Annotated in this window: 31 protein-coding genes and 1 pseudogene (1 of these 32 running past the window's edge); 18 read left to right on the top strand and 14 right to left on the bottom strand. The window is 72.4% G+C overall.

Annotated elements, in window-relative coordinates:
* Positions 1 to 637 precede the first annotated feature (637 nt).
* Both CW362_RS24690 and CW362_RS24695 read left to right on the top strand, forming a co-directional pair.
* Entirely contained in the window at positions 638 to 973 is a 336-nt protein-coding gene (locus CW362_RS24690; RefSeq protein WP_103551722.1) for a DUF5132 domain-containing protein, read from the top strand.
* Between the two features lie 232 nt (positions 974 to 1,205).
* Positions 1,206 to 3,461, top strand: coding sequence for an ABC transporter ATP-binding protein/permease (locus CW362_RS24695; protein WP_240658020.1), 2,256 nt, complete (start codon positions 1,206 to 1,208; stop codon positions 3,459 to 3,461).
* A 222-nt stretch (positions 3,462 to 3,683) separates the two neighbouring features.
* On the opposite strand, the pseudogene CW362_RS44740 reads toward CW362_RS24695, so the two are convergent.
* Positions 3,684 to 3,894: pseudogene (locus tag CW362_RS44740) on the bottom strand (acyl-CoA dehydrogenase family protein); the annotation flags it as partial.
* A gap of 582 nt (positions 3,895 to 4,476) precedes the next feature.
* Here CW362_RS44740 and CW362_RS24705 point away from each other — a divergent pair.
* The 7 genes from CW362_RS24705 to CW362_RS24735 all read left to right on the top strand — a co-directional run bounded on the left by CW362_RS24705 (position 4,477) and on the right by CW362_RS24735 (position 32,200).
* Positions 4,477 to 4,800: a DUF5132 domain-containing protein gene (locus tag CW362_RS24705; RefSeq protein ID WP_103551724.1), complete on the top strand. Its 324-nt coding sequence runs from the start codon at positions 4,477 to 4,479 to the stop codon at positions 4,798 to 4,800.
* Positions 4,801 to 5,016: 216 nt separating this feature from the next.
* Positions 5,017 to 5,508 carry a P-loop NTPase family protein gene (locus tag CW362_RS24710; protein ID WP_162684210.1) on the top strand — a complete coding sequence of 164 codons (492 nt, stop codon included), beginning with the start codon at positions 5,017 to 5,019 and terminating at the stop codon, positions 5,506 to 5,508.
* A gap of 114 nt (positions 5,509 to 5,622) precedes the next feature.
* Positions 5,623 to 29,703 carry a non-ribosomal peptide synthetase gene (locus tag CW362_RS24715; RefSeq protein ID WP_103551726.1) on the top strand — a complete coding sequence of 8,027 codons (24,081 nt, stop codon included), beginning with the start codon at positions 5,623 to 5,625 and terminating at the stop codon, positions 29,701 to 29,703.
* Between the two features lie 3 nt (positions 29,704 to 29,706).
* Positions 29,707 to 29,922, top strand: coding sequence for an MbtH family protein (locus CW362_RS24720; protein WP_103551727.1), 216 nt, complete (start codon positions 29,707 to 29,709; stop codon positions 29,920 to 29,922).
* 11 nt (positions 29,923 to 29,933) lie between these two features.
* Positions 29,934 to 31,181 carry a cytochrome P450 gene (locus tag CW362_RS24725; RefSeq protein ID WP_103551728.1) on the top strand — a complete coding sequence of 416 codons (1,248 nt, stop codon included), beginning with the start codon at positions 29,934 to 29,936 and terminating at the stop codon, positions 31,179 to 31,181.
* A gap of 30 nt (positions 31,182 to 31,211) precedes the next feature.
* Positions 31,212 to 31,955, top strand: coding sequence for an SRPBCC family protein (locus CW362_RS24730; protein WP_103551729.1), 744 nt, complete (start codon positions 31,212 to 31,214; stop codon positions 31,953 to 31,955).
* Positions 31,956 to 32,011: 56 nt separating this feature from the next.
* The gene (locus CW362_RS24735; RefSeq protein WP_103551730.1) at positions 32,012 to 32,200 is read left to right on the top strand and encodes a hypothetical protein; all 189 of its coding nucleotides are present in this window, start codon (positions 32,012 to 32,014) and stop codon (positions 32,198 to 32,200) included.
* Positions 32,201 to 32,280: 80 nt separating this feature from the next.
* Here CW362_RS24735 and CW362_RS24740 read toward each other — a convergent pair whose 3' ends face one another.
* Positions 32,281 to 33,639, bottom strand: a complete 1,359-nt coding sequence (locus tag CW362_RS24740; protein WP_103551731.1) for an NAD(P)/FAD-dependent oxidoreductase — start codon at positions 33,637 to 33,639, stop codon at positions 32,281 to 32,283.
* Positions 33,640 to 34,019: 380 nt separating this feature from the next.
* On the opposite strand from CW362_RS24740, the gene CW362_RS24745 reads away from it, so the two are divergent.
* The 6 genes from CW362_RS24745 to CW362_RS24770 all read left to right on the top strand — a co-directional run bounded on the left by CW362_RS24745 (position 34,020) and on the right by CW362_RS24770 (position 39,169).
* On the top strand, positions 34,020 to 35,762 hold the full coding sequence (locus CW362_RS24745) for a DUF885 domain-containing protein (protein WP_103551732.1): 1,743 nt from the start codon (positions 34,020 to 34,022) through the stop codon (positions 35,760 to 35,762).
* 199 nt (positions 35,763 to 35,961) lie between these two features.
* Positions 35,962 to 36,342 carry a DUF5132 domain-containing protein gene (locus CW362_RS24750; RefSeq protein WP_103551733.1) on the top strand — a complete coding sequence of 127 codons (381 nt, stop codon included), beginning with the start codon at positions 35,962 to 35,964 and terminating at the stop codon, positions 36,340 to 36,342.
* Positions 36,343 to 36,460: 118 nt separating this feature from the next.
* Positions 36,461 to 36,652: a hypothetical protein gene (locus CW362_RS24755; RefSeq protein ID WP_103551734.1), complete on the top strand. Its 192-nt coding sequence runs from the start codon at positions 36,461 to 36,463 to the stop codon at positions 36,650 to 36,652.
* A complete protein-coding gene (locus CW362_RS24760; RefSeq protein ID WP_103551735.1) occupies positions 36,649 to 37,416 on the top strand; it encodes a thioesterase II family protein in 768 nt (255 codons plus the stop codon). The genes CW362_RS24755 and CW362_RS24760 overlap by 4 nt, the downstream gene beginning before the upstream one ends.
* A gap of 148 nt (positions 37,417 to 37,564) precedes the next feature.
* Positions 37,565 to 38,707 (top strand): alpha/beta fold hydrolase, encoded by a 1,143-nt coding sequence (locus CW362_RS24765; RefSeq protein WP_162684211.1) that lies wholly within the window; start codon positions 37,565 to 37,567, stop codon positions 38,705 to 38,707.
* A gap of 105 nt (positions 38,708 to 38,812) precedes the next feature.
* On the top strand, positions 38,813 to 39,169 hold the full coding sequence (locus tag CW362_RS24770; RefSeq protein ID WP_240658021.1) for a DUF5132 domain-containing protein: 357 nt from the start codon (positions 38,813 to 38,815) through the stop codon (positions 39,167 to 39,169).
* Positions 39,170 to 39,334: 165 nt separating this feature from the next.
* Here CW362_RS24770 and CW362_RS24775 read toward each other — a convergent pair whose 3' ends face one another.
* A complete protein-coding gene (locus CW362_RS24775; protein ID WP_103551738.1) occupies positions 39,335 to 40,555 on the bottom strand; it encodes a metallophosphoesterase in 1,221 nt (406 codons plus the stop codon).
* Positions 40,556 to 40,771: 216 nt separating this feature from the next.
* Between CW362_RS24775 and CW362_RS24780 the strand changes: the two genes are divergently transcribed.
* Positions 40,772 to 41,170: a hypothetical protein gene (locus CW362_RS24780; RefSeq protein ID WP_162684212.1), complete on the top strand. Its 399-nt coding sequence runs from the start codon at positions 40,772 to 40,774 to the stop codon at positions 41,168 to 41,170.
* A gap of 162 nt (positions 41,171 to 41,332) precedes the next feature.
* Here the strand turns inward: CW362_RS24780 and CW362_RS24785 are convergent, their stop codons facing one another.
* From CW362_RS24785 to CW362_RS24795, 3 genes are read right to left on the bottom strand one after another with little or no spacing between them, the layout of a single operon-like run.
* Positions 41,333 to 42,565 carry a phosphomethylpyrimidine synthase ThiC gene (locus tag CW362_RS24785; protein ID WP_103551740.1) on the bottom strand — a complete coding sequence of 411 codons (1,233 nt, stop codon included), beginning with the start codon at positions 42,563 to 42,565 and terminating at the stop codon, positions 41,333 to 41,335.
* A gap of 10 nt (positions 42,566 to 42,575) precedes the next feature.
* Positions 42,576 to 43,130: an NUDIX hydrolase gene (locus CW362_RS24790; RefSeq protein ID WP_162684213.1), complete on the bottom strand. Its 555-nt coding sequence runs from the start codon at positions 43,128 to 43,130 to the stop codon at positions 42,576 to 42,578.
* Positions 43,117 to 45,249, bottom strand: a complete 2,133-nt coding sequence (locus CW362_RS24795; protein ID WP_162684214.1) for an ATP-binding protein — start codon at positions 45,247 to 45,249, stop codon at positions 43,117 to 43,119. Before CW362_RS24795 ends, CW362_RS24790 begins: the two co-directional genes overlap by 14 nt.
* 220 nt (positions 45,250 to 45,469) lie before the next feature.
* Here CW362_RS24795 and CW362_RS24800 point away from each other — a divergent pair, with 220 nt between their 5' ends.
* Complete coding sequence (locus CW362_RS24800) at positions 45,470 to 46,195, top strand: cytidylate kinase (protein ID WP_103551743.1); 726 nt, start codon at positions 45,470 to 45,472, stop codon at positions 46,193 to 46,195.
* Between the two features lie 55 nt (positions 46,196 to 46,250).
* Here CW362_RS24800 and CW362_RS24805 read toward each other — a convergent pair whose 3' ends face one another.
* The 8 genes from CW362_RS24805 to xylB form a co-directional block, all read right to left on the bottom strand.
* Positions 46,251 to 46,685 carry a hypothetical protein gene (locus CW362_RS24805; RefSeq protein ID WP_103551744.1) on the bottom strand — a complete coding sequence of 145 codons (435 nt, stop codon included), beginning with the start codon at positions 46,683 to 46,685 and terminating at the stop codon, positions 46,251 to 46,253.
* A 370-nt stretch (positions 46,686 to 47,055) separates the two neighbouring features.
* Entirely contained in the window at positions 47,056 to 48,579 is a 1,524-nt protein-coding gene (gene adh / locus CW362_RS24810; protein WP_103551745.1) for an aldehyde dehydrogenase, read from the bottom strand.
* Positions 48,580 to 48,713: 134 nt separating this feature from the next.
* Positions 48,714 to 50,015 carry a GAF domain-containing protein gene (locus CW362_RS24815; RefSeq protein ID WP_103551746.1) on the bottom strand — a complete coding sequence of 434 codons (1,302 nt, stop codon included), beginning with the start codon at positions 50,013 to 50,015 and terminating at the stop codon, positions 48,714 to 48,716.
* Between the two features lie 136 nt (positions 50,016 to 50,151).
* The gene (locus CW362_RS24820; protein WP_103551747.1) at positions 50,152 to 50,751 is read right to left on the bottom strand and encodes an N-acetylmuramoyl-L-alanine amidase; all 600 of its coding nucleotides are present in this window, start codon (positions 50,749 to 50,751) and stop codon (positions 50,152 to 50,154) included.
* 114 nt (positions 50,752 to 50,865) lie between these two features.
* Positions 50,866 to 51,879: an acetamidase/formamidase family protein gene (locus CW362_RS24825; RefSeq protein ID WP_103551748.1), complete on the bottom strand. Its 1,014-nt coding sequence runs from the start codon at positions 51,877 to 51,879 to the stop codon at positions 50,866 to 50,868.
* Complete coding sequence (locus tag CW362_RS24830; RefSeq protein WP_103551749.1) at positions 51,876 to 53,360, bottom strand: APC family permease; 1,485 nt, start codon at positions 53,358 to 53,360, stop codon at positions 51,876 to 51,878. The genes CW362_RS24825 and CW362_RS24830 overlap by 4 nt, the downstream gene beginning before the upstream one ends.
* A 220-nt stretch (positions 53,361 to 53,580) precedes the next feature.
* Positions 53,581 to 54,789, bottom strand: coding sequence for an ROK family transcriptional regulator (locus tag CW362_RS24835; RefSeq protein ID WP_103551750.1), 1,209 nt, complete (start codon positions 54,787 to 54,789; stop codon positions 53,581 to 53,583).
* 139 nt (positions 54,790 to 54,928) lie between these two features.
* Positions 54,929 to 56,374, bottom strand: coding sequence for a xylulokinase (gene xylB / locus CW362_RS24840; protein WP_103551751.1), 1,446 nt, complete (start codon positions 56,372 to 56,374; stop codon positions 54,929 to 54,931).
* Between the two features lie 198 nt (positions 56,375 to 56,572).
* On the opposite strand from xylB, the gene xylA reads away from it, so the two are divergent.
* Positions 56,573 to 57,671 carry the 5' portion of a xylose isomerase gene (gene xylA / locus CW362_RS24845; protein WP_103551752.1) on the top strand. The gene runs 68 nt beyond the window's last position, so only the first 1,099 of its 1,167 coding nucleotides appear in the window; it begins with the start codon at positions 56,573 to 56,575; its stop codon lies off the right edge, out of view.

Genomic DNA, 57,671 nt, shown 5'->3' on the forward strand with positions numbered 1-57,671 from the left:
CCGGTGCTCCACGGTTTCTGAGAATTCCTCACAGTTTATCGCACAGATATTCTCCGAATGTCCTTGCACGGTCGGCGAGTCGGGGACGCGCGGACCGCTCCGGCGCCTCGCCGCCCGGCCGTCGGCGCACGGCCGGGCGTGCGCCGACGGCCGGGCGGGTGCGGAGGGCGTCGCTCGACCGGGGCCGTCACCCGGTCGTGCCCGGGGAAGCGCCGCCCGGCACCCACCCGTGAATCAACCCCCGGCCGGTGTGACGACCCGAACCTCCGGCCGGACGGCGTCGCCGGGCCGCCTTCTCACGGGAAGGCGGCCCGAAAATCCGATGGTCGTCGGAATGCCGGGGAAAATGGACCGGCGGATCGTCCGGTGGGCGTGCGTGCGTTAATTCCTGGCGCCCGGAAAGGCCGATGGCACTCGCATGAGTGAAACCGGTCCAGGTGATTTGGCCTCGGTGGGCGTGGCTCGGCTACGGTGACGGATGAACGGGTAACGGGCCTCATTCGGCAAGGAATTCGACCCGGCAGGGAAATCGTAAATTCCGAGAACTGATGCTCTCGTCCGCCCGGCTGTGCGCTGCTCGAGCGTTCGCGGCGTCCGGAATGCCTGTCATACGTATGCGTGGAGAGAATGGAGCGTCATGCCCCCCGTAGTACCGCCCTTCCTGGTCGGCCTCATCGCCGCGCCGCTGGCCAAGCGTCTCTTCAAGCCGCTGATGCGCGGCCTCGTCAAGACGTCCGTGGGTATCGCCCTCGAGGTGAAGAGGGCGACCCATGAGGCCGGAGAGAACATTCACGACCTCGCGGCCGAGGTGACCGCCGAGATGGTGGCGGCGCAGATCGCCGCTGGTGACGGTCGGGAGACTGCCGGGAGCGGGGTCCCGAACGGCGGTAAGGGCGAGGCCGCCGCCAGGTCCGAGGGCGAGGCGAGGTCTCCGAAGATCCGTGCGACCGCCGGTGTCGGCAAGGCGGACTGACGGTTCGTCCGGCGCCCGGGGCCGCCGCCCGGGCGCGTATTCCGGCCGGGTCCGAAGAAACGCGCCCCGGTCGTAGTCGGCCGTAGAATTGCCGATCGCGTCGCTTTCTCAGGAATTTCCATTCCGTCGCATTGATCCGTCGTGCTCGTGACGGCATTTGCGACCTCCTAAACGGGTGATCGTACACATGTCATCTCTGCTGGACGTTGCAGCCGGACACCCATCCACGGATGTGGACGTACGTCCGCGTTCGGTCGTCTCGGGCCGCCAGCGCTGGGACGTCAAGCCGGTTCTCGGACGGCCGCAGACGGCCGAAATCCTCGGCGCGGTCCTGCGGCGCATTCCCGGGATCACCGAGGCGCAGGCCAGCCCGGTCACCGGCGGGCTCCTCGTCCGGCACGACGCGCGGGTGAAAGGCGCGGACGTCGGCCGACTCGTCCGCAGGGCCGTCGCCCTGGTCATGGCGGGCTCGGCCGGGGCCCGGCGTCCGGCTCCGGCGCGGCCCGCCGCCGGACCGGCCCCGCGCACGGATCGGGGCGTCGTGCGCCCCGTGCTCGCCGTCGGGGGCGGGGTACTGGCAGGCCTCGCCCTGATCCGCGGGGCATCGCTGGGCAAGCAACTGGTGGCGCTGGGCGGAGTGGCGGTGGCGACCGGGGTCGTCGTCCGGAAGGCATGGCGCAGAACGGTCGACGCGACCAGGGAACTGCCCGGAACCGGAACAGGAACCGGACGACATCCCCTGCTGGAGATCGTCGGACCGCACCGCCGGCGTCTCTGCCGCGCGTCAGCGCTGTCGGTCGCCTGCCAGGTCTCGGAGATGGCGCTCGGCACCTTCCTCGGCTGGACCGCGCTGGTTCTCATCAAGGGCCAGGCCGCTCCGCTCGTCCGCTTCGGTCTGACGACGGCGTCCGCCCAACTCTGGGGCCTGACAGGGCTGGTGGCCGTCGCCTGTGCCGCCGTGGCGGGCCTCTCGTACTCCTCGAACCTCCAGTGGCGCCGGCTCGGCCAGGACATCGAGCACGACTGGCGCAACCGGACGTACGCCCATGTGCAGCACCTCGAACTACGGCACCTGGAAGGCGAGCGGACCACCCGGATCGCCGGCGCGCTCACCGACGACGTCCGTCAACTGGGCGCCTTCTTCGCCGGCTCGGCCAACGACCTGCTGCAACTGGGCACCAGCCTGGTCCTCCTGGTGCCGCTGTTCCTGCTGCTGGCACCACAGATCGCCTGGATCGCGTTCCTGCCCATCCCGGTCATCGCCTGGCTGTCGTTCCATTACCAGGACAAGGTCGCGGCCGACTACGCCGTCTCCGGCGAGGACCGGGCCAGACTGCACAGCCAGTTGGTGAACACGCTGGAGGCCGGCGCCACCGTCAAGAGCTTCTGCACCGAGGACTACGAGGCCGAGCGCATCGACCGGCTGAGCGGGGAGGCCCAGGACAGCAGTCGGCGGACCGACCGGAGCACGATCCGCCACGTCGAGACCGTCCGGGTCTGCACGACCAGTTCGATGGCCGGCACCCTGCTGATCGGCGGCCGGGCGGTGCTCAACGGCAGCCTGCCGTTCGAGGTGTTCAGTCCGCTGATCGGTCTGCCCCAGATGGTGCTGATGCGGATGAACCGGCTCGGCGGCATCGTCGACCAGTACCAGCGCACGGTCACCTCCTACGGCCGGGTCCGGCGGCTGCGCGCCCTGCCCGCCGAGACCGACGGCACCGGCGGACCGCTCGACGTCGAAGAGGTGCGCGGGGAGATCGTCCTCGACGGGGTCACCTTCGCCTACCCCGGTCGGCCGCCGGCGCTGGAGGACCTCTCGCTGACCGTCCCCGCCGGGCAGGTCACCGCCCTCGTCGGCGCCACCGGCTCCGGCAAGACGACGATCGCCAAGCTGCTGATGCGCTTCCAGGACGCCGACTTCGGCAGCGTGCGGCTCGACGGGCGGGACGTGCGCGACCTGTCGCGGCACGACCTGCGCCACGCGATCGGCTTCGTCGCCCAGGACCCGTTCCTCTTCGACGGCACCGTCGCCGACAACATCCGGTACGGCAGCTTCGGCGCCTCCGACGAAGCCGTGGTCCAGGCGGCCACGAAGGCCGAGGCGCACACCTTCGTGGCGACGCTGCCGGACGGCTACGAGACGGTGATCGGCGAACGCGGCGCCGCGCTCTCCGGCGGCCAGCGGCAGCGGATCGCGCTGGCGCGCGCGATCCTCAAGGACGCTCCGGTCGTGATCCTCGACGAGGCGACCTCCGCCGTGGACAACGAGACCGAGGCCGCCATCCAGCGCACGCTCCGCGTCTTCGCGGCCGACCGGACGATGCTGATCATCGCCCACCGGCTCTCCACGGTCCGCCACGCCGACCGGATCTACGTCATGGACAAGGGAGGGGTCGTGGCCGAGCGGGGAACCCACGACGAACTCCTCGCCCAGCAGGGACTCTACGCATCCCTCTGGCGGCTCCAGGCCGGTGAACTCGCCGCCTGACCGCGGCCGCCGCGCCTTCGCCCCGGTCGCCTGAGGCCGCGGACGTCGCCGTCGCGACGACCGTCCCGTCGCGGGTGGCCGAGCGCCGGACCGTGGCCGGAACGCGAAGCCCTGACCGGCGAGCGGAAGGTCCTTCGGCCCGCGGCGGCTACGGTCGTCGACCCGGTCCGGGAAGGGGCCGCGCTCCGGGCACGCGGCCCCGGCCGCGCGGCCCCTCGCCACGGCCTCACGCATGTACCGCTCGACCGGGAACCCGTGCGTGCGGCCGACCCCGCCGAGCACCTGCACCGCATCGGTGGTGACACGTATCGGTGGTGACACGCATCGCGTCGTCGGTCGCGACGGGCTTCGCGACCGACGCCTCACGGCTGAACGGAAGTCCCGCGTCCTTCGGCCGGGCAGCATGGAGGGCCGTGGCGCGTGCGTAGGCGATCGCGTGGTCGAGAGCGCCCTGTGGGCGCCCAGCAGTCCGCCGCCGGGCTCGCGGGCAGCCACTCCCGCTTCCGCCCCTCGGCGCCCGTCGTCGCCAGGACGACCTGGAGGTACACCTCGTAGGACAGACCGCTGCCGCCGTGTGCCCCGGGGTACAGCAGGACGCGGACCGTCACTCCGCCCTGCGCCGAGGAGCGGCGCGCGAACTCGGCGGTCGTCACGAAGGTGATCGCCGGTAGTAGGTAAATTGGAAAAGAAATTCACTTGGTGGACGCACCTACCGTAATCCGCGACGGTTCGGCCCACCGCAATCCGTAACGGGCCGAGACGTGGATAGCACTCGCACGAGTGAAACCTGCCGAGACGATTTGGTCTCGATGGACATGATTGGACTACGGTGTCCGAGGAGCGGATGGTCTACCCCATCGAAGAGGAATTCAATCCGGCAACGAGGCCGGCACGATGATCGAGAATTCCGGAAATGGATGCTTCCGCCTTCCCTCTTCCCTGCTGTGCGTGCTCCGGGGTCCGCAATGCCCTGGGTCCCCCTGTCATGCGTCTGTGTAGAGAGATCTGGAGCATCATGCCTCCCGTCGTTCCGCCGTTTCTGATCGGTCTCGTCGTCGCGCCACTGGCCAAGCTTCTCCTCGAGCCGCTGGTGCGTGGTGTCGTCAAGACCTCCGTCGATGTCGCCATGGAGGTGAAGAGGGCGGCCCATGAGGCCGGAGAGAACATCCAGGACCTCGCGGCCGAGGTGGCTGCCGACATGGTGGCGGCGCAGATCGCCTCCGGCTACGGCCACCGGCCCACCGAGGGCGCGGCCTCGAACGGTGAGACCGCCGACCGGGTCGAGAGCGAGGCCGGGACTCCGAAGAGCCGCGCGACCGCCGGTGCCGGGAAGGCGTAGCGACGCCCTGATCCACGGCCCGGCCCGCTGTCCGGGCGCGTCTTTCGGCCGGTCTCGGAAGGCGAGCCCTCGCGGAGATACGGCCGTGGGCCTTTCGGCCGTTTCTCCGCCCTTTTTCGGACTTTCCGCTCCGTCGCAATAATCCACCGTGCGCCGAATTCGGCCGCACCCGTTGACGGATTATCCGCGACCTCCGCAAAACAGGTGATCGTACGCATGTCATCGTTACTGGGTGCCGCAGCCGGATTCCGCTCCGCGGAATCGGACGCGAACCCGCGCTCGGTCGTTCCGGGCCGCCGGCGCCGGTACGTCGGGCCGGTGCCCGGACGGCCCCCGACGCCCGAGGTCCCCGCCACCGGGCTGCGGCGTGTTCCCGGGGGCACCGGGACCCGGGCCGTCCTGGCCACCGGCGGAGTGCTCGTCCGGCCTGACGCGTCGGCGGGGGCACGGGGCGAGACGGTCCTCGACGAGGCCTCCTCCGACGACGAGACCGAGACCGAGGCAGCCGGTCGGCGCACGCTCCGCGTCCTCGCGGTCGGCCGGACGCCGCCGATCACCGCCCACCGGCTCCCCGAGGTCCGCCACGCCGACCGGATCCACGTCATAGACAAGGGCGTCGCCGGACAGGAAACGCACGACGAACTCCTCGCCCGGCGCGGACTTCCCACGTCCCTCCGGCAGCCCCGGGCCGGCGAACCCGCCGCCTGACCACAGCCTCCGCGCCCCGACAGCCGACCGCGTGACGCCACCGCGGTCGGCGCCCCAGGCGCGCCGCGCACCCGCCTCCCCCACTCCTCCCCCCACTCCTGGAGGTATCCCCCCATGCCCCGTCGAGACGGCGACTCCCTCCCCCTGACAGCGGCCCAGCGCGAGATCTGGCTCGCCGAGCAGAGTTCCCGGACGCCGATCCCGGGCTACCGCGTCGGCGAGTGCCTGGAGATCCACGGGCCGGTGGACCGGGAGCTGTTCGAGACCGCGCTGCGCCGGGTGGTCGACGAGGTCGACGCCCTGCACGTGACCTTCGTCGACGACGGCGAGGGCCCGCGCCAGGTCCTGAGGGAGAGCTGGGACTGGGCCCCGGCCCACCTCGACCTCAGCGGGGATCCCGACCCCAGGGCGGCGGCCCTGGAATGGATGGAGCGGGACCTGCTGCGCCCGCTGGACCTCGCCCGCGACCCGCTGTTCGGCCACGCGCTGATCAAGGCGTCGCCGACGGAGTACCTCTGGTACCTCAACTACCACCACGTGGTCCTGGACGCGATCAGCAGCTCCATGCTCCGGCAGCGGGTCGGCGAGGTGTACTCGGCACTGGCCGGGGGCGACGCCGTGCCGCCCTGCCCGTTCGGCCCGCTGCGGGACCTGGTCGACAGCGACGCCGCCTACCGCGCCTCCGCCGACTTCGCCGCCGACCGCGCCCACTGGACCGGACGCTTCGCCGACCTGCCCGCCCCGACCCGGCTCACCGACTCCTCCGCGACCGACCCGCACCGCGCCCTCCGGATGGCCGGGGAGCGGGAACTGCGCCGCCCGGACGCCCTGCGGGCGGCGGCGGGACGCAGCGGCGTCCGGTGGTCCCGGCTGCTGGTCGCGGCGACGGCCCTCTACGCCCACCGGCTGACCGGCGACCAGGACGTGGTGCTCGCCCTGCCCGTCACCGCCCGCCGGGGCGCCGACCGCGACCTGACGGCGGTGCCGGGCACGACGTCCAACGTGGTGCCGCTGCGGCTGACGGTGCGGCCGGACATGCCGTGGCGCGAACTCGTCGCACAGGCGGCGCGGGAGGTCGAGACGGCCGTCGCGCACGAGCGCTACCGCAGCGAGGACCTGCTGCGGGACCTCGGCGCCCCCGGAGGCATCGGGACGGCGTTCCCGCTGATCGTCAACATCATGGCCTTCAACTCCAGGCCGAGCTTCGCCGGGCACCCGGCCGACGTGCACCACTTCGTGTCCGGGTCCACCACCGACCTCGCCGTCTGGGTCTTCGACTACCGGGACGGCAACCCGCCCCTGCTCCGGCTGCACGGCTCGCCGCAGGCGTACGGCGACGACGACCTCGCCGCCCACCAGGAGCGGCTGCTCGCGCTCCTCGACACCCTCGCGGACTGCGACCAGGACGAGCCGGTGGGCCGGATCGAACTGCTCACCCCCGAGGAGCGCCGCGAACTGGCGGTGCTCGGCACCGGGCCGGTGGCGCCGGGCCCGGCCGCGAGCCTGCCGGAGCTGTTCCGGGAGCACGTCCGGGCGACTCCGGACCTGGTCGCGCTGGTGTGCGGCGACCTCTCGCTGACGTACGCGGAGCTGGACGCGCGGGCGAACCGGCTGGCGCACGCGCTGATCGCGCGGGGCGCGGGGCCGGAGCGGCTGGTGGCGGTGGCCCTGCCGCGCTCGGCGGAGCTGGTGGTGGCGATCCTCGCGGTGCTGAAGACCGGCGCCGCGTACCTCCCGGTCGACCCCGAGTACCCGGTCGCGCGGATCGCGTACCTGCTCGACGACGCCCGGCCGGCCCTGGTGGTCACCGACTCCCGCAGCGGGGACCGGCTGCCGGAGGCCGGGCCCGTCGACCGACTGGTGCTCGACGATCCGGAGACGGCCGCCCTGCTGGCGGGTCGCCCGGCGGCCGACCCGATGGTGGCCGTCGACCCGGGTCTCCCGGCGTACGTCATCCACACTTCCGGTTCCACCGGCAGGCCCAAGGGCGTGCTGCCGACCCACGGCGGCCTGCTCGACCTGCTCACCGACCTCCGGCAGACGCACTTCGCGCCGGTGCTGCGGGAGCGGCGGCGGCTGCGCGTGGCGCTGACCACCTCGGTGTCCTTCGACGCCTCCTGGAACCAGCTGCTCGCCCTGTTCGGGGGCCACGAGCTGCACGTCCTGGAGCACGCGACCTGGACCGACCCCGACGCCTTCGTCGACTACGCGGCGCGCTGCGGACTGGACTACGTCGAAGCCACCCCGTCCTATCTCCACGTGCTCGTTGCCCACGGGCTGTTGAGCGGTCCGCGGTGGCGCCCGGCACTGGTCGCGGCGGGCGGCGAGGCCGTCCCGGAGCGGCTGTGGGAGCAACTGCGTTCGGTGGAGGGGGTGTCCTGCCTCAACCTCTACGGACCGTCCGAGTGCACCGTCAACTCGGTGGTCGCGCCGATGGGTTCGAGCCCGCGTCCGGTGATCGGCCGACCGGTCACCAACGCCCGGCTGTACGTGCTCGACGGCGCCCTGCGGCCGCTGCCGGCCGGTGCGGCGGGTGAGCTGTACATCGCCGGCGCGGGGCTGGCCCGGGGTTATCTGAACCGGCCGGGGCTGACCGCGGGACGGTTCGTCGCGGACCCGTTCGGGCCGGCCGGGTCGAGGATGTACCGCACCGGGGACCTGGTGCGCTGGGGTACGGACGGGAACCTGGAGTTCCTCGGCCGCACCGACGACCAGGTCAAGCTCCGCGGCTTCCGCATCGAGCTCGGCGAGATCGAGGCCGTCCTCGCCGAGCACCCGGGTATCGCCCGGGCCGCCGTGGTGGTGCGCACCGAGGAGGAACCCCGGCTGGTCGCCTACGCGGTGCCCGGGCCCGGCGCCACCGTGACCGACACCGCCCTGCGCGACCACCTGCGGGACCGGCTGCCCCGGCAGATGGTGCCGGCCGCGTACGTGCTGCTGGACGCGCTGCCGCTGACCCCGAACGGAAAGCTCGACCGGCGGGCCCTCCCGGCGCCCGGGCGGCAGCCCGCCGTGCCGGGCCGCGCACCGCGCACCGCGACCGAGCACCTGCTCGTCGGGCTGTTCGCCGAGGTGCTCGGGGTGTCCGAGCCCGGTCTCGACGACAGCTTCTTCGACCTCGGCGGGCACTCCCTGCTGGCCACCCGGCTGGTCGCCCGGGTCCGTTCGGTCCTCGGCGTGGAGCTGCGGCTCGGCGACCTGTTCGACGCGCCGACGCCGGCGGAACTGGCGGCGGCCGTGGACGTCGCGGGCCGGGCGCGTCCGGCGCTGGGGCGGCGCGAGCGGCCGGAGACCGTCCCGCTGTCCTTCGCGCAGCGGCGGCTGTGGTTCCTGCACCGCATGGAGGGCCCGAGCGCCACCTACAACATCCCGCTGGCCCTGCGGCTGTCCGGGAGCCTGGACCGGCGGGCCCTGGAAACCGCCCTGGCGGACGTGGTCGAGCGGCACGAGAGCCTGCGCACCGTCTTCCCGACGGTCGACGGCGTGCCGTGCCAGCGGGTGCTGGACCCGGAGGAGGCCCGGCCGCGGCTGCGGGTGACCGAACTCGGCGAACGCGAGCTGCCGGAGCGGCTGGCGCAGGCGGCCCGGTACGGCTTCGACCTCGCCGAGGAGCCGCCGCTGCACGCCGAACTCTTCCAGACGGCGGCCGAGGAGCACGTGCTGCTGCTGGTGGTGCACCACATCGCCGGCGACGGCTGGTCGACGGGGCCGCTCTCGCGGGACCTCACGGCCGCCTACGCGGCCCGCGCCGAGGGCGGGAAGCCGGAGTGGTCGCCGCTGCCGGTCCAGTACGCCGACTACGCCCTCTGGCAGCGGGAGCTGCTCGGCGACGGCTCGGACCCGGACAGCCTGCTGGCCAGCCAACTCGCTTACTGGCGCGATCGGTTGGCGGGCCTTCCGGAGCAGGTGGAGCTGCCGTTCGACCGGCCCAGGCCGGCCGCGATGTCCTACCGGGGCGCCCACCTGCCGGTGCGGATCGACGCCGGGCTGCACCAGGGCCTGCGGACGCTCGCCCGCGACGGCGGGGCCAGCCTCTTCATGGTGCTCCAGGCCGGGCTGGCAGCCCTGCTGGGCAAGCTCGGCGCGGGGACCGACGTCCCGATCGGCACACCGATCGCCGGACGCACCGACGAGGCCGCGGACGACCTGGTCGGCTTCTTCGTCAACACCCTGGTGCTGCGCGCCGACCTCTCCGGCGACCCGTCGTTCACCGAACTGCTGGGCCGGGTGCGCACCGACGCGCTGGCCGCGTACGCGCACCAGGACGTGCCGTTCGAGCACCTGGTGGAGGCGCTCAACCCGACCCGGACGCTGGCGCACCACCCGCTGTTCCAGACCATGCTCACCCTGCAGAACGCGCCGCTCGGCACGTTCGACCTGCCGGGGCTGCGGGTGGCGACCGATCTGGTCCACACCGGGACGGCCAAGTGCGACCTGACCTTCGTCCTGGCCGAACAGCCCGGCGCGGACGGCCTGTCGGGCGTGGTGGAGTACAGCACCGACCTGTTCGACGAGGCCACCGTGACCGGGATCGTCGAGCGGTGGCTGCGGCTGCTGCGCGCCGTCGCCGCCGACCCCGGCCGGCGCATCGGCCGGGTGGACGTGCTGTCCGCCGACGAACTCCGCGCGCTGCTCCCGGCGCCCACCGGCCGCACCGAGGAGCCGTCGGAGAGCGGTCTGACCGCGCTGTTCGAGCGGCAGGTGCGGGCGAACCCGGCCGCCGTCGCCCTCACGGACGGCGAAGTCACGCTGACGTACGGCGAGTTGAACACCCGCGCCAACCGGCTCGCGCACGCCCTGATCGACCGGGGGGTGGGCCCGGAGCAGCGCGTGGCGCTGGCCCTGCCGCGCTCGGCCGAGCAGGTCGTGGCGGTGCTCGCCGTGCTGAAGGCGGGCGGCGCCTACGTACCGGTGGACCCGGAGTACCCGGCCGCCCGGATCTCCTACCTGCTCCGGGACGCCCGCCCCGCGCTCCTCGTGACCACGAGCCGGACCGGCGACCTGCCGGGCGCGGAGGCGGTGGACCGGCTGCTGCTGGACGCCGCCGACCTGGACGGGCTGCCGGACACGGACCCCGGGGTCCCCCTCGGCCCCGGCCACGCCGCCTACGTCATCTACACCTCCGGCTCCACCGGCGACCCCAAGGGCGTGGTGGTCACGCACCGGAACGTGGTGCGGCTGTTCGGCACCACCGAGAAGCTGTTCGGCTTCCGCGCCGAGGACGTCTGGACGCTCTTCCACTCCTACGCCTTCGACTTCTCGGTGTGGGAGCTGTGGGGCCCGCTGCTGCACGGCGGCCGTCTGGTGGTCGTGGACCACGAGACCAGCCGCTCGCCCGGCCGCTTCCTGGAGCTCCTCGCCCGCGAGCGGGTGACCGTGCTCAACCAGACGCCGTCCGCGTTCTACCAGCTGATGCAGGCGGACGCGGAGGCCCCGGGGACGAGCCGTTCGCTCGCGCTGCGCACGGTGGTGTTCGGCGGCGAGGCGCTGGAGCACGCCCGGCTGGCGAGCTGGTACGAGCGGCACCCGGACGACGCGCCGCTGCTGGTCAACATGTACGGCATCACCGAGACCACGGTGCACGTCACGTACGCGGCGCTCGACCGGTCCGGCGGGGCCGCCGGCGGGATCGGCACGGCCGTCGGGGACCTGCGGACGTACGTGCTGGACGCCCATCTGCGGCCGGTGGCCCCGGGCGTGCCCGGCGAGCTGTACGTCGCGGGCGCCGGACTGGCGCGCGGCTACCTGGACCGGCCCGGCCTGACCGCCGGACGCTTCGTGGCCGACCCGTTCGGACCGCCGGGATCGCGGATGTACCGCAGCGGCGACGTGGTGCGCCGCGTGGTATGGGGGTCCCCCCGGCCGGAGGCTGGGGGAGGGAGCCTGCGCTACGTCGGCCGGGCCGACCAGCAGGTGAAGGTGCGCGGTTTCCGGATCGAGCTCGGCGAGGTCGAGGCGGCGCTGGCCGCGCACCCCGGCGTCGCCCAGGTCGCCGTCCTGGCCCGGCAGGACCGGGCCGACGACACCCGGCTGGTCGCGTACCTGGTGCCGGCCGCGGGTACCGCACCGGGTCCGGCCGAGCTGCGCGCGCACCTGCGCGAGCGGCTGCCGGAGTACATGGTGCCGTCGGCGTTCGTCGCGCTGGACGCGCTGCCGCTGACCGCCAACGGCAAGCTGGACCACCGGGCCCTGCCCGCCCCCGACCTCGCATCGGCGACCGGTGCCCGCGCACCGCGCACCCCGCAGGAGCAGATCCTCTGCGAGCTGTTCGCCGAGGTCCTGGGCGTGGCGTCGGCCGGCGTCGAGGACGGCTTCTTCGACCTGGGCGGGCACTCGCTGCTGGCCACCCGCCTGGCCGCCCGGATCCGCGCGACGCTCGGCGTGGAGATGCCGCTGCGCACCCTGTTCGAGGCGCCGACCCCGGCCGGCCTGGCCGCGGCCCTGCCGACGGCCGGACCGGCGCAGGCCGCCCTGGCACGGCGCGAGCGCCCCGAGACGGTCCCGCTGTCGTTCGCGCAGCGGCGGCTGTGGTTCCTGCACCAGTTGGAGGGCGAGAGCGCGAACTACCACATCTCCCTGGCCTGGCGACTGTCCGGGGAGCTGGACCGGCAGGCCCTGGAGGCCGCCGTGGCGGACGTGGTGGCCCGGCACGAGAGCCTGCGCACCGTCTTCCCGGCGGTGGACGGCGTGCCGTACCAGCGGGTCCTGGACGTCGTGGCGGCCCGCCCGCGGCTGCTCGTGAGCCGGACCACCGAGGCCGGGCTGGCGGACGCCATGGCACGGGCGAAGGCCCGTCCGTTCGACCTGGCGGTCGACGTGCCCCTGCGTGTCGAGCTGTTCGAGGCGGCGGCGGACGAGCACGTGTTCCAAGTGGTGCTCCACCACATCGCCGGCGACGGCTGGTCGCTGGGACCGCTCGCACAGGACCTGACCGCCGCCTACACGGCGCGCCGTCGCGGCGAGGAGCCGCGGTGGTCCCCGCTGCCGGTGCAGTACGCCGACTACACCCTGTGGCAGCACGAACTGCTCGGCGACGGGGCCGACGAGGACAGCCTGTTCGCCCGCCAGGCGGCCTACTGGACGAAGGCGCTGGCCGGTCTGCCCGAGCAGCTCCGGCTGCCCGGCGACCGGCCCCGCCCGGCGGTCGCCTCGCACCGGGGCGGTTCCGTGCGCGCCGGACTGGACGCCGAGCTGCACCGCGGTCTGCGCGAGCTCGCCCGCGCCCACGGCACCAGTCTGTTCATGGTGCTCCAGGCAGGGCTGGCGGCGCTGCTGAGCAAGCTCGGCGCGGGCGACGACATCCCCGTCGGCAGCCCGGTCGCGGGCCGGACCGACCAGGCGCAGGACGAGCTGGTCGGCTACTTCGTCAACACCCTGGTGTTCCGCACCGACACCTCGGGCGATCCGACGTTCGCCGAACTGCTGGGCCGGGTCCGGGACACCGCGCTGGCCGGGTACGCCCACCAGGACCTGCCGTTCGAATACCTGGTCGAGGCGCTCAACCCGGTCCGGTCGCTGGCGCACCATCCGCTGTTCCAGGTCATGCTGGTGCTGCAGAACGCGCCCCGGGCCGACTTCGCGCCGCCCGGGCTGCGCGTCGCCGACGTGCCGTCGGCGTCGACCACCGCCAAGCTCGACCTGATCTTCACGATGTCCGAGCGGCACGCGGAGGACGGCTCCCCCGAGGGGATCGACGGGGTCGTCGAGTACACCGGCGACCTGTACGACCCGGCCACCGTCGAGACGATGTTCGAGCGGTGGGTCCGGCTGCTCCGTGCCGCGGTCGCCGACCCGCGGCGCAGGCTCAGCCGGTTCGGCCTGCTCACCGCCGAGGAGCGCGGTGAGCTGACGGCGCTGGGCACCGGCCCGGCGGCCCGGGCCTTCACCGAGAGTCTGCCGGAGCTGTTCCGGGACCGGGTGCGTGCGACTCCGGACGCCCTCGCGCTGGTGGGACCGGAGGCGTCGCTGACGTACGCGGAGCTGGACGCGCGGGCGAACCGGCTGGCGCACGCGCTGATCGCGCGGGGCGCGGGGCCGGAGCGGCTGGTGGCGGTGGCCCTGCCGCGCTCGGCGGAGCTGGTGGTGGCGATCCTCGCGGTGCTGAAGACCGGCGCCGCGTACCTCCCGGTCGACCCCGAGTACCCGGTCGCGCGGATCGCGTACCTGCTCGACGACGCCCGGCCGGTCCTGGGGGTGACCGACGCCCGTACCCGGGGCAGGCTGCCGGAGAGCGGTCCCGCCGGATGGCTGGTGGCCGACGCCCCGGAGACGGCCGCGCTGGTGGCCGCGTGCCCGGCGGCCGACCCGATGGTGGCCGTCGATCGGGACCACCCGGTCTACGTCATCTACACCTCCGGTTCCACCGGCAGGCCCAAGGGCGTGGTGACGACGCACGGCGGCCTGCGCAACCTGTTCGCCGGCCAGCGTCCCCTGCTGTTCCTCCGGGGGACGAAGGAGCGGCTGCGGGTGGGGCTGACCACCTCGGTGTCGTTCGACGCCTCCTGCGACCAGATGTCCTGCCTGTACGCGGGACACGAGCTGCACGTCCTGGACGAGGAGACCTGGTCCGACCCGGACGCCTTCGTCGAGTACGCCGCGCGCGCCGGGCTGGACTACGTCAACGCCACCCCGTCCTACTTGCAGGTCCTCGTCGAGCGGGGGCTTCTGGACGACCCGCGGTGGCGTCCGGCGATGGTCTCGATGGGCGGGGAGGCCGTTCCGGACCGGCTGTGGGAGCGGCTGCGGGCCGTCGACGGAGTGTCCTTCCTGAACTACTACGGGCCGTCCGAGTGCACGGTGGACGCGGTCGTCGCGCCGCTGGCATCGAGCCCGCGCCCGGTGATCGGCCGGCCGCTCGGGGGAGTCCGGCTGCATGTGCTCGACGCCGCGTTGCAGCCGGTGCCCGCGGGTGTGCCGGGTGAGCTGTACATCGCCGGCGCGGGGCTGGCCCGGGGTTATCTGAACCGGCCGGGGCTGACCGCGGGACGGTTCGTGGCGGACCCGTTCGGGCCGGCCGGCACGAGGATGTACCGCACCGGTGACCTGGTGCGCTGGGGTACGGACGGGAACCTGGAGTTCCTCGGCCGCACCGACGACCAGGTCAAGCTCCGCGGCTTCCGCATCGAGCTCGGCGAGATCGAGGCGGCGCTGGCGGAGCACCCGGGGGTCGCGCGGGCCGCCGTGACCGTCCGGCAGGACCGGACGGGGGACACCCGCCTGGTCGCCTACCTGGTGCCCGCCACCGGAGCGGAACTCCGGCCGGAGGACCTGCGGGCGTGCCTGCGCGAACGGCTGCCCGACTACATGGTGCCCGCCGTGTTCGTCTCCCTCGACGCCCTGCCGCTGAACGCCAACGGCAAGCTCGACCGGCGCGCCCTGCCCGAGCCCGAGCCCGAGACCACCGTCACCCGGACCGGCCGGGCACCGCACACTCCGCAGGAGCAGATCCTGTGCGAGCTGTTCGCCGAGGTCCTCGGCCTGCCGCGGGTCGGCGTCGACGACAGCTTCTTCGACCTGGGCGGGCACTCCCTGCTGGCCACCCGCCTGGTGGCCCGGGTCCGCACGACCCTGGGCGTGGAGCTGGCACTGCGCACCCTGTTCCGCACCCCGACCGTGGCCGGGCTGGCCGCCGGTCTGGGCGGCGCGGACCGGGCCCGGCTCGCCCTGCGGCGGGCGGAGCGGCCCACGGGGGCACCCCCGGCCGAAGGACGGGGGACGGTGCCGTTGTCGTCCGCCCAGCGCAGGCTGTGGTTCCTGCGCCAGCTGGAGGGCGCCGCCTCGGTCTACAACATGCCGCTCGCGTGGCGGCTCTCGGGACCACTGGACCTGACGGCCCTGGAGGCGGCGCTGGGCGACGTCGTCGACCGGCACGAAACCCTGCGCACGGTCTTCCCGGCCGTGGACGGCGTGCCCCACCAGCGGGTGCTGGCCACCGCAGAGGCGCGCCCGAGGCTGTCGGTCACCCCGGCCGACGAGCCGCACCTGCCGGACCTGCTGGCGGGCGCCACGGTGCGCGGATTCGACCTCGCGGCCGAACCACCGCTGCGGGCGGAGCTGTTCGCGCTCGCGCCGGACGAGCACGTGCTGCTCCTGGTGATGCACCACATCGCCGGTGACGGCTGGTCGCTGGGCCCGCTGGCCGCCGACCTGGCCACCGCGTACGCGGCACGCGGCCGGGGCGAGGAGCCGCGGTGGGCGCCGCTGCCCGTCCAGTACGCCGACTACACCCTGTGGCAGCACGAGCTGCTCGGCGACCCGGCCGACCGGGACAGTCTGTTCGTCCGTCAGCAGGCCTATTGGACGGAGCAGTTGGCGAACCTGCCGGAACAGATCCGGCTCCCCGTCGACCGCCCCCGTCCCGCGACCCCCTCCTATGCCGGCGGCCACCTCGCGATCGAACTGGACGCCGAACTGCACGCCGGTCTGGTCAGGTTGGGCCGGGAGCACGGCGCCAGCGTGTACATGGTGCTACAGGCCGCCCTGGCGTCGCTGCTGGACAAGCTCGGCGCGGGCGACGACATCCCGGTCGGCAGCCTGATCGCCGGCCGGACCGACCAGGCCCTGGACGACCTCGTCGGATTCTTCGTCAACACCCTGGTGCTGCGCACGGACACCAGCGGCGACCCGACCTTCGCCGAGCTCCTCGGCCGGGTCCGCGAGGGCGCGCTGGCCGCGTACGCGCACCAGGACCTGCCGTTCGAGCACGTCGTCGAGGCCCTCAACCCGTCCCGGTCGCTCGCCCGTCAGCCGCTGTTCCAGGTGCTGCTCGCGTTGCAGAACGTGCCCCGCACCGAGTTCGAGCTGAGCGGTCTGACCACCGAGATCGTCCTGGTGCGGACGCCGACGGCGATGTTCGACCTCGGCTTCCACCTGCTGGAGCGCGGCGGCACCGGCGGGCCGGCCGAGGGCATCGTCGGGCGGGTCGAGTACAGCACCGACCTCTTCGACCCGGCCACGGTGGAGGCCCTGGTCGCCCGGTGGCTGCGGCTGCTGGCGTCGGTGGTCGCCGAGCCGGGCCGGCCGTTGAGCCGGATCGACGTCCTGACCGCCGAGGAGCGGCACGAGCTGCTGGTCGTACGCAACGACACCGCGCGACCGGTGCCCGCCGCCACCCTGCCCGCTCTGTTCGAGGCGCGGGTCCGGGCGACCCCCGAGGCCCCGGCGGTGGTGTTCGAGGACACCGTGCTGACCTACCGGGAGCTGAACCGCAGGGCCAACCGCCTGGCGCACGCGCTGATCGCGCGCGGGGTGGGGCCGGAGCAGGTCGTCGCCCTGCGGCTGCCGCGCTCCGCCGAACTGCCGGTCGCCGTCCTCGCGGTCCTCAAGACGGGCGCGGCCTATCTGCCGGTCGACCCGGACTACCCGGCCGCCCGCATCGCGTACATGCTCCAGGACGCGCGTCCTGCCGTGGTGCTCGACGACCTCGCGGCCGTCACACCGCACGGGGACCTGCCGGAGCACGATCCGGCCGTCGCCGTGGACCCGCGGCACCCGGCCTACGTCATCTACACCTCGGGCTCCACCGGCCGGCCCAAGGCCGTGGTGATGCCCGCCGCCGGGCTGCTGAACCTGCTGGCCTGGCACCACGGGTCCGTCGGCGGCGAAGTGGGCACGCGTACCGCACAGTTCACCGCGATCAGCTTCGACGTCTCGGTGCAGGAGACGCTCTCCGCGCTGCTGTACGGCAAGACCCTCGTGGTGCCGACCGAGGAGCAGCGCCGCAGTGCCGAACTGTTCGCCCGCTGGCTGGACCGGCACGGGGTCGAGGAGCTGTTCGCACCCAACCTGGTGGTCGAGGCGCTGGCCGAGGCCGCCGAGGAGGCCGGTCTCGAACTGCCGGAGCTGCGGCTGATCGCGCAGGCCGGCGAGGCGATGCGCCTCGGCGGCACCGTGCGCCGCTTCCAGAGCCGGCGGCCGGGCCGGGAGCTGCACAACCACTACGGCCCCGCCGAGACCCATGTGATCACCGCCTACCCGCTGCCGGCCGACCCCGCCGACTGCCCGCTGCCGGTACCGATCGGCCGGCCGATCGCCAACTGCCTTGCGTACGTGCTGGATTCGGCGCTGCGGCCGGTCGCCCCCGGCGTACTGGGTGAGCTGTACCTCGCCGGAGCGGGCCTCGCCCGCGGCTACCTGAACCGGCCCGGCCTCACCGCCACCCGGTTCGTCGCCGACCCCTACGGACCGGCCGGCGCGCTGATGTACCGCACCGGTGACCTGGTCCGCTGGCGGGCCGACAAGGACCTGGAGTTCGCGGGCCGGGTGGACCACCAGGTGAAGATCCGAGGGTTCCGGGTCGAGCCGGGCGAGATCGAGGCCGAGCTGACCGCACACCCGGGTGTCGCCCAGGTCGCGGTGCTCGCCCGGGAGGACCGGATCGTCGCGTACGTGGTGCCCACGGCCGGGACCGGGACGACCGCGGCGGCGCTGGCGGCGTACCTGCGCGACCGGGTGCCGGACCACCTGGTGCCGTCGGCGTTCGTGCTGCTCGACGCCCTGCCGCTGACGCCGAACGGGAAGCTGGACCGGGCCGCGTTGCCCGCGCCGGAACCGGTGACCACGGCCATGACGGGCCGGGCGCCGCGCACCCCGCAGGAGCAGATCCTGTGCGAGCTGTTCGCCGAGGTGCTGGGCGTGCCGCGGGTCGGGGTCGACGACGGCTTCTTCGACCTGGGCGGGCACTCCCTGCTCGCCACCCGGCTGGTCTCGCGGGTCCGGGCGACCCTCGGTGTCGAGCTGGAACTGCGCAGCCTGTTCCGGGCGCCGACGCCCGCCGGGATCGCGGCCGGGCTGCACGACGCCGGCACCGCTCGGCAGGCCCTGGTGCCCCGGCCCCGTCCCGAACCGATGCCGCTGTCCTTCGCCCAGCGCAGACTCTGGTTCCTCCAGCAGTTCGGAGCGCCGAGCGCCACCTACCACATGCCGCTCGCCCTGCGGCTGTCCGGCGACCTCGACCGGGCCGCGCTGAGTGCCGCGCTCGCGGACGTGGTGGCCCGGCACGAGACCCTGCGCACGGTCTTCCCGCACACCGCCGGAGTCCCGTACCAGCGGGTGCTGGACGCCGCCGAGGCCGCCGTCCCGCTGACCGTACGCGCGGCCGGTGAGGCGGAGGCGCCCGCCCTGCTGCGCGAGGCGGCGGTCCGGGCGTTCGACCTGACCTCCGAAGTGCCGCTGCGGGCGGAGCTGTTCGCGCTCGCGCCGGACGAGCACGTGCTGCTGCTGGTGATGCACCACATCGCCGGTGACGGCTGGTCCATGGGCCCGCTGGCCCGTGACCTGGCCGCCGCCTACACCGCCCGGCGGGGCGGCGGGGCGCCGGTCTGGCCGCCGCTGCCGGTGACGTACGGCGACTACACCCTGTGGCAGCACGAGATCCTCGGCGACGAGCGCGACACGGACAGCGTGTTCGCCCGTCAGGTCACCTACTGGACCGAGGCGCTGGCCGGGCTGCCCGAGCAGCTGCGGCTGCCCGCCGACCGGCCGCGCCCCGCCACCATGTCGTACGGCGGCGACCTGCTGGAACTCCGGATCGACGCCGAACTGCACGCGGCGCTGGTGGAGTTGGCGCGACGCTCCGGTGCCACCCTGTTCATGGTGCTACAGGCCGCGCTGGCCGCGCTGTACACACGGCTGGGCGCGGGCACGGACATCCCGATCGGGTCTCCGGTCGCGGGGCGCACCGACGAGGCGCTGGACGACCTGGTCGGCTTCTTCATCAACACGCTGGTGCTGCGGACCGACACCAGCGGCGACCCGACGTTCGCCGAACTGCTGGGCCGGGTGCGGGAGACGGCGCTGTCGGCCTACGCGCACCAGGACGTGCCGTTCGAGCACCTGGTGGAGGCGCTGAACCCGTCCCGTTCGCTGTCGCACCACCCGCTGTTCCAGACCGGGCTGGTCGTGCAGAACGCGCCGGGCGGTGACTTCGAGCTGCCGGGTCTGCGGGTCTCCGGGGTGACCGTGCTCACCGGGACCGCGCGGCTCGACCTGACCTTCGGGTTCGCGGAGGAGCACGGGCCCGACGGCACGCCGGCCGGGATCGGCGGTGCGGTCGAGTACAGCACCGACCTGTTCGACCGCTCGACGGTCGAGACCCTGGTCGCCCGGTGGACCAGGCTGCTGACCGCGGTCGCCGCCGCGCCCGACCGGCCGATCGGCGGGATCGACCTGCTGTCCGACGGGGAGCGCCGCGAACTGCTGCCCGCCGTCGAGGGCGGGGCGGCCGGGACGAGCCTGCCGGAGCTGTTCGCGGCGCAGGTGGCGGCGACGCCGGACGCGGTCGCGCTCGTCTGCGGCGACACCGAATTGACGTACCGTCAACTCGACCTTCGAGCCAACCGGTTCGCGCACGCGCTGATCGCCCGGGGGGTCGGTCCGGAGCAGACCGTGGCCGTGGCTCTGCCGCGGTCGGTGGAGTCGGTGGTGGCCGTCCTGGGCGTGCTGAAGGCCGGGGCCGCGTACCTGCCGGTGGATCCGGCGTACCCGGCGGCACGGATCGCGTACATGCTGGACGACGCCCGGCCCACGGTGGTGATCGACGACCCGGCGACGGTGACCGAAGGGAACTGGCCGGACACCGACCCGCGGGCCGCGCTCGACGTCCGGCACCCGGCCTACGTCATCTACACCTCGGGCTCGACCGGCCGCCCCAAGGGCGTCGTGGTGAGCCACAGCGGTGTGTCGGAACTGGTGGCGGCGCAGATCGAGCGGCTCGGCGTGGCGCCGGGCGGCCGGGTGCTCCAGTTCGCCTCGCCCAGCTTCGACGCGTCCTTCTGGGACCTGTGCAGTGCCCTGCTCACCGGCGCCGCCCTCGTCCTGGCCCCGGCCGAGGCTCCGCTGGAGGCCCTGACCGACCGTCGGCTCGGCATCACCCATGTGACGCTTCCGCCCTCGGCCCTGGCCGCGGTGGAGAGCGCCGACCTCACGGCGACCACCCTGGTGGTGGCGGGCGAGGCCTGCTCGCCGGAGCTGGTGGCCCGGTGGGCGCCCGGCCGCCGGATGATCAACGCGTACGGCCCGACGGAGACGACGGTGTGCGCCACCATGAGCGCCCCGCTGGCCCCGGAGGCCGGTGTGCCGCCGATCGGCCGGCCGGTCGCGGGCTTCCGGGTGTACGTCCTCGACGAGCGGCTGCGTGTCGTGCCGCCCGGGGTGACGGGAGAGCTGTACGTCGCCGGCCCCGGTCTGGCGCGCGGGTACCTGAACCGGCCGGGCCTGACGGCGGGGCGGTTCGTCGCCTGCCCGTTCGGTCCGGCGGGTGAGCGCATGTACCGCACGGGCGACCTGGTGCGCCGGCGCACCGACAGGGAGCTGGAGTACGTCGGCCGCGCCGACGACCAGGTGAAGGTGCGCGGCTTCCGCGTCGAACTCGGCGAGGTCGAGGCGGCGCTGGCCGAGCACCCCGCGGTCACCCGGGCCGCCGTCATCGCCCGGGGCGACCGGCTCGTCGGCTACGTGACCGCGCGTCCCGGCACGGTCGTACGTCCGGCCGAGCTGACGGCGTACCTGCGCGACCGACTGCCCGACTATCTGGTGCCGTCGGCGTTCGTGCTGCTGGACGTGCTGCCGCTGACGCCGAACGGGAAGCTGGACCGGGCCGCGTTGCCCGCGCCGGAGCCGGTGACCACGGCCACGACGGGCCGGGCGCCGCGCACCCCGCGGGAGCAGATCCTGTGCGAGCTGTTCGCCGAGGTGCTGGGCGTGCCGCGGGTCGGCGTCGACGACGACTTCTTCGACCTGGGCGGGCACTCCCTGCTCGCCACCCGGCTGGCCGCACGGGTGCGCTCGGTGCTCGGGGTGGAGCTGGGGCTGCGGGCGCTGTTCCTGGCGCCCACCGTGGCGGACCTGGCCGAGGCGCTGACCGGGGCCGGTCACGCCCGCCCGGCGCTGACCGCGCACGAGCGGCCGGAGGCGGTGCCGCTGTCCTTCGCCCAGCGCCGGCTCTGGTTCCTGCACCGCATGGACACCGCCGCCGCGACCTACCACATCCCGTTGGCGCTCCAGCTGACCGGGACGCTCGACCGGGCGGCGCTGGACGAGGCGCTGGCCGACGTGACGGCCCGGCACGAGAGCCTGCGGACGGTCTTCCCGGAGGTCGACGGCGTACCCCGCCAGCTCGTCCTGGACCCGGCCGAGGCCCGGCCCCGGGCAGGGCTGACCGAGGTGTCGGAGGCCGAACTCTTCGAGCGGCTCGCCGAGTTCGCCCGACGGCCCTTCGACCTGGAGGCCGAGGCGCCCCTGCGGGCGGAGCTGTTCGCGCTCGCGCCGGACGAGCACGTGCTGTTGCTGGTGATGCACCACATCGCCGGTGACGGCTGGTCCACCGGCCCGCTGGCCCGCGACCTGGCCGAGGCGTACGCCGCCCGGTGCGAGGGCCGCGCGCCGCACCGGCCGGCCCTGCCGGTGCAGTACGCGGACTACACGCTGTGGCAGCGCGACCTGCTCGGCGACGCCGCCGACCCGGAGAGCCGGTTCGGGGAACAACTCGACTACTGGAAGCGTCAGTTGTCGGACCTGCCGGAGCTGCTCCGGCTGCCCGCCGACCGGCCGAGGCCGGCCGTCGCCGGCTGGCGCGGGGACCACGTCGGCCTGGAGCTGAGCCCCGAACTGCACGCCTCCCTGGCGGAGCTGGCCCGGAAGTCGGGCGCGAGCCTGTTCATGGTGCTGCAGGCCGCGCTGGCCGCGCTGTACACACGGCTGGGCGCGGGCACGGACATCCCGATCGGGTCTCCGATCGCGGGGCGCACCGACGAGGCGCTGGACGACCTGGTCGGGTTCTTCGTGAACACGCTGGTGCTGCGGACCGACACCAGCGGCGACCCGAGCTTCACCGAGCTGCTGGGCCGGGTGCGGGAGACGGCGCTGTCGGCCTACGCGCACCAGGACGTGCCGTTCGAGCAGCTGGTGGAGGTGCTCAACCCGTCCCGTTCGCTGTCGCACCACCCGCTGTTCCAGACCATCCTGGCCGTGCAGAACGCCCCGATGGGCCGGTTCTCCCTGCCCGGCCTGGACGTCGCCACCTACGCGGTGGCCACCGGTACCGCCAAGTTCGACCTCGGCGTGAGCCTCGTCGAACAGTTCGCTCCGGACGGTCCCCCTGGGCCTGACGGCCCGGGAGGTGCCCCCAGCCCGGCGGGGATCGTCGGCGCGGTGGAGTACGCCACCGACCTGTTCGACCGCTCGACGGTCGAGGCGCTCATCGGGCGCTGGACGCGTCTGCTGGAGGAGGTCGCCGCCGATCCGGACCGGTCGATCGGCGGGATCGAACTCCTCGACGCCGACGAGCGGCACCGTCTGCTGGAGCGGGGCAACGCGACCGCCCTCGAGGTGGCGGCCGTTCCCGTGCCGCGGGCCTTCGCGGCGCAGGTGGCGTCGACCCCGGACGCCCTCGCGCTGGTGTGCGGCGATGTCGAGCTGACATATCGTCAACTCGACGTTCGGGCCAATCGGTTCGCGCACGCGCTGATCGCCCGGGGGGTCGGTCCGGAGCAGACCGTGGCCGTGGCCCTGCCGCGGTCGGTGGAGTCGGTGGTGGCCGTCCTGGGCGTGCTGAAGGCCGGGGCCGCGTACCTGCCGGTGGATCCGGCGTACCCGGCGGCACGGATCGCGTACATGCTGGACGACGCCCGGCCCACGGTGGTGATCGACGACCCGGCGACGGTGACCGAGGTGTCCGGGTGGCCGGAGACCGCCCCCGTGGTCGCGCTCGACGTCCGGCACCCGGCCTACGTGATCTACACCTCGGGCTCGACCGGGCGCCCCAAGGGCGTCGTGGTCGGCCACGGCGGCGTCGCGAGCCTGGTCGCCGCACAGATCGAGCGCTTCGCGATCGAACCCGGCAGCCGGGTGCTCCAGTTCGCCTCGCCCAGCTTCGACGCCTCGGTGTCGGAGATCTGCACCGCCCTGCTGCGCGGCGCGGCCCTGGTGCTGCCCCCGACGGCGGACCCGGTCGCCGCGCTGACCGACCGGGACCTCGCGGTCACCCACGTGACCGTGCCCCCGTCCGTCCTCGCCGCCGTGCCGGAGGGCTCGGTGCGGGCGTCGACGCTGGTGGTGGCGGGTGAGGCCTGCCCGCCGGAGCTGGTGGACCGCTGGGCACCGGGCCGCCGGATGATCAACGCGTACGGCCCGACGGAGACGACGGTGTGCGCGACCATGAGCGACCCGCTCTCGCCGGGATCGGGTGTGCCGCCGATCGGACGCCCGATCGCCAACGCCCGGGTGTACGTGCTGGACGAGCGGCTGCGACCGGTGCCGGCGGGCGTGGCGGGGGAGCTGTACGTCGCGGGCGCGGGTCTGGCGCGCGGGTACCTGAACCGGCCGGGCCTGACGGCGGGGCGGTTCGTCGCCTGCCCGTTCGGTCCGGCGGGTGAGCGCATGTACCGCACCGGGGACCTGGTGCGGTGGCTGGGCCGAGGAGAGCTGGAGTACGTCGGCCGCGCCGACGACCAGGTGAAGGTGCGCGGCTTCCGGGTCGAGCCCGGCGAGGTCGAGGCGGCGCTGGCCGAGCACCCCGCCGTCGCCCGGGCCGCCGTCCTCGCCCAGGACGACCGGCTCGTCGGATACGTCGTCCCGCGGCAGGACGAGGACCGGGACAGCGGCCTGGAGGCCGACCACGTGGGCGAGTGGCAGGACATCTACGACGCCCTGCCCATCACCCCCGAGGAAGCCGGCTTCGGCCAGAACTTCGTCGGCTGGAACAGCAGTTACGACACGAGCCCGATCCCGGTGGAGCAGATGCGGGAGTGGCGGGACGCCACCGTGGCCCGCATCCTGGCCCTGCGCCCCCGCCGGGTGCTGGAGGTCGGCGTCGGCACCGGACTGCTGCTCTCGGGGATCGCACCGCACTGCGAGAGCTACTGGGCGACGGACTTCTCCGCCACGGCCGTCGACGCGCTGACCGCGCAGGTCGCCCGGCGGGACGACCTGTCAGGGCGTGTCGTACTCCAGACCCGCCCGGCGCACGACACCGACGGCCTGCCGGCCGGACGGTTCGACACCATCGTGATCAACTCGGTGGTGCAGTACTTCCCGTCCGCCGACTACCTCGCGGACGTGATCGGGAAGCTGATGCGACTGCTCGCCCCCGGCGGGGCGCTCTTCGTCGGCGACGTCCGCAACCTGCGGCTGCTGCGCCCGCTGGCCACCGCGGTCCAGCTGCACCGCACCGGTGCCGACGGCGACCTCGCCACGGTGCGCCGCGCGGTGGAGCAGGCGGTCAGGGTGGAGAAGGAACTCCTGGTCGACCCGGACTTCTTCACCGTCCTGCGGGAGCACGGCACGGACATCGGAGCGGTGGCCGTGGAGGTCAAGAGCGGCCGCCACCACAACGAACTGACCCGCTACCGCTACGACGTGACGCTGCACAAGGCCCCGGTCGTCCCGGCGGCCCCGGAGGTTCCGGGCCGGACGGTCGAGCTGGAGTGGGGGCGGCAGGTTACCGGGTTGGACGGGCTGCGCGAACTCCTCGACCGGCCGTCCGCCGACGTGCTGAGGATCGCCGGGGTGCCGAACCGCCGGGTGCTGCGCGAGGCCGCCCTCTCCCGGGCGGTGCAGAACGGCGACGGCTCGCTCGCCGAACTGCTGGAGCGGCTGCACGGCCCGGAGGAGAGCGGACTCCCCGACCCGGAGGACTTCCGCGCCCTCGGGCGGGAGTTCGACCGCCGGGTGGGCGTCACCTGGTCGGCCGACGCGGCCGACGCCGTGGACGTCGTCTTCGCCGACCCGCGGGCGCGGCACGGCTCCCCGGCCGAGCCGTACCGGCCGGCCGAGGCCGCCGGCAGGACGCTGTCCTCGCTGACCAACCGCCCGACCGGCAGCCGGGGCACCGGCGCCCTCATCGGCGAACTCCGTGAATGGCTGCGCGGGCGGCTGCCCGACTACCTGATCCCGTCGGCGTTCGTGGCACTGGAGACACTGCCGCTGACGGCCAGCGGCAAGCTCGACCGCCGCGCGCTGCCCGCGCCCGACCTCGGCCCGGCCGGATCCGGGCGGGCGCCGCGCACCCCGCAGGAACAGCTCCTCGCAGAGCTGTTCGCCGAGGTGCTCGGCCTGGCCCAGGTCGGCGTCGAGGACAGCTTCTTCGACCTGGGCGGACACTCGCTGCTGGCGACCCGTCTGGCCTCCCGCGTCCGGTCGGCCCTCGGCGCGGAGCTCGAGGTCCGGACGCTGTTCGAGACGCCGACCGTGGCCGGTCTCGCGGCCCGCCTCGACGGCTCCGGCACGGCGCGGCCCGCGCTGACCGCACAGCCGCGGTCCATGGGGACACCCCCGGCCGAAGGCCGGGGGAACGTGGAACTGTCCTTCGCCCAGCGCCGCCTGTGGTTCCTGCACCGGATGGACGGGCCGAGCGCCACCTACAACATGCCGCTCGCGCTGAGCCTGACCGGCGAACTCGACCGCCCGGCCCTGCACGCCGCGCTCGCGGACGTGATCGCCCGGCACGAGAGCCTGCGCACGGTCTTCCGCGAGACGGACGGCGTGCCGTACCAGGTCGTGCTGAGCGCCTCGCGGGCGTACCCGGAGCTGCCGGTGGTCGAGCTCGACGAGAGCCTGCTGGCCGAGCGGCTGGCGCGGACGGCACAGCGCGGCTTCGACCTGGCCGCCGAGCCGCCGGTCCGGGCGGAGCTGTACGCGCTCGCGCCCGACCGGCACGTGCTGCTGGTCGTGGTGCACCACATCGCCGCCGACGGCTGGTCGATGGGGCCGCTCTCCGGAGACCTCGCGGTCGCCTACACGGCGCGCCGCCACGGCGAGGAGCCGCGGTGGTCCCCGCTGCCGGTGCAGTACGCCGACTACACGCTGTGGCAGCGCGACCTGCTCGGCGACACCGCCGACCCGGACAGCCTGTTCGCGCGGCAACTGGCCTATTGGAAGGACGAGCTGGCGGGAATCCCGCAGCAGGTGCAGCTGCCCGCCGACCGGCCCCGGCCGCCGGTGGCCTCCCAGCGGGGCGGACGGGTCGTGGTCCGGCTGGAACCCGAACTGCACCGGGCACTGCGGGACCTGGCCGCCGAGCGCGGCGCCAGCATGTTCATGGTGCTCCAGGCCGGCCTCGCCGCGCTGCTCACCCGGCTCGGCGCCGGCACGGACATCCCCGTGGGCAGTCCGATCGCCGGCCGGACCGACCAGGCGCTGGACGACCTCGTCGGGTTCTTCGTCAACACCCTGGTGCTGCGCACCGACACGAGCGGTGACCCCGGCTTCGCCGAACTGCTCGGCCGGGTGCGGCAGAAGGCGCTCGCCGCGTACGCCCACCAGGACGTGCCGTTCGAGTACCTGGTCGAGGTGGTCAACCCGGCCCGTTCGCTGTCGCACCACCCGCTGTTCCAGATCATGCTGGCCCTACAGAACGCGCCGGTGGGCGAGTTCGCCCTGCCGGGCCTCGAGACCGGTCACCTGGAGGCGTCGACCGGGACCTCGCGGGTCGACCTGACGTTCAGCCTGGCCGAGCAGTTCCGCCCGGACGGTGGCCCCGACGGCCTGGTCGGCGCGGTGGAGTACGCCACCGACCTGTTCGAACCGGCCACCGTGGAGCTGCTGTTCGAGCGCTGGGCGCGGCTGCTGCGCGCGGCGGTCGCCGACCCCGGCCGACCGATCAGCCGGATCGACGTCATGTCCGGCGAGGAACGCCGCAGGCTGCTGTCCGACTCCACCGGCGCCGCGTTCGAGCTGCCCGGGGCCGCGCTGCCGGAGCTGTTCGCCCGGCAGGTGCGCGCCACCCCGGACGCGGTGGCCGTCGTGGCCGGCGCCACCGAACTGACCTACCGGGAACTCGACCGGCGGTCCAACCGCCTCGCGCGGGCACTGGTCCGCCGGGGCGTACGGCCGGAGACACCGGTCGCGGTGCTGCTGGACCGCTCGGCGGACCTCGTCGTGGCGCTCCTGGCGATCGTCAAGGCGGGCGGCGCCTACGCGCCCCTCGACTCGCGCTTCCCGCAGTCCCGGATCGATCTGATCCTGCGGGAGGCCGGGGTCGCGCTGGTGCTCACCGAGGACGCGCTGACCGCACTGATCGAGGGCGAGCCCGACGCGTCCGACCCCGGCCTCCCGTGCGATCCGGCCCAGTTGGCGTACGTGATGTACACCTCCGGCTCGACCGGCCGGCCGAAGGGCGTGGCCGTCACCCACCGCGACGTGGTGGGCCTCGCGCTCACCCCCGAGTACCGCGGCGGCGGCCACGAGCGGGTGCTGATGCACTCCCCGACCGCCTTCGACCTCTCGACCTACGAACTGTGGGTGCCGTTGCTCAACGGCGGCCGGGTCGTGGTCGCACCGCCCGAGCGGCTCGACCTCGACCTGCTCCAGCACACGATCAGCACCCACGGGGTGACCGGACTGTGGCTGACGGCCGGTCTGTTCCGCCTGGTCGCCGAGGAGCGGCCGGGCCTGCTCGCGGGGGTCCGCGAGGTGTGGACCGGCGGTGACGTGGTCTCCCCGGCCGCCGTCGCCCGGGTGCTGGAGGTCTGCCCCGGCATCGAGGTGGTCAACGGCTACGGGCCCACCGAGGCCACGACCCTGGCCACCCGCCACCCGGTGCACGGCCTCCCCGAGAACGCCGCGACCGTACCGATCGGCGGGCCGATGGCGAACATGCGCGCCTACGTGCTCGACGACCGCCTGCGGCCGGTGCCCACCGGCCTGGTCGGCGAGCTGTACCTCGCGGGGACGGGCGTGGCCCGCGGCTACCTCGGCCGGCCCGGCCTGACGGCGGAGCGCTTCACCGCCGACCCGTACGGGCCGCCCGGGAGCCGGATGTACCGCACCGGCGACCTGGCGTGGTGGCCGGCCGGGGGCACCCTGGAGTTCGCCGGACGCACCGACCACCAGGTCAAGCTCCGCGGCCTCAGGATCGAACCCGGCGAGATCGAGGCGATCCTCGCGAGCTGCCCGGGCGTCGCCCAGGCGGCCGTCGTCGCCCGCGAGGACCGGCCCGGCGACAAGCGGCTCGTCGCCTACCTGGTGCCCGCCCCCGGAGGCGCGCCCGAGGCGGCCGAGCTCTCCGGGCGGCTGCGCCGCGACCTGCCCGACTACATGGTGCCGTCGGCGTTCGTCACCCTGGACGCACTGCCGCTGACCGCCAACGGCAAGCTGGACCGGGCCGCCCTGCCCGCCCCCGAGTACGGGGCGACGGGCACCGGCCGCGGCCCCCGGACGCCGCGGGAGCAGCTGCTGTGCGACCTCTTCGCCGAGGTCCTCGGCCGGGAACAGGTGCGCATCGACGACAACTTCTTCGATCTGGGCGGGCACTCGCTGCTGGCCGCCCGCCTGGCCTCCCGCGTCCGCGAGACCCTCGGACTGGAGCTCGGCCTGCGCATGCTCTTCGAGGCGCCGACCGTGGCCGGTCTCACCGAGCGCCTGGTCATGGACGACCCCGCCGACGCGCTGGACGTGGTGCTGCCGCTGCGTTCGACCGGGACCGGCACGCCGCTGTTCTGCATCCACCCCGGCGGCGGCATCAGCTGGTCGTACAGCGGGCTGCTGAACCACATCGGTCCCGAGCACCCGGTCTACGCGATCCAGGCGCGCGGCCTCGGCCGCCCCGAACCCCTGCCGACGTCCTACGAGGAGATGGCGGCCGACTACGCCGACCAGATCCGCAAGATCCAGCCCGAGGGCCCGTACCTGCTGCTCGGCTGGTCCGCCGGCGGGCTGATCGCCCAGGCGCTCGCCTGCGAGCTGCGGGCGCGCGGCGAGCGGACCGCGCTGCTGGCCATCCTCGACGCCTACCCGGTGAAGGACGTGAAGTTCGAGGAGATGCCCGTGCCCACCGAGCGGGACGTGCTCGTCGGCGTGCTCGACGTCGACCCGGACGAGCTGGGCGACCGGGAGCTGACCTACGCCGAGGTCGCCGAGGTCCTGAACCGGCGGGGCAGCGCGCTCCAGGGCCTGACGGAGCAGCAGATCGAGGTCATCGTCCACATCATGATCAACAACGCGAGGCTGGCGGTCGACTTCGTCCCCGCCCGCTTCGACGGCGACCTGCTGCTGTTCAACTCCACGATCGACCGTGACGGGGACGACGCCGGGCCCGCGACCTGGCGCCCGTACATCGCGGGCCGGATCGAATCGCACGAGATCACCACCCGGCACAACCGGATGACCGAAGCCGGCTCACTGGCCCAGATCGGACCGATCCTGGCCGCCCGCCTCGCCGAGGCCACCGGTGAAACCACCCTTTCCCCCCAGGAGGACTGACCCATGACCAACCCGTTCGAGGACCAGGACGGCACCTTCCTCGTGCTCGTCAACGACGAGAACCAGCACTCGCTGTGGCCGCAGTTCGCGGACGTCCCCGACGGCTGGACCGTCGCCCACGGCCCCGGCACCCACGCCGCCTGCCTGGAGTACGTCGAGCGGAACTGGACCGACATGCGGCCCAGGAGCCTCGCCGACGCCATGAACGCCCAGCGGTAGCGCGGCTCGCAGTGACACTGACCGAAACCACCGGCGGGGCCCGCGACAGCGCGGGCCCCGCCCGGTCCGGCGACCTCGCCGCGGCCCTGCTCACGCCCGAGGCCCGCCGGGACCCGTACCCCTTCTACGCCCGCATGCGCCGCGAGGACCCGGTCCACCGCAGTGCCCAGGGCATCTGGTACCTCACCCGGTACGCCGACGTCGAGGCGGCCCTGGGCGACCTGCGGCTGTCCAACGACCGGGACCGGATGACCCGCGCCTACACCGCGCTCGGCGGCGACCTCAAGGCCTTCAGCCGGCTCACCGACCGGCTCGGCCGGGTGATGACCAACACCGACCCGCCGGACCACGCCCGGCTGCGCAGACTGACCAACCGCGCCTTCACCGCCCGGCGCGTCGAAGCCCTGCGCGACGGCATCCAGCGGATCGTCGACCGGCTCGTCGACGAGGCGGTCGCGGCCGGTCCGGCCATGGACCTGATCGAGTCGGTCGCCTCCCCGCTGCCGATGTCCGTCGTCTGCGAGCTCTTCGGCATCCCGCCCGAGGACCTCCCGCAGGTCAAGGCATGGTTCCAGCGCTTCGGCAGGCTCGGAGAGGACATCGACAAGTCCGAGGCGGCGATCGAACAGTACGAGGAGTACCTCGCCCGGCTCGTCCGCGACCGCCGGGCCGACCCCGGCGACGACCTCATCAGCGCCCTGGTCGCCACCCAGGCGCAGGACGACCGCCTCACCGACTCCGAACTGCTGGCCACCTGCTTCGTGCTGATCACCGCCGGCGACGAGACCACCACCCACCTGGTCGGGAACGCCGTCCTCGCCCTGCTGCGCCACCCCGGCCAGCTGGCCCGGCTGCGCGAGGACCCGGCGCTGGTCCGCACCGCCGTCGACGAACTCGCCCGCTACGACACACCGACCCAGGCGATCGTCCGGGTCGTCGCCGAGGACGTCGAGATCGGCGGACGGACGCTGCGCGAGGGCGAACTGGCCTACCTGTTCCTCGCCGCGACCAACCGGGACCCCGAGCGCTTCGAGGACCCCGACCGGCTCGACCTGACCCGCCCGGGCAACCGGCACCTCAGCTTCGGCAACGGCCCGCACTTCTGCCTCGGCGGCCCGCTGGCCAAGCTCCAGGCGGAGGTGGCCGTCGGCACGCTGGTCCGCCGGTTCCCGCACCTGCGGCTCGCCGACGAGGCCGCCCTCGAATGGCGGCCCAACCCGCTGCAACGGCGGCTCACCGCGCTTCCGCTCACCTACTGACCCACGAACGACGACGAAGGAGAACCAACCATGACCCGAGAGCTCGAGGTCCGCCGGGAACAGGACCTGCCCGCCACGCCCGAACAGGTCTGGGACGCGGTCGCCACCGGCGCCGGCAACCTCGGCTGGCTGTACCCGATGGAGGTCGAGCCGCGCGTCGGCGGAAAGGCCACGCGCGGCGACAGCACCGTCGTGGCGTGGGAGCCGCCGCACCACTTCGCGGTCCGGGCGACCCAGGACGGCGGGTTCTCCAACACGCTCACCTACCGCATCGAGCCGGCCGACGGCGGCACGAGCCACCTGCGGATGGGGATCCACTGGGTGCACACGGGCGTCGTCGACGACTCCTGGAACTGGGACACCAAGGCGGACGCGGCCGAGAAGCACGTCGACTTCTACCAGCACTCCCTCCCCGAGTACCTGACGCACTTCGCCGGCCGCCCCGCCGTCTACGTCAGGGCCGCCCGCGCCGAGCGCACCGACGACCCCGCCGACTTCGCCGCCCTGCGCCGGCGCCTCGGCCTCGCCGACGGCACGGCCGTCGGCGACCGGCTGTCGCTCGACCTCCCGGGCACGGACGGCGGCCCGACGGAGGTGGTCGTGGACTGGCTGAGCCCCGACTTCCTCGGCCTGCGGGGCCCGGACGCGCTGTACCGGTTCTTCAACGGCAGTTCCTGGAACTGGCCGATCTGGCTGGGCCACCACCTGTTCGCCGAGGACACGGACGAGGAACTGGCCACCAAGGCCTGGAACGCCTGGCTCAACGGCGCCTGACCCCCGTCGCACGACCCCGACCCCGTCGCACGACACGATCGATCGAAGGACCTCTGGTGGAAACACTGCTCTACGCCGCCGAACTCGTCCGGGAAGACGGCGCCTACAAACTCGTGGTGCAGGACGTGGTGCGGGACACGGTCCAGGTCACCCCGGTCCCCGAATCCGCGGTGGCCAGGCTTCCGGTCTTCCTGTCGGTGCTGAGTTCCAAGCTCGGCCCGGCGTCGGCGGGCGGTCGCCGGTAGACCGCTCCCGGCTTCACGGGGCCGGTGCCGGACGGCGGTTCACGTGCCGGACGGCACCGGCCCCGTACCCCTGCCGGACGTCAGCCCAGGACCGTCCTGGAGGCGGCGCCCTCGGCCACGGGCCGTCTGCGGGAGAAGGCACCCAGGTCGACGACGAGGCCGGTGTGTTCCCCCGTGTACCGCAGCGGCTCGCGGTCGTGGTCGTGGCCGGCCTCGACGCGGTCGACCAGGGTGGCGAGGAACCGGCCCGCCAGGGGAGCGTTCTTGAACTGGTTGCCGCTCGTGCCCATGGCGACGTAGAAGCCGGCCAGATCGGTGCGGTCGTAGACGGGCGACCAGTCGTCGGCGACGTCGTAGACACCGGCGACGCCGCTCGGCCGGTTCGGGACGCCGAGGAGCGGGAACCGGCGTGCGGCCCTGGTCACCTGGGTCTCGAACCGGGCGGGCGTCGGGTGCGGGTTGCACTCGTCGGGGTCGTCGAGCCATTCCCTGGGGTCGCAGGCGGGCAGCGTGCTGCCGACGAGCAGGTGTCCGCCGTGGGGGCGCAGATAGACCCCGAGATCGACATCGGCCACGACCGGACCGGAGGCGGCTCCGGCGCCGCCGGGGCCCGAGCCGGTCCCCCCGCCCCGACGGACCGGCGCGGCCACCTGGTGGACCTCCTGGCGCAGCGGGCGCACTCCGACGGTGAACTCGGCCCCGACCCCGGCCGTCCGGTTGAACCCGCCCGACCAGGGTCCGGCCGCGTTGACCACCACCGGTGCCGTGATCGCGGTGCCGTCGGCGAGCCGGACGCCCGCCACCCGGTCGTCGCCGCGCAGCACACCGACGACCGCGCGCCGGAAGAGGAAACGCACCCCGATGCGGGCCGCCGCGTCCGCGAGGTTCTGCGCCGCGAGCCGGGGATCGTCGACGAAACCCGCGTCGGGGGTGAACAGCGCGCCGAGCTCCCCTGCCGGGCCGGCGAAGAAGGCGGCGTCGGACAGGGACCTGGGCGGCCCGTAGCGTCCCGCGTCGATACCGGGGACCCGGCTGCGCAGCGTCGCGGCGTCCCAGCGCTCGTACGGCACACCGGCACGTTCGAACAGCGCGACGACCTCCGGCGTACCGGAGCCCGGCGCGTCGAGGAGCACCGCTCCGGTCCGCCGGAACGCCGCCAGGCCGGGGCCGCGCGCGGTGCCCAGGTGCTCCGCCCACCGTGTCCAGCAGTGCCGGGACTCCCAGGCGGTGGCGACACCGTCCCAGGTCGAGTAGTTGAAACGGATGATCGCGCTCGACGCGCTGGTGGATCCGTGGCCGGCGCCGCCGGACTTGTCGACGACCACGACGCGCCGACCCGTGCGCGCCAGTTCCAGCGCCACCGCGGCACCGATCACACCGGCCCCCACGACGACCGCGTCCGCGCCGGACGGAGGCGTGTCCGCTGTCCCGGCCGTCATGACGGCCGGTGCCCGGAGGCGTGCGGAGTCCGGGCACCGTCGCCGTCCGGGAAAACGCGACGGGCCCGAGACGGACGGTCGTCCCGTCCGGGACGCCGGTCCGGTCCGAGGGGACGGAGCGGACGGAGCGGACGGAAGCGGCGTCCGGCCGGCCCGACGACAGCGGCGGCCGCCGCCACGACCGACCGGGCCCCGGGAGACGACACGGTTCGGCGGCGCATGGCGCTCATCGTGCCACCGCGATCGACGGCGTCGGCCGGGCCCGCCCGGGTCCGACGCCGACGCGTCGGACGATTTCCCCCGTCCGGGCGAGGCCGTCCGACGCGCGGTGCGCGGTCTCGTTGCTGACGCTGCGTCACTTCGAGGCGCACACTGGCGGCATGGTCATCAATCCAGGGGGTTCCCCGGACGACTCGACGGCGCGGGAGACCGACCGGCTCGCGGCCTCGTACTGGGACTTCCTGCTCGCCCGCGAGCCGTCGCTGCGCACGCGCCGCGGACTGCCGGTCGAGTCGCTGCCGGGGGTGTCCGCCGAGGAGGCCGACGAGCGCGCCGGGTTCGCGGCGGGGGTGCTGGGCCGGCTGGACGCGCTGCGACCGGCGGAGCCGTCCGGTCCCGCCGCCGACACGGCGGGCTTCCTGCGGGCGCTGGCCGAACAGGAGGCCGAGGCGGGCCGTTTCCACTGGCTCACCCCCACCGCCACGCCGTACCAGCTCTTCCGCCTCCAGCAGTACGGCGACACGGTCTTCCGCCCGTTCCGCTTCGAGCACCGCGCCGACGCGGACCGGTACGTGACCCTCGTACGGGACCTGGCCCGCTGTGTCGCGACGATCGGCGACAAGGTCGCCGGACAGGCGGCCCGGGGCTTTCACGTCCATGCCCCGGCCCTCACCGGTGTGCGCACCACGCTCACCCGTCTGCGGGAGTCGGCGGCACGGTACGTCCGGGCGGACGCCGGGCGGCTCACCCGGCTCGGCGCGGCGAGCCGGGAGCACCTGCGCGACGCGGTGGAGCGGCTCGTGGCCACCGAACTGGAGCCGGCGTTCGACCGCCTCGTCGCCCTCGTGGGCGACCCGGACTACCTCCGTCGGGCGCCGGAGGCAGTCGGCTGGGCCCGCTACCCGGAGGGCGAGGCGGCGTACCGGGCCTTCGTCAGGACGTACACGTCCGGCGACACACCACCCGAACGCCTCCACGAGCTCGGCCGGGAGCACTGCCGCGAACTCGGCGAACGGATGCGGGAGATGCGCGGCACGCTCGGCTTCACGGGGACGGAGGAGGAGTTCCACGAACGGCTCGCGACCGAACCGCGCCTGTACGCAGCCACCCCGGAGGAGGTCGAGGCCCGCTACCGGGGACACCTCGACCGCCTCACGCCGCTGCTGCCGCGCTGGTTCGCGGTCCTGCCCCGCGCCCCCTACGGCGTGGCCCGCCTCGACCCGGCGCTGGAGGGGTCGATGACGTTCGGCTACTACGAACCGCCGACCGCCGCGCAGCCGGTGGGACGCTACCGCTACAACGCCTCGGACCTGGCGCACCGGTCACTGCTCGGCGCGGCCGCGCTGATCTACCACGAGCTGTCGCCCGGACACCACTTCCACCTCGCCCGCCAGGCCGAGAACACCGCGCTGCCCGACCTGCGACGCGAACTGACGGCCTTCAGCGGGTTCGAGGAGGGCTGGGCGGAGTACGCGGCGGGGCTCGGCTGGGAGATGGGGCTGTACGACGACCCCTGGGACGCGTACGGGCGGCTGGCCCATGAACGGTTCACCGCGCAGCGCCTCGTCGTCGACACCGGCCTCAACCTCGGGACGATGACACTGGAGGAGGCGCGCACCTTCATGCGCGCCCACGCGGCGGCCGAGTCCGAAGGGCAGATCACGACCGAGCTGTTGCGCTACGCGACCGATCTGCCGGGGCAGGCGCTGACGTACCGGGCGGGTCATGCGGAGTTCACGACGCTGCGGGCGGCGTGCGAACGCGGCGCCGGCGCCGCGTTCGACGTGCGCGCCTTCCACGAGACCGTGCTGGCCGGCGGCACACTGCCGTTTCCCGCCCTGCGCCGACGGGTGGAGCGGGAGCTGGACGGTTTCCGGGGAAGGCCGCTCTACTCGAACGAGTGAAGGACACAGGGGAATTCGCAGCCGCTTGTCCGGCCTCGGATACTCTCTGTGATGGAAGGTGTGATTCCGTCGGCGCGCAACGCGCCCGTCCCGTCGAATTCTCTCCCCTTCGCTTCACGCTTCGCCGTTCACTTCACCGTTCATTTCACCGTTGTTCTCCCATCGCCATCTCCTCGGCAGAAGAGAAGGATGTCGCGCCATGCCGCCTGTAGTGCCTCCTTTCCTGATCGGCCTGATCACCGCATCCCTGGTGAAGAGGCTGGGCAAGCCCTTGGTGCGAGGGCTCGTCAAAACGTCGGTGAGCCTGGGAATGGAGGTCAAGCGAGCCGTCCACGAAGCCGGTGAGGGAATCCAGGACCTCGCCGCCGAGGCGACCGCCGACGTGCTCGCGGTCCGGACGGCACAAGAGGCCGGGCACGGCGCCGGCGCCCCGGAGGACGGCACCGCGGACCGGGCCGGAGCGGCCGCCGGCCCGGCGCCCGCGGAGGCCCACGAGAAGCAGGCCGGGCAGGCCGGCGGTCGGGAGAAGTCCGCGGGCAAGGCCCGTAGAGGCGGTCCGGTCGCTGCCAAGGTGCGCTGAGTCCGCCGGCCGGCCGTCACCTGTTCACCGGCACCGTCGGCAAGAAGCGGACGGAGACGTGGAAGGCGCGGCCGAAGAAGGCGACACGAAGACGACACCCTGATGGAGAACAGGTCAGATGTCTGCGACCGGAACCCTTCTGTATTCCGCGGAACTCATCCAGGAAGGCGGTGCCTACAAACTCGTGGTGACCGATCGTCTGCGCCACACCGTGCAGACCGCATACGTGTCCAGGAGAGCGGTGGAACAGCTTCCCGCCTTCCTCTCCAAGCTCGACTCCCCGCACCTGCGCGGGCTCCGTCGGCGATGACGGCCACCGACGCGAAGAAATGGTTCCGTGTCCACCGGCGTACGGCGGACCCCAGGCTCCGACTGGTGTGCTTCCCGCACGCCGGCGGCACGGCACAGCTGTTCCACGGCTGGCCCGCGCTGCTGCCGGCGGACGTCGAGGTGCTCGCCGTGCGGTACCCCGGCCGCCAGGACCGGCTCGCGGAAGCCTGCATCGAGGACATGGCCACCCTGGCCGACACGATCGAGGACGCGCTGCTGCCCTGGCTCGACCGGCCGCTGGCGCTCTTCGGGCACAGCATGGGTGCCTGCGTCGCCTACGAGGTGGCCCTGCGGCTGGAGGCCCGCGGCACCGTCCCCGAGCATCTGCTGGTCTCCGCGCACGAAGCCCCTGGACGGGCCGAACGCGCCGCGCTGCACGCCGCCGACGACGAAACCCTGATCGCCCATGTCCGGCACCTCGGCGACCTGCACTCGGAGGCCTACGACATCCCGGAACTGCGTGACCTGCTGCTGCCCGCCCTCCGCTCGGACTACCGGCTGACCGAGGGCTACCACCCCCCGAACCCGGCGCCGGTCAAGGCGCCGATCACCGCGTACGTCGGCGAGGACGACCAGAGTTGCGCGCTCGACGGGGTCCTCGCCTGGTCCGGCCTCGCCGCCCCGGGCTCCTTCGAGCTGTGCCCGTTCCCCGGGGACCACTTCTACCTCGTGGACCGGGAGGCCGAAGTGATCGCGGACGTGGGGGCACGTCTCGCGCGCGTGTGGGGCTCCGGTCGGGCCTGACGGCGGATGCCCGCCCGGCCGCGACGGAAGGCGGGCCCGGCACCGCGCATGGCGTCCGCGGGGTTCCCGGGGGACGATGGTCATGCCGGGCGCCGAGACGCGCGGTGTCCCCGGCAGCGGCCGCGAAGGCCGGGACGGAGAGGGAGCCATGCGACCGGGAGCACGTGCCGCCGACGCGACACTCCGGCTGCTCAGCCGGGACTGGGCCGGGTCGGCCGTCGCCCTGCTGCCGGCGGCCGCGGGTGCGTGGTGCGTCACCCGGGGGACCGGCCGGCGGATTCTCGGCGGTGTGCTGTGGGCCGGTGCCCTCGCACTCGGTCTCGGGTCGTTCCGCCATCTGGTGCACGTGGCCCGGGTACGGGTGAGGTACCCGCCGCCCGGACGCATGGTCGACGTGGGCGGCCACCGCATGCACGTCCTGGCCGAGGGGGACGCCGGACCGAGGCCCACCGTGGTCTGGATGCCGGGCGGCCACGCCGGCGGGTACGCCATGTACCGGCTGCACGCGCTGGCGCGGGAACGGACGCGCTCGGTCCTGGTGGACCGTCCGGGGGCCGGCTGGAGCGACCCGGGCCCGTTCCCGCGCACGACGGCGGCGGAAGCCGTCGAACTGCTCACGGCGCTGGAGCGGGCCGGTGAAAAGGGTCCCTACGTCTTCGTGGGGCACTCGTTCGGGGGTCTGCTCATGGCCAACGCCGCCAGGCGCCGTCCCGACCTGGTAGCCGGTCTGGTGCTGCTCGATCCCACCCCGCCCGATGCCGTCGCCTTCGGGCCGGCGCTTCCGGGCCTGCGACGTGCCCCGAGGGACCAGACCGTCCTCGCGCTGCGCCACCTCTTCGGCCTCCACGCTCTCGCGGACAAGGAGGAGACGCTCACCCCCGAGGACCCGGCGGAGGTCCTCGCCATGATCGAGCTCAGGACCAGGGCGAACTGCGCCGCGGCGTCGATCCTGCGGGAACTGTCGCCGGACGGCATCACCAGGGACGGCTGGCAGACGGCCGTGCACGACGGCGAGCTCGGCTCGCTGCCCCTCCTCCTCGTGGCGCCACGCGATCTGACGGGCGGTGGCGAGATCTTCGAAGCGGTCGGCGATCCGGAGGAGAGCGCCCGGGTACGGCACTTCTTCCTCACCGTGAGAGAACGGTTCCTCGCGGCCTCCAGCAGGAGTCGGAGGGTCTACACCCCCGAGGGAACCGGTCACGACTTCCCGGATCGCGTACCCGACTTCGTCGTGCAGGTGGTGGACTCACTGCTGGACCGGTGCGGGCCGGGCGCCTCGAAGCCGCTCTGATCCGGTTGCGCGGCCACGGTCCGCTCCGGCGGGCTTCCGTCCGAACGAATGAACAGCGTCGGCGCCCACGGGCGTATCGGCCGAGGTCCGACTACCGTGTTTTCGGTGGGGGCGGAATTCCTGTCCAGCGCTGCCGGCCAGAAGGTATCGGCCCATGTGGCGGCGGCAGTCGTGCTGTGTACACAAGAAGAGGGTTCACACATGCTCCCTGCAGTTCCTCCCTTCCTCGTCGGCATGCTGGCGGCCCCTCTGGTCAAGAGAGTGGCGAAACCGCTGGTGCGAGGCGTCATCAAGACGTCGGTCGGCCTGACCTTCGAAGTCAGACGCGCGGTCATCGAGGCCGGGGAGGAGATCCAGGGCCTCACCGCCGAAGTGGCCGCCGAGAAACTGGCGAGTTCGGCTCGCACCCGTGGTGTGAAGCTCGACGGTGAGATGACGGCGCACGGGGCCGCGGTCGGCTGAACCCCGCCGGCCCCGCCCTCGAGGAGCACGCCCGGCCGCACTCGCCCCCGGACCGGAGCCGGAGCCCCGGTGGGAACTCGCCCACGGAGCCTCCCCACCGCCCCGCATACCGGTCCGCGGGGCGCTCCTTGACGTGCCGTCAGGGTCAGCGGGTTCTTCGTCGTGCTACGGCGAGGTGGGCGAGTGCGGGGAGCGGAGCACGAGCAGGGTGATCTCGCTGGGGGCGAAGACGCGGAACGGCGGGCCCCAGAAGCCGGTGCCGCGGCTGGTGTAGAGGAGGGTGCGGGCGCCGTGCCGGCTGAGGCCGGCGACGGCGGGCTGGTCGATGCGGACCAGGTGGTGGAAGGGCCAGATCTGGCCGCCGTGGGTGTGACCGGAGAGCTGGAGGTCGATGCCGCCGGCTGCCGCCCGGTCGACGAACTTGGGCTGGTGCGCCAGGAGCAGGACGGGCAGGTCGGGGTCGGCGCCGTTCAGGGCTCCGTCGAGGTGGGCGCCGTGGCCCGCCAGGCCGGAGGACTCGGCGGTGACGTCGTCCACGCCGGCGACCACGAGGGTGTCGCCTCCGCGTTCGAGCAGCAGGTGGCGGTTGCGCAGCGGTTCCCAGCCCAGCTCGTCCATCAGGTCGACCCAGCCCTGGGCCTCGCTGTAGTACTCGTGGTTGCCGGTGACGTACACACGGGCCCGGGTGGCCCGCACGGTACCGAGCGGGGCGGCCTGGGCGCGGCGGCGTTCGGCCGTGCCGTCCGCGATGTCGCCGGTGTGGCAGACCAGGTCGGCCTCCAGCGTGTTCACCGTCTCGCACACCCGCTCCGACCAGCGGGCGCGATCGAGCGGTCCGTAGTGGGTGTCGGTGATGAGGACGACGCGCAGGCCGTCCAGCCCGGCACCCAGCCGCGGGAGCCGCACGTCCAGTCGGCGCACGCGCGGCACCCGGCGGGCCTCGGTGTGTCCCCAGGCGAGCAGGACCGCGGTCACGGCGAGGACGGCCCAGGTGACGATGCGGGCCCGGTCCTGGCTCTCGCCGACGCCGGCCACGGTCAGGACGAGCCGCAGGAGGACGCCGAGCAGAACGGACCAGGTGAACAGGATCCAACTGGTGCCCAGCAGGGTGTCACCGACGATCGCCGCCCGGTCCTGCTGGCGTCGGCCGTGGCCGCGCACCATCGCGAGCGGCATACCGACGAGGCCGAGGGCGAACAGGGCGGTGCCCGCCAGCGTGACGGGCAGCGGCCAGTGCTGACCGGCGTGCAGGAGCACCCAGCAGGGCACGGACCACAGCAGGACGGGGGCGATCAGGGGGATGTAGCGCATCAGGCGGTGCAGCAGGCTCCGCCGCGGTGCTTGCGCCTCATTGTCGGCGGGTCGGGTGTTGCTGGTGTCGGTCACGCTTCCCCCTCTGACCAGGCTGCCGTCTCGCGCACTGTATCCGGTCGTCCTCGGGCGGCCGAACGGACGTTCACGGATGTGTCCCCGTCGACGTGGCGGCACGACGTGCACGCCCGGCGGCGGGTGGCCGGGGATCAGGGCGGGCAGACCGACTCGGAAGCCGTCGTGATGCGTACTCTGTCGGTGACAGAACGTGCGGACGGTGACAGGAGGGCCATGGAGACGGAGTTGGCGGTGTTGGCCGCGTCAGGGGCCACGACGATCGTGCAGCTGATGGCTCAGGACGCCTGGACGACGGCCAAGGAGCGGGTGCTGGCCCTTTTCGGCGGAAGAGGGGCGAACGGCGTGGAGTCGGTCGAGGCCGAACTCGACGAGACGCACGCTGTCGCTGTCGCTGACGGCGATGACGTGGGTCTCGCCCCGTTCGTCTCGCAGTGGCAAGCACGACTGCTCGTGCTGCTGCAACAGGATCCCGGGACGGCTGAACAGGTGCGTGCTCTGGTGGCCGAGTCGGCTGATCGAACAGGCTCGGTGCACAACGTCATCAGCGGTGGTGAGTTCAGGGGACCGGTCATCCAGACCCGCACCATCAACGGTGACCTGAACTTCGGCTGACGGCAGTGTGGTTGCAGGGGAGCGACCACGGCACAGCAGCCGACCCGGTACATCCACGCCGCAACCACGGGCTGCCGGCGATCCGGCAGCCCGTGGTCCTACAACTCCGTTCTGGGGCAGAAGAGTTGCTGCCCCGGTTGCCGTGAATCCGAAGGAGTGCGTTCAGCCTTCGAGGATCCGCATCTCGCCTTGTTTCCGTACGGCGGCGCCTGTTCGGACGATCGGGCATGAGCTGCCGCACATGGAGCAGACCTGACCGACGTGGTAGCCGGCCGCTGTGACGATGCGCTCGGAGTCGTCCGGGTGCAGGGAGAGTTCCACCATCCGTGGCCAGTCGTTGGCGTTGCGGGCCCGCGACATGGCTGCGTCGCGTGTCAGGTCACCACTGAACGCGATCCATCCCGCGTGCAGCGCCACTTGGAAGGACCTGATCGACCGCAACAGTTCCTCGTGCGTCGGCAGATGGGAATGTTCCCCGGCGGTGAGGCAGGCGATGAAGGACGTGCCGTGCATGGCGGCGACGGCGGCGCCGATTGCTCCTGAGACGTCATCGTGTCCCATGGCCACATCGGTGACACATGGCCCCAGAGCGCCGAAGGGGGCTCCGTCGAGCACGGTTCGTGCCAGCGTGCAGTACTCCGCTATGAGGTGGAGCGGTACGTGCCCCATGAGCTCGACGACGACGTCGACTCCACGCTGATGGGCGCGTCGCGCCAACTCCCCCTGCCGGTGTATCTCGTGGATGTGACTCGCGCTGAGGGCGTCCACGACGCTTCCGGGCCGCGCGGTCGTTGCAAGGCTGATGGCAACGCCTGCTTCCGCGCAGATGTCCAGGATCTCGTCGAAGACTTCCTCGTAGCAGTTGGGCCGTCCGGTGTGGGTGGAGATCTCGTTCACCATGGCACCGCCACGGCTGGTGACGGGGATGATCCGGCTGGTGACCTCCTCGTCCCGCACGCCCGCGTTCGTGCCGGTGGCGTGGATCGTGATGCAGTCGACACCGTCCCTGACATGTTCCTCCACCACGCGCAGCGTTGCGTCGCGGGCGGTCTCACCTGCCTTGAACGCCCGGTGGATGTCATAGGTGGGAACCGTCCGGACGGCCACAGGAAGGGACTTCAAGATCTGGCGGCGCAGTGTGGCGTCGCCGGATGTCGAGACATCCGTGACGATCCGTACCCCGAGCCGCGCCGCCTCTTCGGCTTTCGCGAACTCGGTGTCCACGGACGTCTCACCCGGTGTGATCCCGATGATCACATCCAGCAATGGAGGGAAGGCGGCGCCCATGGGCGCCCCTTCGATGTCGTGCCCTGTGCTGCGGATGACGAAGGAACGTGCCGACTGCGGATCGCCGCTAGACGCTGCGGGCTGCTGTGGGTTCATGTCGTCCTTCACATGAGGCCGGTCATCGATCGATGGATTTGAGTTTCTGTGCCAGTCCGGGGATCAGATCGTCGAAGCTCTTCTTCCACGCGAAACCTCCGATTTCGGATACCTGGAGGTGGAGTTCGGGGCGGTCCACCAGGAATCCGAAGCAGAAGTCCGCGTGCCAGTGGGCCGGCTCGTTCTTCTTGGGGTTCGCCGGAATCTGGTAGAGGCCGATGTCCAGCGGCTTCCGTTCGTTGAGTTCCGCGCCGATGGCGCTCCGCGGGATTCCGGTCTCCTCGACCAGTTCACGAACTGCCGCAGCATGCAACGAGGCGTCGGTGAGTTCGAGATGGCCTCCGGGCAACAGCCACTTGTCCAGTGGCCGGTTGAGGATGAACAGCACGTCTCCGGACGCGTTCAGAACGGCTGCCCCGCACGTCACGTGTCCGCCTCCCTGGAACTCGTGCCGCCCGCACAGCGGGACGTCCTCTTGCAGCGCGGCGGCCAAAGGCGCCAGACCCGCTGTCTCGTCAGGCCAGTGCGCGAGGTATTCACGTACCGTTGATTGGATCTGGCTGTTACGAACGGCCACGACTGTTCCTTTGTGTGTGCTTCTCGATTTTTTGCTCAACGGTGCGAGCCTCGGCGCGGCCGGAGCTACGCAATATTCGCGCGGCGGCGTTCCAGGCGTCCGATGCCTGGTCGTCCTGACCCTGGCTGTATCGGATGTCACCGAGCAGCTCGTACGCCGACGCCTCGGATATCCGATTGCCCAATTGTGATTCCAGCGCTATCTGCTGCTGCGCGTACGAGGCTGCCTCCAGCAGCTGGCCCGTGGCTATACAGATACGGGTCAGGTTCTGCAGCACCAGCGTCTCGCCGTGCGGATTGGTCAGCGAGGCGAAGAGCGCCAGGGCTTCACGGCACTCCTGGAGAGCGGCCTCTGTGCTGCCGGCCCGGAAATGGGCCCATCCCAGGTCGCTGAGGGCGCGGGCCTCCCGGGCTTTGTTTCCCTCTGCTCGCCACAGAGGCAACGCGGCCTCGGCGTGGTGAAGCGCCGCAGTCAGATCGCCCTGCCTGTCGAACATGAAGGACAGTGCGTGATGCGTGGTCGCCTGACCGACCCGGTCGTCGAGGCCGGTGCAGATGTCGAGCACTCTCTGGTGGCACTTGCGAGCCTCGGTGAACTCGCCGATTCTGGCCAGCGCGCGGCCCAGGCCCCGTAACGCCTTGGCCTCGGCCGTCGGGTCTCTGAGGTCTTGTGCCCCGTGCACCGCCAGCCGTTGCATGCGGACGCCCTCGTTCCATTGCGAGCGCCAGTAGAAGTAGGTGTTCGCTGCCCAGGCCAAGCGCCACGTATGGGCATGGCAGCCTTGTGCGGAAGAGGTCTCGGCGGCGTGCAGGATGTTGAGGTATTCGTCGTCGAACCAGGTGAGCGCCTCGTCGTACCGGTTCATGGCGGGTATGTGGACGTCCGCCGCGGGCGGGTCGAGGCTGATCATCCGCCGCGGCGGGTCGAGGAGATGGTCCGCCATCGCGCTCGTGTGCAGATAGTGGTCGAGTAACCGTCCGACGGCAGCGTCCGTGACGCCTGGGTCGTCGTGTTGAGCCTGTTCCGCGGCGTAGACCCGAACCAAGTCGTGGAATCGGTAGCGACGTGGCCGGTACTCTTCGATCAGATTGGCCCGCGTGAGTTCTCCGAGGGCGCTCAGGGCGGCGGGCATCCGGGTGCCGATCAGACTGGCGGCTGCGCCCAGGCTGATGTCCGGACCGGCGAAGGCGCCGATCAGCCGGAACAGGAGAGCGCTTTGCTCCGACAGCCCCGCGGACGACCAGGAGAAGACCGCGCGTATGTCGTTCTCGATCTCACCCAGGTTGAAATAGTCCAATTTGGTGGACTCGTCGTTCAGTTCGTCAGCGATGTCCGCCAGCTCGAACCCGGGTCTCGAGGCCGCGCGTGCGGCCATGATCGACAACGCGAGCGGCAGCCGAGCGCAGTTGTCGACGAGGACACGCGTCGAGGCCTGATCGGACGTCACCCGGTCCGAGCCCAGATGGGCTTGCAGGAGCTGCTCGGACTCCGTGAGGGAAAGCGGCGCCAGCTTGATGACCGTTGCGCCGAAGTGGGCCACGAGACTCGGCAACTCGGTCCTGCTGGTGACGACGACCATGCTGCTGGTGGCGGCCGGGAGCAACGGCCGGACCTGTTCGACCGAGCGGACGTTGTCGAGCAGGATGAGCGCACTCCGGTCAGCCAGCAGACTGCGGTAGAGAGCTTCCTGAGCGGGATACGTAGGCGGAACCTCGCGCGGCGGCACGCCTAACGAGTTCAAGAGTTCATTGATTGCGCTCTGCGGCTCGACCGCGGGGAGTTGCGGGTCGAATCCGCGCAGGTTCACATAGAAACTTCCGTCGGGGAATTCGGCCGCATTGCGATGAGCCCAATGGACCGCCAGGCTCGTCTTGCCGATGCCGGCCATCCCGTCGATAGCCACGATTGACGGGGTACCGCCAAGGCCCGCCTCTCGGCGAGCCCACACGTCCGACATCGCTGCTTGCTCACTCGCCCGACCGGTGAAGCGTGGATTGGTCGGCGGCACCTGCCGCGGGACGACCTGCGCGCGCGGAGACTCACGTATGGCGATGTCGCCCTGAAGAGTGCCGACTTGGACCAGATGCCCAAACACTGCGCCGGCCGCCTCGTTACGCACGGGCTGCTCCGGGTGGGCGGCGTCATGCGACGGAGGCCCTGCTTCCACTGGATCACCCCGCATCCCCCGGCTGGTCGGCACAGCCATCCGTTGGCCCACAGGCGCTGCGCGCAGCACCTTCCCTGACCCACTGCCAGGTATGGTACGCGGTCCCAAGTCGAATACAATGCCGTGTTCACTCGCAGGGATTACGTGCACGCCAAACGTTTTTGATCGCGAGGTGAAGATGACTCAGAAGATCGTGATCAGTGGCCTCACGGCCGCGGGCAAGACGACGCACACGAAACTGTTGGCCGAAACACTCGGCTTCCGTGCGGTGCACTTCACCGATCTGCTTCTGGGAGAACTGCGGTTGGAAGCAGGCTCGGCTGATCAGGTCTGGTTCAGTCGACTGCGCGAGATCGAGTCGATGCGCGCGGGCGGGTTCGCCGATCGCCGGGCGGACGAATCCATCGCTGCACTTCTGGAGACCGACGAGCCGATGGTGGTGGACGCCGTGCTCGCACCGTGGCTGCACCCGGGCCGACAGATCAATGTCTGGCTCGGTTCGGATCGGGCCTCACGCGCCTGGAAGTGCAGCGTCTCACGACTGCCGGGTGTCATCTCCACCGACGACAGCCTGCGCCTGCTCGACGAGAAGGACGCATTCACCCGCGCCTACCTCTGGCGGGAGCGGAAAGTCGACCTCTACACCGACCGCTCCTGCTTCGATCTTGTGCTGGACAACTCCCACCTCATCGGCGAACCGACCCTGGACGCGGCCCGCGAGGGCATCAGAGAGCTGCACCAGGTGTTGCTGGCCTACGTCGACTGGCGGCTGGGACGCCAGGGCGACGCCCTGCTGGAACTCGCCGACACCGCCGCCCCTGGGCTGGCCGCCGTCGTGCGTATGGACGTCGACCAGCTCACCCTCCCGCACACCGTCTTGGCTTCTCGCCGGATCTGACTTCGTGCCGTCGGCTGTTCATGCCGCCGAGACCTGCCTTGCCCAGGGCTTCCTTCTACCGCACCTTCTCGGAGGCGTGATGGATGAAGATGCGGAGCGATTCGCGGGCGGCCGCGGTTCTGGTGTCCAACTCACCTCTGCCATCTGCTCGGTGGATGTCGCTGGCGACCTGAAAGGTGGCTTCCGCGAGGTCGAGGAGTCCGTCGTCGTCGACGTAGAACGCAATGCCGTTGATGGCTTGCCGGGCCACGCCACGCAGCCTGTGTGCCTCGATCCGTGCTGCCCGGTGCTCGGGACCTTCCGGGTTCTCGTCCTGGCGGTACCACCAGTCCTGTTGTCCACGGATCGTCTCGGTGATGGCGCCGGTGTAGGTGAGAACCGCGGCCTTGCGCTCACTTCGGTCGGCGGACTGCCGTTGGAGGACGTAACCGAGCAGAGCACCCATGAGTGTGCCGCCAACGGCGACGAGGCTGATAAGTACTTGGTCCACCCGCCGATGGGAACATGTCGTGTGTGCTCCACGCCATAGCCGGACGGGACGGACGGCACCGGCGAGGCGGCCGCGACCGCGCTCTCGCCCCGGCAGAGCGACCTGTGGCGGGGGCGGCGCACGAGTTCGCCTCCACGCCGGTGTTCCTGGCGACCGTGGACTTCCGCTGCGTGGTCCGGTGCACCGCACGGCGTCGGCCGCGGCGGTCCGGCGACTGCCGCCGCGACACGACCTGCTGCGCACCGTGTTCGAAAACGGCCCGGAGCCGGCCGCACATCTCGGCGAGCCGGATGGCCTGCCGGAGGTTCCGAGAGAGGCCGGCTGAAGGCGCCTGACGGGTAAAACCCAGGTCAGGCGCCTTTTTGGGTGTCTAGAAGAAGCCCAGTTTCTTCGGCGAGTACGACACGAGGAGGTTCTTCGTCTGCTGGTAGTGCTCCAGCATCATCTTGTGGGTCTCGCGGCCGATGCCGGACTGCTTGTAGCCGCCGAATGCCGCATGTGCCGGATATGCGTGGTAACAGTTCGTCCAGACCCGGCCGGCCTGGATGGCACGTCCGGCCCGGTAGGCCGTGTTGATGTCCCGCGTCCACACGCCGGCGCCGAGCCCGTACAGCGTGTCGTTCGCGATCTTGATGGCGTCGTCGAAGTCGTCGAAGGACGCCACCGACACGACCGGGCCGAAGATCTCCTCCTGGAAGATCCGCATCCGGTTGTCGCCCTCGAAGATCGTGGGCTGGACGTAGTAACCGCCCTTCAGCTCCCCGTCGTGCTCGATGCGTTCACCGCCGGTGAGTACCTTGGCGCCCTCCTGCCGGCCGATGTCCAGATAGGAGAGGATCTTCTCCAGCTGGTCGTTGGACGCCTGCGCGCCGATCATCGTGTCCGTGTCGAGCGGGTTGCCGGGCTTGATGAGCTCGGTGCGGGCGACCGCCGCCTCCATGAACTCGCGGTAGTGGCCGCGCTGGACGAGGGCGCGCGAGGGGCACGTGCACACCTCGCCCTGGTTGAGCGCGAACATCGTGAAGCCCTCGAGCGCCTTGTCGCGGAAGTCGTCGTTCTGCGCCCACACGTCGTCGAAGAAGATGTTCGGGGACTTGCCGCCCAGCTCCAGCGTGACCGGCTTGATGTTCTCCGAGGCGTACTGCATGATCAGCCGCCCAGTGGTGGTCTCACCCGTGAACGCGACCTTCGCCACCCGTGCGCTGGAGGCCAGGGGCTTGCCCGCCTCCACGCCGAAGCCGTTGACGATGTTCACCACACCCGGCGGGATCAGGTCCGCGATCAGGCTCATCCAGTAGTGGATGGACGCCGGCGTCTGCTCGGCCGGCTTGATGACGACCGCGTTGCCCGCCGCCAGCGCCGGAGCGAGCTTCCACACCGCCATCAGAATGGGGAAGTTCCACGGGATGATCTGCGCGACCACGCCCAGCGGCTCGTGGAAGTGGTACGCGACGGTGTCGTCGTCGACCTCGCTCAGCGAACCCTCCTGAGCACGGATCGACCCCGCGAAATAGCGGAAGTGGTCGATCGCCAGCGGGATGTCGGCCGCCAGCGTCTCGCGGACCGGCTTGCCGTTCTCCCAGGACTCCGCGACCGCCAGCTTCTCCAGGTTCGCCTCCATCCGATCGGCGATCTTGAGCAGGATGTCGGCGCGCGCGGTCACGGAGGTGCGCCCCCACGCGGGTGCCGCCGCGTGTGCCGCGTCCAGCGCGCGTTCCACGTCCTCGGCGGTGCCGCGCGCGACCTCGGTGAACGGCTGCCCGTTCACCGGGCTCGGGTTCTCGAAGTACTGCCCGCGAGCCGGCGCGACGTACTCCCCGCCGATGAAGTGGTCGTAACGCGCCTGGTAGGAGACGATCGCGCCTTCGCTGCCGGGCGCCGCGTATCGGGTCATGCTGGTTGCCTCCCGGAGAAGCGCTGCCCGCCGTCGGGCAGCTCTCGCCGCGAGGCTAGGAACCCGGACGTTGCAACGACGTTGCGCGCCCGAAACCGCCGCCCCGTCCAGCGGGCGGGCCGCGCCTCACCGCGTCAGCGAGGCTGCGGTCGCGCACGCCCGTCGCGTGCGGGGTGCACCCGTCCGACCGGTACGCCCTGCTCGGACTCCAGCTCCGCCACGCGCGCCTGCACGGTCGCCGCCGGGCGCAGCGCAGACAGTGCCCGCCAGACGGCGAGATCGTCCTCGCCCCACGGCGCCCGGGCCCAGTCGGCCAGCAGATCGGGGTCCCGCCGGGCGATGATCGCCGTCCGCAGCCCGTCGGCGAGCCGTCGCCGCAGCCGTACCACCGCCGGTGCCGTCGAACCCGGCAGCAGCGGACCGGCGTACACCGCCGCGGCCGCCGTCACCGCGCCGGTACCGAGCCGCCGCTCCACCACCGCCGCATCGGACTCGACCGGCCGGGTGAGCCGGTAGGGACGCGAACCCAGCAGTCCCGGTCCGAGGATCCTGCGCAGCCGTGCCAGCTCGGCCCGCAGGGTCACCGGCGTCACCGACTCGTCCTCGTACAGGGCGCACTGCAACTCGTCGCCCGTCAGACCTTCCGGATGCCGGGCCAGCAGCACGAGGATCTCGCTGTGCCGACGGCTGAGCCTGATCTTCCGTCCGTTCGCGACCAGTTGGGCCTCGTCGCGCCCCAGGGCGGTCAGTTCGAGGGCGTCGGCCATGGCCCGAGGAGGTGCGAGCAGCGCCAGATGGGTTTCGGCGGCCCGCGCCACCGCCTGGACGAAGCCGAGACTGTGCGGATGCGCGAGCCCGTCCCCGCCGGTGATGTCCACCGCGCCGAGCACCCGTCCGGTGCGCGGATCGTGCACGGGGGCCGCCGCGCAGGTCCAGGACTGCACACGCCGGATGAAGTGCTCGGCCGCGAACACCTGCACCGGCCGGTCGACGGCGACCGCCGTGCCCGGGGCGTTCGTTCCGACCGCCGACTCCGACCACCGCGCGCCCGGCACGAAGTTCATCCGCCCGGCCTGCCGCCGTGTTCCCGGATGGCCCTCGACCCACAGGAGCCTGCCCTGCGCGTCGCACACGGCCAGCAGATGCTCCCCGTCCGCCGCGAACGTTCCCATGAGTTCCCGGAACAACGGCATCACCCGCGCCAGCGGATGCTCCGCCCGGTAGGAACCGAGCTCCCCGTCCATGAGTTCCACCCTCGCGGTGCTCTCCGGTACGACGCCCGCCCGCGCCGACCGCCGCCAGGATTCCGCCACCACGGTACGCACCGGCCGCGGCACCGTGCCGCCCTCGGTGAACGATTCGTACGCGCGGCGCAGCAGCCGACCCCGCTCGGCGGGATCGGTCCCCGGTTCCAGGGCCACCCAAGGATCGGTCAACTCGGCCTCCCGGAAGGCGATGCGACTGGGCCCATCGTCACTCCGGGAGCGGGCCTGGACAACCCGTGTGACGCCTCCCTTCCGTCCGGTGCCGCGCGGCGCGCCTGTTCGGGGCGCCGCGAGGTCCGCCCCCAGGTCAGGCGAAGTTGACGAGTCTGATGTAGCGCGTCCAGTCCCAGTTCGGCCCGGGATCGGTGTGATCGGTGCCCGGTACCTCGTAGTGTCCGAGGATGTGGGCGCGGTCCTTGGGAATGCCGTACCGGTCGCAGACCGCGGCGGTGAGCCTGGCCGACTCCTCGTAGAGGGCGTCGGTGAAGTAGGCGGGCCGGTCGATCCAGCCCTCGTGCTCGATTCCGATGCTTCTGGTGTTGTAGTCCCAGTTGCCCGCGTGCCAGGCGACGTCGCGCTCCCTCACGCACTGGGTGACATGGCCGTCGGCCGAGCGCACGAGATAGTGCGCGGACACTTTCTTCTGCGGATTCTGGAAGATGGACAGGGTCGTGACGTACGAGGCCTGGGTGACGTGAATGATCACGTAGTCGAGCTCGTAGCTGTAGGGGCGGTCGGAGGCCGTGTAGTTGGAGCCGGTTGCCGGGATCCACTCGGCGCCCGGATAGTCGACGGCTGCCGGCTGCGCGGTCGCCTTGGCACCAGGGAGCAACGCGTAGGGGAGGGCCGCGAGGGCTGCGCCCTTGAGCAGCCGCCGTCGGCTCGGGAACGACTGTGCTCGCTCCATGGGGTTGGCCTTTCGTCGGTGGGGGTGGGCCGAGAACCCGCGGCCCGGAGCCGGGCAGGTCGAAGCGGGTGCCGGAAGCGGAGGGCCGGGCGGGCCTGCCGCGCGGGCCTTGTGTCAGCGCCGGAGTGCCGCGGCCGTCTCGCGCAGTCGGGCGTGCAGTCCGCGATGAGTCTCACGCGCGGGCAGCCATTCCTTGCGCAGCTTGGCGACGCACGTGTAGTTGGTGTCGCAGACGTTCGCGAGCGGAGACTCGACCGTCTGCGTCGCGAACTGGTAGGCGTCCAGTTCGCTGAACCCGTAGTCGCGCACCAGCCACTGCACGAGGTCGAGCTGGGATATCCGGAAGGCGTCCTCCAGCGGGCGCGCCGAGCCGGTCGAGATGATGTGGGTGTCGGACTCGATGCGCGGCCAGGGGGTGGCGACTCCCTTCAGGAGTTCGACGATCACCACCGTGTTCATCGCGCATTCGACCGCGACTCCGCAGGTCTCTCCCTCGCCCTGGCGTGCGTGCCCGTCGCCCAGGCTGAGCAGGGCCCCTTCGACGTTCACCCCGAGGTAGCAGGTCACTCCGGCCCGCATCTCCGGCGTGTCCATGTTCCCGCCGTGCGCGTCGGGCACCAGCGCGGAGCGCACCTCCAGGTTCGCGGGCGCCACACCCACGGTGCCGTGCATCGGATCCATCGGCAGTTCGATCCGGATGTCGCTGTCCCGTGCGCTGAACAGCGCGGTCCGGCGCTCCCGGTCGAGCTGCCAGATCCACACCGTCTCCGGCAGCGGTGGCTGCAGGGACGCCGTGGTGTGCGTGGAGGTCAGGGCTCCGAAGAGGGGGACCGTCGTCGAAGCCGCCCAGTCACGGGCCGGCTCGATCGAGACGAAGTGGACCGCGACCGTGTCGCCCGGCTCCGCTCCCTCGACATGGAAGGGACCGGTCTGCGGATTGAGGAACGGGAACTCGCAGACCTCGGACACCAGGTCCTTCTCGGAGCGCACCCGTCCGGCGAAGCAGTCCTCGGTGTACAGATCGAGCACGGTGCCCGGCGCGACGCGTGCCACGGGTGGCGCGCCGCCGAACGTCCAGGCGAACTCGCCCGGCGCGGGGCGTAAGGTCAGGACCCGGGGGTCGCTCATGGCTGCACGGCTCCGCTCTGTGAAGGGGCGGGGGGTGAGGTCTCGTCGAGGTGGACACGGGCGGTCGCGGCTATGCGCTCCGGGTGGCGGCGCAGCAGGAAGATCAATATCACGGCACCGACCGACATCCAGACACCCACGACCGGCCCGGCGTACGACACCGGCGCGGTCAGTCCGGTCACGAAGTCGAAGACCGGCAGACCCGCGGCGGTCAGCAGCGCGGGCACGAAGGCGACGATGCCGAGCAGCGGGAACACCAGATGCCGGACGGGGTCGAACAACTCGCGTCGACGGCGCAGGAAGTAGCCCGCACAGGCGAGGTCGACCACGATGTACACACCGATCACCACGGTGACGATCACCGTCGCGAGGAGCAGGAACGCGGTCACCGGGTCGTACGCGAGACCGAGCCCCAGCATGACGGCCACGGCCACGGCGCACTGCACGGCCACCCCGGCCGCGGGGGAGCGGTGTCTCGGGTGCACACGGGCGAAGAACGCGGGGAGGACCCGGATCCTGGCCAGGGCGAAGGCCGTTCGCGTGGAGACGGTGGCGCACGCGTTGGCGTTGGCGATCGTCGAGTTGACCACCGCGAGGAACACGAGCACCCAGAACAGCCCGAAGGAAGCGCGCGCCACGCCTTCCCACGAGGCGGCGCCGGAGGCCCCGAACCCGGCGAACCGGTCGGGACCGAAGTACACCGACATGGCGTACGTCGTCAGGACGTAGACGAACCCGATGGCCAGCGCCGCGCCGAGGACGGCCCGGTGCATCGTGCGGCGCGGGTCCCTGGTCTCCTCCGCGAGCGGGGCCGCCGCCTCGAACCCGGCGAAGGCGAGCACGGTGTACACCGATCCCGCGAACACGCCGCTGATCCCGTCGTAGCCCTCGGCCGTGTGGGAGGTCCCGAACACCGACAGCGTGTTGTCCCCGCCGGCCCTGACGATCAGCCATACCGCGAAGACGAGGAAGACCAGCACTTCGAAGACGCCGAGGACGGTGCCGAACCGGGCCGAGGCGCGGACTCCCCGGTAGCCCGCCACCGCGATGACCACCGCGCCCGCGAGCGACCAGGGCCACCAGAGGTCGTCCGGGTACGAGGACCATTCCTGGTGCAGTGTGCCCGCCGTCGTGAATCCGAGCTGAAGGAGGAGCAGCGGCGGCACCAGCGCCTCGACGAACACGTAGCCCCAGCCCACGAGGAATCCGGCGGACGGGTGCAGTCCCCGCGCCGTGTAGGTGGCCACCGAGCCCGCGGAGGGCATCTCACGTGCCAGCTCGGCCACGCACGACGCGGTGAACAGACAGGCCACCAGGGCGATCAGCACGGCCAGGGGCAGGCTGCCGCCCGCGAACGCCGCTCCGGACGGGACGGACGCGGCGACCGCCGCCGCAGGCGCCATCGCCGTGATGCTCTGGAACAGGACCTCGCGCAGGCCGATCGCCTCACGCCGCAGGCCCGGAACCGCCTCCTCCGACATCTGAATCCCCCGATCCGACCGGAACACAACCGTCGGCAGGACGGCTGCGCCTCGCGTGAATCACGGTACGGCGCTTGCCGGTTGGGCAGGAAGAGTCAGGCGCGGGTCCGTGGACGGCCCGCGGAATGTGGACAACCCGATCACCCGCACGGGGGACGTCCCGCGGGTGGCGGCGGGTTTTCCGAGAGCTGCTCCGCTCACCGCATCTCGTGCGTCGCGCCTACGGCCGTCCGGCCACCGACGCCGGGTCGTCGAGCACCCCGCGTACCACCGAATGCGCCGCGCCGAGCAGCGGTCCCTCGGATCCCAGGCGGGAAACGGACACGGGGCAGGCGGGGCCCGCCGTGCGCCGGGTCAACTCGCCCTCCAGCGAAGGGAGCAGCCAGGGCGCGAGCCCGGCGAGGGCCCCGCCCAGCACGACCGTCTCCGGGTCCAGCAGGTTGACCGCCCCGGTCAGGGCGATGCCGAGCGCTGTTCCGGCGTCGTGCAGGGCACGCCGCGCGTCCGGGTCGCCGTCGGCGGCGCGCCGGGACAGCAGCCCGACCCGGTCCTCACCCGGTTCGAGTCCTGCGGCGCGCAGAACCGCCTCCTCGCCCGCGTACTGTTCGAGGCACCCGCGTCCGCCGCACGGGCACTCCGGTCCCTCCGGGCGCACCGGAACGTGCCCCAGCTCGCCCGCGAAACCACGGGTCCCGCGCAGCAGCCGCCCGTCCACGAGCACCGCGGCACCGATGCCGATCTCCGCGGACACGTGCAGGAAGTCACGAGGTGCCGCGTCCCCGAGCCAGAGTTCCGCGAGCCCGCCGAAGTTGGCTTCGTTGTCCACGGTCAAGGGCCACTCCGTGGGCAGCAGTTCACCGAGGTCCGTGTCGTGCCAGTCGAGGTTCGGGGCCCGGACCACGGTCCGGGCGTCACGTGCCACGAGTCCGGGGACGGCGACGGCGAGGCCGGCGGGCCACAGTCCTTCCCGGTCGGCCTCGGCGACGACCTGGTGCACCAGTGCCGTCAGTTCCTGGATCACGGGCCCGGCCGGCCGGCCGCGGTTCGTGCCGTGGCGCACGGCGCGGGCCCGCACGGTGCCCCGGAGATCGACCGCGCACACCGCGAGATGGTCGACACCCACCTCCGCGCCGATCCCGGCGGGACCGTGTCCGCTGACGGTGAGCGCCGAACCGGGCCGCCCCACCCTGCCGGGCCGCTCGGGCCCCAGTTCTTCGAGGAGCCCCGTGCGGATCAGCTCGTCGACCAGGGTGGACACGGCCGCCCGCGTCAGACCGATGCGGGAGGCGACGGCGGCACGCGACAACGGCCCCTCGTCGCCGACGGTGTGCATGACCCGGGAGAGGTTGCGGCGGCGCATGCCCTGCTGGGTGTCGGGCAGTCGTCGGCCGGAGCCGGCCGGGTGGGCCTCGTGCAGCGGTGCGGTCATGCTTCCGTCGATCCTCGTCCGGCCGGTCCCGTCGGCCTGTCTAGGTGCCCGTCCCCACCGGCCGGCCCGGCCGGTGCCGCCCGCACGGGACGTCACTCGTGAGAGCCGGTCACGCCGGGGGCGGCACGGTCGGTCCTGATCAGTTCCTGTCCGGCTCCCGTTCGAACAGCGGGGCCGCGTCGGAGAGTACCCCGGTGATCCGCGCGAGCGTCTCCTCGTCCCGCTCCACGGCGTCGAGCACCGGCCCGCGGGCTGTGCCCCAGCGCCGGGCGACCGAGGCCGGGTCCTCACCCGTCAGCAGGCCCGCCGCCTGGGCGGCGGCGCCGAGTGCGACCAGTTCCCTGGCCTCGGGCACCTGGACGGGCCGGCCCGAGAGTCGGCGCACGGTCCGCTGCCAGGCCTTGCCCCGTGCCCCGCCGCCGATCAGCAGCAACGGCGCCGAACGGTCGGCGTCCGTGTCCAGTACCAGGTCGAGGGCGCCCAGCAGGGAGTACACGGCACCGTCGTACGCGGCCTGGAGCAACTGCCCGCCCGTCGTGTCGTGCCTGAGCCCGTGCAGCAGTCCCGAGGCGTGCGGCAGGTTCGGTGTCCGTTCCCCGTCCAGATAGGGGAGGAACGTCACCGAGGAGCCGGCCTCGACGGCCTCGCGGTCGAGGCCGAGCAGCGCGGCGAACCGGTCGACGGCCAGCGTGCAGTTCAGTGTGCAGGCCAGGGGGAGCCAGCCGCCGTGCGCGTCCGCGAATCCCGCCACCGTTCCGGTCGGGTCGGCCGGGCGGTGCGTCGAGACGGCGTACACGGTCCCCGAGGTGCCGAGGCTGACCACCGGGGTGCCGGGGCGCAGCCCGAGGCCGAGCGCGGCGGCCGCGTTGTCCCCGGTCCCGGCCGCCACCAGGGTGCCCCGTGAGAACGGCAGCTCACCCCTGGCGTGCACCGTCCCGGCCACCTCGCCCGGCCGGACGACGCGGGGGAGCAGGGCGGGGTCGAGACCGATGTGGGCGAGCACCTCTTCGTCGTACGCCTCGCTCCCGGAGGCCCACCACCCGGTGCCCGAGGCGTCGCCGCGGTCGGTGGTGCCCTGCCCGGTGAGCCGTTCGGTGAGGTAGTCGTGGGGCAGCCGGACCGCCGCCGTCGCCCGGACGGCGTCCGGCTCGTGCTCGGCGAGCCAGGCCCACTTCGTGGCCGTGAAGGACGCGGCCGGCACACTGCCGGTCCGCTCGGCCCAGGCCTTCGGACCGCCGAGTTCCTCGACCAGCCGACGGGCCTGCGGCGCCGAGCGCACGTCGTTCCACAACAGGGCGGGTCGTACGGGTTCGCCGTGCGCGTCGAGCGTCACGAGCCCGTGCTGCTGCCCGCCGATCGACACCGCCGCCGCCTCGTGGGCGGCGTCTCCGCACTGGCGCAGGGCTTCGCACAGCGCGTCCCACCACTGACGGGGGTCGCTCTCGCGGCCCGCCCCGGTGGAGACGGTGTGCGGCGCCTGTCCGCTCGCCACCACCTGTCCCGTCGACGCGTCGACGACCAGGGCCTTGGTGGACTGGGTGGACGAGTCCACCCCGACGACGAGCGGACCCTCGGCTGCTGACATCGGGCTCTCCCTCTTCCGCGGCTCCGCGGGATCTGTGCTGGTCACGGGGGTTTTCGGACCGCCACGGTCCGGATCCCGCAGTTCGTCCCTGGATCGATGTGACCAGGTTTCCTACTTCGTCTCTTCCCAGAGATGCGTCCGCATACTAATTTGTAAACCGCCATGACGAAATAGTCGGAGCTAGCAAGGAGCCGCGGCATGAACTACCAGCCCACCCTCGAGGACAGGTTCACCTTCGGCCTGTGGACCGTCGGCTGGCAGGGAAGGGACCCGTTCGGCGACGCCACCCGGCGCGCCCTGGACCCGGTCGAGACCGTCCAGCGACTGGCCGAGCTCGGTGCCTACGGAGTGACCTTCCACGACGACGACCTGATCCCCTTCGGGTCCTCGGACAGTGAGCGCGAGTCGCACGTCAAGCGGTTCAGGCAGACCCTGGACGCCACCGGCCTCAAGGTGCCGATGGCCACCACCAACCTGTTCACGCACCCCGTCTTCAAGGACGGCGCGTTCACCTCGAACGACCGCGACGTGCGCCGCTACGCACTGCGCAAGACCGTCCGCAACATCGACCTGGCGGTCGAGCTCGGCGCCGAGACGTACGTCGCCTGGGGCGGCCGTGAGGGAGCCGAGTCCGGTGCCGCCAAGGACGTACGTGTCGCTCTCGACCGCATGAAGGAGGCCTTCGACCTCCTCGGTGAGTACGTGACCTCGCAGGGCTACGACCTGAGGTTCGCGATCGAGCCCAAGCCGAACGAGCCCCGCGGCGACATCCTGCTCCCCACCGTCGGTCACGCCCTCGCCTTCATCGAGCGCCTGGAGCGTCCGGAGCTGTACGGCGTCAACCCGGAGGTCGGTCACGAGCAGATGGCCGGCCTGAACTTCCCGCACGGCATCGCGCAGGCCCTGTGGGCGGGCAAGCTGTTCCACATCGACCTCAACGGCCAGTCCGGGATCAAGTACGACCAGGACCTGCGGTTCGGCGCGGGCGACCTGCGGGCCGCGTTCTGGCTCGTCGACCTCCTGGAGAGCGCCGGTTACGCGGGCCCGAAGCACTTCGACTTCAAGCCGCCGCGGACCGAGGACTTCGACGGCGTGTGGGCGTCGGCGGCGGGCTGCATGCGCAACTACCTGATCCTGCGCGAGCGCGCGGCGGCGTTCCGTGCCGACCCCGAGGTCCAGGCGGCCCTGCGTGCCTCGCGCCTGCACGAGCTGGCGCAGCCCACCGCCGAGGACGGCCTCGCGGGGCTGCTCGCCGACCGGACCGCCTTCGAGGACTTCGACGTCGAGGCCGCGGCCG

Origin of the sequence: Streptomyces populi, from assembly GCF_002911015.1 — a bacterium.
In the GTDB taxonomy this organism is placed as follows: Bacteria; Actinomycetota; Actinomycetes; order Streptomycetales; family Streptomycetaceae; genus Streptomyces; species Streptomyces populi.

What these genes read in the sequence shown, in the direction of transcription:
- CW362_RS24690 (WP_103551722.1), top strand. Translation starts at nt 638, where the DNA reads ATGCCCCCCGTAGTACCGCCCTTCCTGGTCGGCCTCATCGCCGCGCCG.
- CW362_RS24705 (WP_103551724.1), top strand. Translation starts at nt 4,477, where the DNA reads ATGCCTCCCGTCGTTCCGCCGTTTCTGATCGGTCTCGTCGTCGCGCCA.
- CW362_RS24710 (WP_162684210.1), top strand. Translation starts at nt 5,017, where the DNA reads ATGTCATCGTTACTGGGTGCCGCAGCCGGATTCCGCTCCGCGGAATCG.
- CW362_RS24715 (WP_103551726.1), top strand. Translation starts at nt 5,623, where the DNA reads ATGCCCCGTCGAGACGGCGACTCCCTCCCCCTGACAGCGGCCCAGCGC.
- CW362_RS24720 (WP_103551727.1), top strand. Translation starts at nt 29,707, where the DNA reads ATGACCAACCCGTTCGAGGACCAGGACGGCACCTTCCTCGTGCTCGTC.
- CW362_RS24730 (WP_103551729.1), top strand. Translation starts at nt 31,212, where the DNA reads ATGACCCGAGAGCTCGAGGTCCGCCGGGAACAGGACCTGCCCGCCACG.
- CW362_RS24740 (WP_103551731.1), bottom strand. Translation starts at nt 33,639, where the DNA reads ATGACGGCCGGGACAGCGGACACGCCTCCGTCCGGCGCGGACGCGGTC.
- CW362_RS24745 (WP_103551732.1), top strand. Translation starts at nt 34,020, where the DNA reads ATGGTCATCAATCCAGGGGGTTCCCCGGACGACTCGACGGCGCGGGAG.
- CW362_RS24750 (WP_103551733.1), top strand. Translation starts at nt 35,962, where the DNA reads ATGCCGCCTGTAGTGCCTCCTTTCCTGATCGGCCTGATCACCGCATCC.
- CW362_RS24755 (WP_103551734.1), top strand. Translation starts at nt 36,461, where the DNA reads ATGTCTGCGACCGGAACCCTTCTGTATTCCGCGGAACTCATCCAGGAA.
- CW362_RS24760 (WP_103551735.1), top strand. Translation starts at nt 36,649, where the DNA reads ATGACGGCCACCGACGCGAAGAAATGGTTCCGTGTCCACCGGCGTACG.
- CW362_RS24765 (WP_162684211.1), top strand. Translation starts at nt 37,565, where the DNA reads ATGCGACCGGGAGCACGTGCCGCCGACGCGACACTCCGGCTGCTCAGC.
- CW362_RS24780 (WP_162684212.1), top strand. Translation starts at nt 40,772, where the DNA reads ATGGAGACGGAGTTGGCGGTGTTGGCCGCGTCAGGGGCCACGACGATC.
- adh (WP_103551745.1), bottom strand. Translation starts at nt 48,579, where the DNA reads ATGACCCGATACGCGGCGCCCGGCAGCGAAGGCGCGATCGTCTCCTAC.
- CW362_RS24820 (WP_103551747.1), bottom strand. Translation starts at nt 50,751, where the DNA reads ATGGAGCGAGCACAGTCGTTCCCGAGCCGACGGCGGCTGCTCAAGGGC.
- CW362_RS24825 (WP_103551748.1), bottom strand. Translation starts at nt 51,879, where the DNA reads ATGAGCGACCCCCGGGTCCTGACCTTACGCCCCGCGCCGGGCGAGTTC.
- CW362_RS24830 (WP_103551749.1), bottom strand. Translation starts at nt 53,360, where the DNA reads ATGTCGGAGGAGGCGGTTCCGGGCCTGCGGCGTGAGGCGATCGGCCTG.
- CW362_RS24835 (WP_103551750.1), bottom strand. Translation starts at nt 54,789, where the DNA reads ATGACCGCACCGCTGCACGAGGCCCACCCGGCCGGCTCCGGCCGACGA.
- xylB (WP_103551751.1), bottom strand. Translation starts at nt 56,374, where the DNA reads ATGTCAGCAGCCGAGGGTCCGCTCGTCGTCGGGGTGGACTCGTCCACC.